General features: G+C 62.8%; 54 protein-coding genes and 2 riboswitches (1 of these 56 running past the window's edge). Of the genes, 38 read left to right on the plus strand and 16 right to left on the minus strand.

The window, feature by feature from the left end; genetic code table 11:
- Nucleotides 1-43: 43 nt before the first annotated feature.
- The 9 genes from LOX95_RS11830 to LOX95_RS11870 form a co-directional block, all read right to left on the minus strand.
- Nucleotides 44-979, minus strand: coding sequence for an NAD(P)H-dependent flavin oxidoreductase (locus tag LOX95_RS11830; protein WP_242914871.1), 936 nt, complete (start codon nt 977-979; stop codon nt 44-46).
- A gap of 42 nt (nt 980-1,021) precedes the next feature.
- Entirely contained in the window at nt 1,022-2,170 is a 1,149-nt protein-coding gene (locus LOX95_RS11835) for a thiolase family protein (RefSeq protein WP_242914873.1), read from the minus strand.
- 114 nt (nt 2,171-2,284) lie between these two features.
- A complete protein-coding gene (locus tag LOX95_RS11840) occupies nt 2,285-2,782 on the minus strand; it encodes a hypothetical protein (protein WP_242914875.1) in 498 nt (165 codons plus the stop codon).
- A complete protein-coding gene (locus LOX95_RS11845) occupies nt 2,775-2,948 on the minus strand; it encodes a hypothetical protein (RefSeq protein WP_242914877.1) in 174 nt (57 codons plus the stop codon). The genes LOX95_RS11840 and LOX95_RS11845 overlap by 8 nt, the downstream gene beginning before the upstream one ends.
- Before the next feature lie 11 nt (nt 2,949-2,959).
- Nucleotides 2,960-4,066, minus strand: coding sequence for a CaiB/BaiF CoA transferase family protein (locus LOX95_RS11850; protein ID WP_242914879.1), 1,107 nt, complete (start codon nt 4,064-4,066; stop codon nt 2,960-2,962).
- Between the two features lie 128 nt (nt 4,067-4,194).
- Nucleotides 4,195-5,391 carry an acyl-CoA dehydrogenase family protein gene (locus LOX95_RS11855; protein WP_242914881.1) on the minus strand — a complete coding sequence of 399 codons (1,197 nt, stop codon included), beginning with the start codon at nt 5,389-5,391 and terminating at the stop codon, nt 4,195-4,197.
- Nucleotides 5,388-6,449, minus strand: a complete 1,062-nt coding sequence (locus LOX95_RS11860; protein ID WP_242914883.1) for a phosphotransferase — start codon at nt 6,447-6,449, stop codon at nt 5,388-5,390. Before LOX95_RS11860 ends, LOX95_RS11855 begins: the two co-directional genes overlap by 4 nt.
- A gap of 124 nt (nt 6,450-6,573) precedes the next feature.
- Nucleotides 6,574-6,999 (minus strand): GreA/GreB family elongation factor, encoded by a 426-nt coding sequence (locus tag LOX95_RS11865; protein ID WP_242914885.1) that lies wholly within the window; start codon nt 6,997-6,999, stop codon nt 6,574-6,576.
- Nucleotides 7,000-7,024: 25 nt separating this feature from the next.
- Nucleotides 7,025-7,201, minus strand: coding sequence for a hypothetical protein (locus LOX95_RS11870; protein ID WP_242914887.1), 177 nt, complete (start codon nt 7,199-7,201; stop codon nt 7,025-7,027).
- 313 nt (nt 7,202-7,514) lie between these two features.
- Between LOX95_RS11870 and folP the strand changes: the two genes are divergently transcribed.
- Genes folP through LOX95_RS11895 form a run of 5 tightly spaced genes read left to right on the plus strand, consistent with a single transcriptional unit; the run spans nt 7,515 to nt 10,524 of the window.
- Nucleotides 7,515-8,369, plus strand: coding sequence for a dihydropteroate synthase (gene folP, locus LOX95_RS11875; protein ID WP_242914889.1), 855 nt, complete (start codon nt 7,515-7,517; stop codon nt 8,367-8,369).
- Nucleotides 8,369-8,728: a DMT family protein gene (locus LOX95_RS11880; protein WP_242914890.1), complete on the plus strand. Its 360-nt coding sequence runs from the start codon at nt 8,369-8,371 to the stop codon at nt 8,726-8,728. Before folP ends, LOX95_RS11880 begins: the two co-directional genes overlap by 1 nt.
- A gap of 55 nt (nt 8,729-8,783) precedes the next feature.
- On the plus strand, nt 8,784-9,128 hold the full coding sequence (locus LOX95_RS11885; protein WP_242914892.1) for a DMT family transporter: 345 nt from the start codon (nt 8,784-8,786) through the stop codon (nt 9,126-9,128).
- A gap of 2 nt (nt 9,129-9,130) precedes the next feature.
- On the plus strand, nt 9,131-9,937 hold the full coding sequence (thiD, locus tag LOX95_RS11890) for a bifunctional hydroxymethylpyrimidine kinase/phosphomethylpyrimidine kinase (protein WP_242915124.1): 807 nt from the start codon (nt 9,131-9,133) through the stop codon (nt 9,935-9,937).
- The gene (locus LOX95_RS11895; protein WP_427846589.1) at nt 9,934-10,524 is read left to right on the plus strand and encodes a nucleotidyltransferase family protein; all 591 of its coding nucleotides are present in this window, start codon (nt 9,934-9,936) and stop codon (nt 10,522-10,524) included. Before thiD ends, LOX95_RS11895 begins: the two co-directional genes overlap by 4 nt.
- 94 nt (nt 10,525-10,618) lie before the next feature.
- Here the strand turns inward: LOX95_RS11895 and LOX95_RS11900 are convergent, their stop codons facing one another.
- Nucleotides 10,619-10,996, minus strand: coding sequence for a hypothetical protein (locus LOX95_RS11900; protein WP_242914894.1), 378 nt, complete (start codon nt 10,994-10,996; stop codon nt 10,619-10,621).
- A gap of 337 nt (nt 10,997-11,333) precedes the next feature.
- On the opposite strand from LOX95_RS11900, the gene LOX95_RS11905 reads away from it, so the two are divergent.
- The 15 genes from LOX95_RS11905 to LOX95_RS11975 all read left to right on the plus strand — a co-directional run bounded on the left by LOX95_RS11905 (nt 11,334) and on the right by LOX95_RS11975 (nt 27,692).
- Nucleotides 11,334-11,687 carry a hypothetical protein gene (locus LOX95_RS11905; protein ID WP_242914896.1) on the plus strand — a complete coding sequence of 118 codons (354 nt, stop codon included), beginning with the start codon at nt 11,334-11,336 and terminating at the stop codon, nt 11,685-11,687.
- Nucleotides 11,688-11,716: 29 nt separating this feature from the next.
- Nucleotides 11,717-12,397: a response regulator transcription factor gene (locus LOX95_RS11910; RefSeq protein ID WP_242914898.1), complete on the plus strand. Its 681-nt coding sequence runs from the start codon at nt 11,717-11,719 to the stop codon at nt 12,395-12,397.
- Between the two features lie 58 nt (nt 12,398-12,455).
- A complete protein-coding gene (locus tag LOX95_RS11915; RefSeq protein WP_242915128.1) occupies nt 12,456-13,850 on the plus strand; it encodes a sensor histidine kinase in 1,395 nt (464 codons plus the stop codon).
- Between the two features lie 89 nt (nt 13,851-13,939).
- Nucleotides 13,940-15,280, plus strand: a complete 1,341-nt coding sequence (locus LOX95_RS11920) for a hypothetical protein (RefSeq protein WP_242914900.1) — start codon at nt 13,940-13,942, stop codon at nt 15,278-15,280.
- 18 nt (nt 15,281-15,298) lie between these two features.
- Entirely contained in the window at nt 15,299-16,147 is an 849-nt protein-coding gene (ccmI, locus tag LOX95_RS11925) for a c-type cytochrome biogenesis protein CcmI (protein ID WP_242914902.1), read from the plus strand.
- 40 nt (nt 16,148-16,187) lie between these two features.
- Entirely contained in the window at nt 16,188-16,667 is a 480-nt protein-coding gene (ccmE, locus tag LOX95_RS11930) for a cytochrome c maturation protein CcmE (protein WP_242914904.1), read from the plus strand.
- Between the two features lie 4 nt (nt 16,668-16,671).
- Nucleotides 16,672-18,663 carry a heme lyase CcmF/NrfE family subunit gene (locus LOX95_RS11935; RefSeq protein ID WP_242914906.1) on the plus strand — a complete coding sequence of 664 codons (1,992 nt, stop codon included), beginning with the start codon at nt 16,672-16,674 and terminating at the stop codon, nt 18,661-18,663.
- Nucleotides 18,664-18,668: 5 nt separating this feature from the next.
- On the plus strand, nt 18,669-19,139 hold the full coding sequence (locus LOX95_RS11940) for a cytochrome c-type biogenesis protein (protein ID WP_242915130.1): 471 nt from the start codon (nt 18,669-18,671) through the stop codon (nt 19,137-19,139).
- Nucleotides 19,140-19,305: 166 nt separating this feature from the next.
- A complete protein-coding gene (locus LOX95_RS11945) occupies nt 19,306-20,844 on the plus strand; it encodes a Do family serine endopeptidase (RefSeq protein WP_242914908.1) in 1,539 nt (512 codons plus the stop codon).
- 105 nt (nt 20,845-20,949) lie between these two features.
- Entirely contained in the window at nt 20,950-21,621 is a 672-nt protein-coding gene (locus LOX95_RS11950; protein ID WP_242914909.1) for a response regulator transcription factor, read from the plus strand.
- 9 nt (nt 21,622-21,630) lie between these two features.
- Nucleotides 21,631-23,052, plus strand: coding sequence for a sensor histidine kinase (locus tag LOX95_RS11955; RefSeq protein ID WP_242914911.1), 1,422 nt, complete (start codon nt 21,631-21,633; stop codon nt 23,050-23,052).
- Entirely contained in the window at nt 23,049-25,952 is a 2,904-nt protein-coding gene (locus LOX95_RS11960; RefSeq protein ID WP_242914913.1) for a bifunctional [glutamine synthetase] adenylyltransferase/[glutamine synthetase]-adenylyl-L-tyrosine phosphorylase, read from the plus strand. Before LOX95_RS11955 ends, LOX95_RS11960 begins: the two co-directional genes overlap by 4 nt.
- Before the next feature lie 231 nt (nt 25,953-26,183).
- Nucleotides 26,184-26,759, plus strand: a complete 576-nt coding sequence (locus LOX95_RS11965) for an RNA polymerase sigma factor (protein WP_242914915.1) — start codon at nt 26,184-26,186, stop codon at nt 26,757-26,759.
- 4 nt (nt 26,760-26,763) lie between these two features.
- Entirely contained in the window at nt 26,764-27,210 is a 447-nt protein-coding gene (locus LOX95_RS11970; protein WP_242914916.1) for a hypothetical protein, read from the plus strand.
- Nucleotides 27,210-27,692 (plus strand): periplasmic heavy metal sensor, encoded by a 483-nt coding sequence (locus LOX95_RS11975; RefSeq protein ID WP_242914918.1) that lies wholly within the window; start codon nt 27,210-27,212, stop codon nt 27,690-27,692. The genes LOX95_RS11970 and LOX95_RS11975 overlap by 1 nt, the downstream gene beginning before the upstream one ends.
- Before the next feature lie 6 nt (nt 27,693-27,698).
- Here the strand turns inward: LOX95_RS11975 and LOX95_RS11980 are convergent, their stop codons facing one another.
- The 3 genes from LOX95_RS11980 to LOX95_RS11990 form a co-directional block, all read right to left on the minus strand.
- A complete protein-coding gene (locus LOX95_RS11980) occupies nt 27,699-30,083 on the minus strand; it encodes a PAS domain-containing sensor histidine kinase (RefSeq protein WP_242914920.1) in 2,385 nt (794 codons plus the stop codon).
- An 86-nt stretch (nt 30,084-30,169) separates the two neighbouring features.
- Nucleotides 30,170-30,760 (minus strand): hypothetical protein, encoded by a 591-nt coding sequence (locus LOX95_RS11985; RefSeq protein WP_242915131.1) that lies wholly within the window; start codon nt 30,758-30,760, stop codon nt 30,170-30,172.
- A gap of 122 nt (nt 30,761-30,882) precedes the next feature.
- Complete coding sequence (locus LOX95_RS11990; protein WP_242914922.1) at nt 30,883-31,293, minus strand: CBS domain-containing protein; 411 nt, start codon at nt 31,291-31,293, stop codon at nt 30,883-30,885.
- Nucleotides 31,294-31,435: 142 nt separating this feature from the next.
- Here LOX95_RS11990 and LOX95_RS11995 point away from each other — a divergent pair, with 142 nt between their 5' ends.
- The 3 genes from LOX95_RS11995 to LOX95_RS12005 all read left to right on the plus strand — a co-directional run bounded on the left by LOX95_RS11995 (nt 31,436) and on the right by LOX95_RS12005 (nt 35,223).
- Nucleotides 31,436-33,280 (plus strand): monovalent cation:proton antiporter-2 (CPA2) family protein, encoded by a 1,845-nt coding sequence (locus LOX95_RS11995; protein WP_242914924.1) that lies wholly within the window; start codon nt 31,436-31,438, stop codon nt 33,278-33,280.
- A 6-nt stretch (nt 33,281-33,286) separates the two neighbouring features.
- Nucleotides 33,287-34,597, plus strand: a complete 1,311-nt coding sequence (pncB, locus tag LOX95_RS12000) for a nicotinate phosphoribosyltransferase (protein ID WP_242914926.1) — start codon at nt 33,287-33,289, stop codon at nt 34,595-34,597.
- Between the two features lie 74 nt (nt 34,598-34,671).
- Nucleotides 34,672-35,223: an NADPH-dependent FMN reductase gene (locus LOX95_RS12005; protein WP_242914928.1), complete on the plus strand. Its 552-nt coding sequence runs from the start codon at nt 34,672-34,674 to the stop codon at nt 35,221-35,223.
- 78 nt (nt 35,224-35,301) lie between these two features.
- Here the strand turns inward: LOX95_RS12005 and LOX95_RS12010 are convergent, their stop codons facing one another.
- Nucleotides 35,302-36,630: an MFS transporter gene (locus LOX95_RS12010; protein WP_242914930.1), complete on the minus strand. Its 1,329-nt coding sequence runs from the start codon at nt 36,628-36,630 to the stop codon at nt 35,302-35,304.
- A gap of 148 nt (nt 36,631-36,778) precedes the next feature.
- On the opposite strand from LOX95_RS12010, the gene cyoA reads away from it, so the two are divergent.
- From cyoA to LOX95_RS12070, 12 genes are all read left to right on the plus strand, one after another.
- The gene (gene cyoA, locus LOX95_RS12015) at nt 36,779-38,074 is read left to right on the plus strand and encodes a ubiquinol oxidase subunit II (RefSeq protein ID WP_242914931.1); all 1,296 of its coding nucleotides are present in this window, start codon (nt 36,779-36,781) and stop codon (nt 38,072-38,074) included.
- A gap of 8 nt (nt 38,075-38,082) precedes the next feature.
- Nucleotides 38,083-40,095 (plus strand): cytochrome o ubiquinol oxidase subunit I, encoded by a 2,013-nt coding sequence (gene cyoB / locus LOX95_RS12020; protein ID WP_242914933.1) that lies wholly within the window; start codon nt 38,083-38,085, stop codon nt 40,093-40,095.
- A 4-nt stretch (nt 40,096-40,099) separates the two neighbouring features.
- Nucleotides 40,100-40,747: a cytochrome o ubiquinol oxidase subunit III gene (gene cyoC, locus LOX95_RS12025; RefSeq protein WP_242914935.1), complete on the plus strand. Its 648-nt coding sequence runs from the start codon at nt 40,100-40,102 to the stop codon at nt 40,745-40,747.
- Nucleotides 40,744-41,118 carry a cytochrome o ubiquinol oxidase subunit IV gene (cyoD, locus tag LOX95_RS12030; RefSeq protein WP_242914937.1) on the plus strand — a complete coding sequence of 125 codons (375 nt, stop codon included), beginning with the start codon at nt 40,744-40,746 and terminating at the stop codon, nt 41,116-41,118. The genes cyoC and cyoD overlap by 4 nt, the downstream gene beginning before the upstream one ends.
- Before the next feature lie 8 nt (nt 41,119-41,126).
- Nucleotides 41,127-41,897: an SURF1 family protein gene (locus LOX95_RS12035; protein WP_242914939.1), complete on the plus strand. Its 771-nt coding sequence runs from the start codon at nt 41,127-41,129 to the stop codon at nt 41,895-41,897.
- Nucleotide 41,898: 1 nt separating this feature from the next.
- Nucleotides 41,899-43,209 (plus strand): ATP-binding protein, encoded by a 1,311-nt coding sequence (locus tag LOX95_RS12040; protein ID WP_242914941.1) that lies wholly within the window; start codon nt 41,899-41,901, stop codon nt 43,207-43,209.
- 5 nt (nt 43,210-43,214) lie between these two features.
- Complete coding sequence (locus tag LOX95_RS12045; RefSeq protein ID WP_242914943.1) at nt 43,215-43,751, plus strand: response regulator transcription factor; 537 nt, start codon at nt 43,215-43,217, stop codon at nt 43,749-43,751.
- Between the two features lie 55 nt (nt 43,752-43,806).
- A riboswitch (TPP riboswitch) is annotated at nt 43,807-43,925 on the plus strand.
- 105 nt (nt 43,926-44,030) lie between these two features.
- Nucleotides 44,031-45,839 carry a phosphomethylpyrimidine synthase ThiC gene (gene thiC / locus LOX95_RS12050; RefSeq protein ID WP_242914945.1) on the plus strand — a complete coding sequence of 603 codons (1,809 nt, stop codon included), beginning with the start codon at nt 44,031-44,033 and terminating at the stop codon, nt 45,837-45,839.
- 84 nt (nt 45,840-45,923) lie between these two features.
- Nucleotides 45,924-46,946, plus strand: coding sequence for a tRNA dihydrouridine(20/20a) synthase DusA (dusA, locus tag LOX95_RS12055; protein WP_282452758.1), 1,023 nt, complete (start codon nt 45,924-45,926; stop codon nt 46,944-46,946).
- Nucleotides 46,943-47,770: a sulfite exporter TauE/SafE family protein gene (locus LOX95_RS12060; protein ID WP_242914947.1), complete on the plus strand. Its 828-nt coding sequence runs from the start codon at nt 46,943-46,945 to the stop codon at nt 47,768-47,770. Before dusA ends, LOX95_RS12060 begins: the two co-directional genes overlap by 4 nt.
- 183 nt (nt 47,771-47,953) lie before the next feature.
- Nucleotides 47,954-49,663, plus strand: a complete 1,710-nt coding sequence (locus tag LOX95_RS12065) for a methyl-accepting chemotaxis protein (RefSeq protein WP_242914949.1) — start codon at nt 47,954-47,956, stop codon at nt 49,661-49,663.
- A 207-nt stretch (nt 49,664-49,870) separates the two neighbouring features.
- Nucleotides 49,871-51,637, plus strand: coding sequence for a methyl-accepting chemotaxis protein (locus LOX95_RS12070; protein ID WP_242914951.1), 1,767 nt, complete (start codon nt 49,871-49,873; stop codon nt 51,635-51,637).
- A gap of 83 nt (nt 51,638-51,720) precedes the next feature.
- Here the strand turns inward: LOX95_RS12070 and metB are convergent, their stop codons facing one another.
- Complete coding sequence (gene metB / locus LOX95_RS12075; protein ID WP_242914953.1) at nt 51,721-52,899, minus strand: cystathionine gamma-synthase; 1,179 nt, start codon at nt 52,897-52,899, stop codon at nt 51,721-51,723.
- The gene (gene metX / locus LOX95_RS12080; RefSeq protein WP_345791453.1) at nt 52,896-53,855 is read right to left on the minus strand and encodes a homoserine O-succinyltransferase MetX; all 960 of its coding nucleotides are present in this window, start codon (nt 53,853-53,855) and stop codon (nt 52,896-52,898) included. The genes metB and metX overlap by 4 nt, the downstream gene beginning before the upstream one ends.
- 198 nt (nt 53,856-54,053) lie before the next feature.
- A riboswitch (SAM riboswitch) is annotated at nt 54,054-54,170 on the minus strand.
- A gap of 196 nt (nt 54,171-54,366) precedes the next feature.
- Between metX and LOX95_RS14235 the strand changes: the two genes are divergently transcribed.
- From LOX95_RS14235 to LOX95_RS12090, 3 genes are all read left to right on the plus strand, one after another.
- Nucleotides 54,367-54,492 (plus strand): hypothetical protein, encoded by a 126-nt coding sequence (locus tag LOX95_RS14235; RefSeq protein WP_282452759.1) that lies wholly within the window; start codon nt 54,367-54,369, stop codon nt 54,490-54,492.
- 125 nt (nt 54,493-54,617) lie between these two features.
- Nucleotides 54,618-56,348: an amino acid kinase family protein gene (locus LOX95_RS12085; RefSeq protein WP_242914957.1), complete on the plus strand. Its 1,731-nt coding sequence runs from the start codon at nt 54,618-54,620 to the stop codon at nt 56,346-56,348.
- A gap of 5 nt (nt 56,349-56,353) precedes the next feature.
- Nucleotides 56,354-57,053: the 5' portion of a homoserine kinase gene (locus tag LOX95_RS12090; RefSeq protein ID WP_242914959.1), read on the plus strand. The gene runs 248 nt beyond the window's last position; the window shows 700 of its 948 coding nt (coding positions 1-700); the start codon lies at nt 56,354-56,356; its stop codon lies off the right edge, out of view.

Genomic DNA, 57,053 nt, shown 5'->3' on the forward strand with positions numbered 1-57,053 from the left:
GCACCCAAAAAAGCCCCGCCAAACAGCGGGGCTTTTTGCTGTCTCACGCTCGGGCTGTGAGAGCGGTAAACCGTCCTGCGGCATCTCGGTATTCGGCTTCCAGGCGGGCTACGATCTGGGAAGTCGGCATGACTCTGTCGATGGTTTGGAGGCCCTGGCCCGCGGCCCATAGGTCCTTCCAACGCTTCTGTGCGCTGCCGCTATTATAGTCACGCGCCGTTGGCGCTGTGAGCGCGTCGGGATCCAGTCCGGCCGCGATGAGGCTGGGCTTTAGCCACGATGCATTCGTGCCGGTGATGGCGTTGGAGACGATCAAGTCATCAGGGCCACTAGAGACCACCATGTCTTTATAGGCGTCCTGTGCGCGGCTCTCGGAGGCTGCAAGGAACCGGGTTCCCATATAGACAAAGTCCGCACCAGCAGCGACTGCGCCGGCCACACCTGCGCCGTCTGCTATCCCACCCCCGACAGCAATGTAGCCATCAAAAAACTGCCGGACTGCCGAGATGAAGGCGAAGGGACTTAGATGTCCTGTATGCCCGCCTGCGCCCGCGCTGATACAGGCCATCCCATCGACGCCTGCATCCGCCGCCTTGCGGGCGAGGCCGAGGCTTGTGACATCGGCAAAGACCAGCCCGCCATAGGCCTTTACGGTTTCCATGACGGGTTTAGGGGACCCAAGGGCGGTGATCACGACCGGAGGCCTGTATTGGGCGATCAAGGCCAGATCGTCGGCCAGTCCCTTATTGGTCGAGTGAGTGATCAGATTGGCCGCCCATGGACCATCGGACGGCGCCAGCGCGTCAGTGATCTGACCCATCCACGCATCGAGTTCTGCAGCAGTTCGGCAATTGGGCGTGGGAAAGGCACCGCCGATCCCGGCTTTGCACGCCGCAATCACCAGTTCCGGACCCGAAATCAGGAACATTGGAGCGGCGATCACCGGCAGGCGCATTTTAAACGGTAGGGATGCGGGCAAGCTATCGAATCCTGAGAACGGGGACGGTAGGCGCTGAAATCGTTATGCAGGCAGGCGCTCGACGATCATGGCGGAGCCGACACCCTGGGCACCGGTCGCGACCACCAACCCATAGCGTCCATCGCATGCATCCAGCGCGTCCAGCAGGGCAGAAAGCAGGATTGCGCCGGTTGCCCCCATCGGATGCCCCTTGGCCAAATGGCCGCCTCCGACGTTCACGCGGTCCGCGTCGACTTCGTAATCACGCAGGAATTTAGCGATCACGACAGAGAAGGCCTCCATGAATTCGATCCGGTCCATGTCGCCCAAAGCGAGACCAGCCTTGGCAAGTACGCGCTCCATGGCGTCGAACCCTGCGGTCAACGAGGCCTTGGGATCGCCGCCGAGGTCGACAGACCCCACGATGCGAGCGCGAGCGCCCGCCGCCTTGTCTGACACCAGCACAAGCCCCGCACCATCAGTCATCGGGGGAGCGTGGCCGATGGTATGGCGGAAATCGATTTTCCGGTTTTCCAGCGCCTCGGCGTAGGGCTCTGCCAAGGGGGCAAAGGCGGCGGGCAAGCTGGCGAGGAACTCGGCCGTGGTCTTGGCGCGCGCGGCCTCTTCTTTATCAAGGCCATTGACCGCAATGCGCGAAGCGACCAGCAGCGTGCCCTCGGCGGCTGCGCAAAGTCGTTGGGATCGCAAGGTGACCGCATCAAGCGCCTCGCGTTCCATATCGATATCCTCAGCAAGACGATCTGCGGCAACGGCCACCGGGATGAAGCGGGCACGCGGCTCGAGAGTGTTGTCGGTGTAATAGTCAGCCTTGTCGGCCATGAAGGGCACGCGGGACATCATCTCGACGCCACCCGCCAGAACCGTAGAGGCTTGGCCGGACGCGATCATTGCGGCTGCCTGCGACACGGCTGTCAGGCCGGAGGTGCAGTAGTTGTTCAAACTGAAGGCAAAGGCGGCATCGTCGAGCCCTGCAAAAAGTTTGGACACAAGTGCGATGTGTCCGCCTTGTGCGCCCACCTGCCCGACACTGCCCAAAATGAGCCCTTCGGCGGCGCGCGGGGCATGGCCGCGAGCCTCCATGGCATCGACGAGGGCACTGATCAGCTCTTGGGGCTTGAGCGCAGCCAGTCCGCCCTCGGGGCGCGCTTTACCACGCGGAGTGCGAACGGCGTCAACGATATAGGCGGTCATACTCAATAGCTTCCCCGGCTGCAGCACGGGCCGTTTGATCGGCTCTGGCTGAGTAACTTTTATAACCGGACTATGTCTGGGATGCGTATCGAGCGCAAGCCGCTGACGGGTTGGCTAAGCGGGTCGAGAGGCACCCAACCTTATCACGACACTCGCTCTTGCTCCGTCTTTATCGATGAGAAGGCCTGACAGGACCATGTTCAGCACAGTGTCGGCATAGCGTCGGCGTAGATCGTCATCGATCCGCTCGACGCCAAAGCAGTGGTGCAATATGGGCTGCGCGAAGAACAGATGGTCGCAGGCACCAAGGACGATGAAGTAAAAGAGCATCGGGTCGATTTCCCGGATCAGCCCCTTGGCCATCGCTTCGTCCAGCAGGCGTTTTTGCGTCGCCGCCAGCGGGATGGAAATCGCCTCGGCGACCGCCTTGGCCGTCTCCTGCGTCTGGAACATGGAGTGGATGAGCCGGTTCACAAAGGGATAGCGGAAATAGACCGTGATGATCCCTTTGATATGCAGTTTCAGCTTCTCGACAGGATCTAGGTCCATCTCGGCCAGTTCTTCCATCTGAACGATGGCGCGGCCCAGAATGTCCGTCACAAGCTCAAGCAAAAGCCCGTTTTTGCTGCCGAAATAGTATTTCACCAGCGCCGTTCAGTTGCGACTTCTGGGCAATCTCGCTCAGTGAAATTTCAATCGAGCCGCGCTCTGTCATCAGGGCGGCGGCGGCCTGAAGAAGCCTTGTACGCGAGGATATCTTGGCCCCGTCGGATTTCATGGCGGCGTCGTCTAACCCTGTACGCGGTCGGACTGCCTGATCAGCGAGGCGATAAACTCCGCAGTATCAGGTCGTTGGGGAGAGGGCGGGAGCGGATCGTCGCAAATGGTCGAAGAGTAGCGCGGGGCGGGCGCAGGCTGAGCGACGCCGCCCACCTCGATGAAGGTCTTCCGCGCCTGATTGTGCGGATGGATCAAGGCCTCCGCCATGGACATGACCGGTGCAAAACAGGCGTCCGCGGAGGCGAATACTTCCTCCCATTCGGCGCGGGTCTTGCTGGCAAACACGCTGGCTAGCCGGACTTTTTGGGCGGCCCAGTCCGACGGGTTCATCTGGTTGGCGAACAGCGGATCGTCGGCCAGACCGGCGCACTGGAGCAACCGACCGTAGAACTGCGGCTCGATGGAGCCGAGCGAAATATATCCCGCGTCAGCAGTCTCATAGGTGTCGTAGAAGGGCGCGCCGGAATCGAGGATGTTCACGCCGCGCTTGTCCGCCCAGAACCCCTTGGCGAGGAAGCCCCACATCATTGACGTCAACAGGGCCGAGCCATCTGTCATGGCGGCATCGATCACCTGTCCTGTGGCCCCGTTTTTGACCGCCAACAAGGCCGAGACGATGCCGAAGGCCAGCATCATGCCGCCCCCGCCAAAATCACCAACCAGATTGGCGGGCGGCGTCGGCTTTCCATCGCTGCGACCGCACATGCCCAGGGCACCGGAGAGAGCGATATAGTTGATATCGTGTCCCGCCTTCTGGGCCAGCGGTCCGCTTTGGCCCCATCCGGTCATACGCCCGTAGATCAGCTTGGGATTGTCCGCGAGCAATACCTCCGGACCCAGCCCCAGCCGTTCCATTACCCCGGGCCGAAACCCTTCGATCAGGGCATCCGCGTGTTGGCAGAGGATGCGAAAACGCTCGCGGTCCTCGTCCTTCTTGAGGTCCATGCCCAATACGGTGCGCGAGCGCAGAAGCGGGTCGGTGGCGTCAAAGGGTGCATCCGGCCGCTCGATCCGGATCACCTCGGCCCCGTGGTCGGCCAGCATCATGGCGCAGAACGGACCGGGGCCAAGCCCCGCGACCTCGATCACCCTTATTCCATCCAGCGGCCCGCTCATGACGGTGTCACCTGTGCGAACGCCTCGGACATGCTGAATAACCCCTCCCGACCACATCGGGATTAGGGGTGGCGCATGACGCATTGTCAATCAGTCGGTTAAGGCGCGATATCTACGCGGCGGCGAGGCTATTGCCCCGCCAGCACTTCGCGTTTGATCTTCTTGGCGAGGCTCCATTTGTGGACCTCGGTGGGGCCATCGTAGATGCGGAAGGCCCGAATCTCGCGGAAAATCTGCTCGACGGGGGTGTCACCCGATACGCCGGTGCCGCCCATGACCTGCACGCAGCGGTCGACGATACGGAACAGAGCCTCCGAGACCGCGACCTTGGCCATCGAGCTTTCGGTCGTGCCCAGCATTCCGGTGTCGAGGATGCCGGCACACCAGTCGATCATCAACTCGGCCTGCTTCAACTCGATCATGTTTTCGGCCAGCATGAAGCCGACGCCTTCGTGGTCGATCAGCGGCTTGCCGAAGGCGTGGCGCTTCACGGCATAGGCCGAGGCGATTTCGTGGGCCCGTTTGCAGGCACCCAGCCAGCGCATGCAGTGGGTCAGACGCGCCGGGGCGAGGCGCACTTGTGCGTATTTGAAGCCTTGATGCGGCTCGCCCAGGATGGCGCTATCGTCGACCCGCAGGTTGTCGATCTTGAGGATGGAATGACCGCCCGGCATGGAGCTGTCGATCGTCTCCAGCACGCGCTCGACCGTGATGGCGGGATCGGGCAGGTCGATCAGGAACATGGTCGCGGCCAGCTTGCCATCACCGGCATCGGTTCTGGCCATGATGATGCCGACTGAGGCTCCCACCGCGCCGGTGATAAAAGCTTTGCGGCCATTGATGACCCAATGGTCGCCCTCGCTCACAGCCGTGGTCTGGATCATCGACGGGTCGGCACCGGCCCCACCGTCGACAGCAGGCTCGGTCATGAAGAAGGCCGAGCGAACCGTGCCCGCGATCATTGGCTTGAGGAAGTGATCCTTTTGGGCGTCGCTGGCGACCTGTCCCAGCATGTACATGTTGCCCTCGTCAGGGGCCATGACGTTGAGTGCCACAGGCCCGAGCGGGGACAGGCCCGCAGCCTGCAGGATCAGTGAGGTCGAGCGGTGCGAGACGTGTTCCGTCCCACCCGGTATATGCGGGGTCAAGACACCTGCGGCGCGGGCCTTTTGGCGCATTTCATTGACCAGTTCGTCGGTCGGGCCGTGGGCCTCTGCGCGAAGGTCTTTTTCATACGGGATGATGGTTTCGCGCACGAAGGTTTCGACGCGGGCGGCGATTTCGCGGCCACGCTCCAGATCGCACTTTGCTTCTTTGGCGTTCATGCGGCTACTCCGGTTTGTGCCCATGCGAGGGCGGCGAGGTCGGGGAAGTTGTCGGCCATGGTCTGGGCGTGCTCGGACGCGGCGCTGCCGCGCAGCAGCCGGCCCTTGATGCCGTGGAAGATGGCGGCGAAGCGGAACATGTTGAAGGCGAAGTAGAAACGCAGTTCCTCCTCAGTCGGGACTGCGCGTCCGGTCCGGTCGCAATAGGCCTTGAGGTAGTCGACCTCGGTCGGGATGCCGAGGGCCTCAAGGTCTGCGCCCGCGAAGCCGCCGATCATGTGCGGCGGCAGGCGGTACATCATCATATGGTAGGTGAAATCGCCCATCGGATGCCCGAGAGTGGACAGCTCCCAGTCTAGCACAGCGCGCACCGTCGGACCGTCCGCGGCAAAGATCAGGTTATCGGCACGGTAGTCGCCGTGGATGATCGAGGAGGCTCCATCGTCTGCCGGCATATTGGCCGGTAGCCATTCGATGAGGCGGTCCATGTTCGGATCCCGTCCGGCCAACTCGTCGGCCAGATATTGCTTGGACCAGCGCTCGATCTGGCGCGCGAAGAAATTGCCGGGACGGCCATAGTCGCCGAGGCCAATAGTATCGGGATCAATGCTGTGAAGCTTGGCGATGGTGGCGTTTAGCGCATCGAAATGGGCAGCGCGCTGCTCGGGCGTCAGGTCGGGAAGGGTAGGGTTCCAGAAGATCCGGCCCTCGACCAACTCCATCACGTAAAAAACGCTGCCGATGACAGCTTCGTGCTCGCACAGGGCGACGGCACGGGCGACGGGAAAACCTGCCTTGGCCAGACCCGAGATAACCCGGAACTCGCGCTCGACCGCATGGGCCCCTTTCAGGATTGCCCCTGACGGCTTGCGGCGCAGGACATAAGCCCCCGAGGGCGTATCCATCCGGTAGGTGGGATTGGACTGTCCACCCTTGAACTGGCTGAGTTTAATGGGTCCCTTAAAACCCTGGGCGTTGTCTTCGAGCCATGATGCGAGGACCTCTACAGGAAGCTCGTAACCGGGGCGTACATCCCCTGCGCCTTCGAAAACACTCATGCCCCATCCCTTGTGTTTAATCGCCCGGCTAACACTATTCGATCAAAGGGGGTCGTCCATCGAATAGTGCGCCAAAGCACCCTCAAGGGATGGGGTTCTCACAGTCAGTCTTTTTATGCAAGCATTAGGGCTGCAGTTCCGCTACCAGATCGCGGTCTTCAACCATAATGACGGACAGGTTGCGCATTTCGCCTGAGGGGGTCGGCCAGGCGATTGTTTCTCCTTCGCGCAGCCCCAACAGGCCTGCGCCGACGAATGACAGGACCGAAATCCGGCCCGCGTCGATGTCCGCCGATTTCGGCAGCACCAGACAAACGCGCCGCACGTCCTGCGCTGCGCCGTCCGTAAAATGGACCCAGCGGTCCAGACCCACGACGCCCTTGGGCATGTCGTCCTCATCCACCACCTCGGCGCGATCAAGCTCCGCCTGAAGCAGGCCAGCCGGTCCCGATCCGGGCAGGTCGCCGACAAGACGCTCCAGCGCGTCAAAATCGGAAGCGCTGATGAAGATCGAAGGCGGCGGTTGGGGGTTGGTACGGGGTTTGGTCATGGTTTTACTCTTGGGTTTGGAATGCTCAGGCGGCACTGGGGCCGTCAGGATCGTCGGGGGTAAGGCGGGGGGCTGGCGTGGCGTTGCGCGCCCTGAACGGGATGACCTCGGCCATCGGCAACTGGACAGGCTCGACACATTTTTGGATGTCCGGGTGCGAGCGGCCACATCGGGCGCATTTCGCATCATCGGCGACGGGCATGACACGGCTCCGTTTTGGAGAGAAATGGGAAGACGCCCTGACCAAACCCGCGCACTGGCAGTGGACGCAGCTTCAGCGCCCCAGAGATTTGATTGTCGGAAAAGTCAGGAACGTACAGCGACGAACCCCGCAGCGGGGCCCCGCTGATACATCAGCGCGGTGAACCGCTACGGGTTAGAGGCCTTCGACGCGGCGACCCGCGTGTGTGAGGCGTCGAGCTTGGCTGACGAACCGTTTCATAACGGCTAGAGGCTGATGCTCGGCGGTGTAAAAGTCAAATCCTGACGCCGCCCGTTGATGGAGCCGACCCTTGATGAGCCTGAACGGCCTGTTGAAACACTGCCTGCAAACCCGTCGGCACCCGCTGGTCATGGGAATCGTCAATGTAACGCCGGACAGCTTTTCCGATGGTGGCCAGTACGACGGGCCCGAAGCGGCGCTGTCGCACGCCCGACAACTGATTTCTGACGGTGCCGATGTGCTGGACATCGGAGGTGAGAGCACACGCCCCGGGGCCGATGCCGTGAGCGTCGAGCAGGAAATCGCCCGCGTAGTGCCGGTCATCAGCGCCCTTCGCAAAGAATGGGATGGCGTCATCAGCATCGACACCATGAAGCCCGAAGTGGCGCGCGCTGCAGTCGCCGCCGGTGCCACGGTGTGGAACGATGTGACCGCCCTGGGTTTCAGTGCCGACAGCCCCGCCGTCGCCGCCGAACTGGGGGTAGAGATCATCTTGATGCATATGCTGGGCGACCCCAAGACGATGCAGGCCGCTCCGTCCTATGAGGATGTTACTGCCGAGGTCATGGCTCACCTGACGGCCTGTGCCGAGATCGCCATCGAGGCGGGTGTTTCGCCCGACAGTATCTGGCTGGATCCGGGCATCGGCTTTGCCAAGACGACGGCGCACAATCTTCAACTGACCGCCGACCTCGGCCAGATTTGCGATCTTGGATATCCGGTCCTCTATGCCGCTAGCCGCAAGCGCATGATTGCGGAAATAGACCCTGCCGCTGCGTCCGCAAATGATCGGCTGGGCGGTTCGCTCGCGCTGCATCTGGAGGCGGTCAATCGCGGTGCCATGATGGTGCGGGTGCACGACGTGCGCGAAACGGTTCAGGCTTTGAAGGTTCGGGCCGCGATCCGCTCGTGCGAGGAGGCTCGCTGATGTTCGGCGTCTCTCCCTATATCGCGCCGATCCTTTTGTTGGCCGTCTCGAACCTGTTCATGACCTTTGCGTGGTACGGCCACCTGAAGGGCGAGCCCAAACCCTTGTGGATTGCGGTCATTGTGAGCTGGGGTATAGCCTTTTTCGAATACTGGCTGGCGGTCCCGGCCAACCGCATCGGCCACACGGTCTATTCGGCGGCTGAACTGAAGACGATGCAGGAGGTGATAACCCTCGCGATCTTCGCCGGCTTCTCGGTGCTTTATCTCGGTGAAAAGCTGACAATCAACCATCTGGTCGGCTTTGGATTCATCGCTCTGGGGGCATGGTTCATCTTTCGCGGTCCTCTGGGCAGCTAGGGCAGGGCCTGCGCCGAACCTTGCTCTCGTCGTCCGGATAGAGCATCACCCGCCTATGTCCTGGTTGCTCTCTCTCAATCCGTGGCTCGTCCTTATCGTGGCGGGTATGTTCGAAGTCCTTTGGGCGTCCGGCGTGAAATATGTGGGCGTGCAGCGTCCGCTGATTTCTCTGGGCGTGGCGCTGGCGTTGGCCGCCTCGATGGTCGGTCTTTGGGCCGCAACGCAAAAGCTGCCGGTTGGCACCGCCTATGCCGTATGGACCGGCATTGGCGCGGTCGGCGCTGCCATTGTGGGCGTAGCGATCTATCAGGAGCCGGCAACCGCAGTGCGCGCCGTGTGCATTCTGTTAATCGTGTGCGGCATTGTCGGCTTGAAACTCTTCTCCGGAGCGGCGGCGTGAGCATGGAATTCCATGGCGGGGCCAAAGGCCGCGTGCTGGTGATCGCCGGATCGGATTCCGGTGGTGGCGCAGGCATTCAGGCCGACATCAAGGCGATCACCATGCTGGGCGGCTATGCCGCGACGGCAGTAACGGCGATCACGGTGCAAAACACACTGGGCGTTCACGGCGTCTATCCCGTGCCGCTGGGCGTCATCGCGGCACAGGCTCGCTGCGTACTCGAAGACATCGGGACCGACGCGGTAAAAACCGGCATGCTGGGCACTGTGGATGTGGTCGAAACCGTCGCCCTCCTGCTGGATGAGGCGCAGGCCCCGACGGTGGTTGATCCGGTGATGATCGCCAAGGGCGGTCACCCGCTGCTGCCCGATCTGGCGGTGGATGCGGTGAAGCGGCTTATGGTCCCGCGTGCGACTTTGCTGACCCCCAATGCGCCGGAGGCCGAAGCGCTGACGGGTCTGGAAATTCGCGACCTCGACGGACAGCGTCGGGGCGGCGAGGCGCTTTTGCGTATGGGGGCCAAGGCCGTTCTGATGAAGGGCGGCCACGTCGAGGGCGACACAGTCATCGACCTGCTGATGACCGAGCACGGCGAGACGGTCCTCGAAAGTGAACGCGTCGATACCCGTCATACCCACGGCACAGGCTGCACCTTGGCCAGTGCCTGCTCGGCCGGTCTGGCAAAGGGGCTGCCCGTCCATGTCGCGGTGGCCGAGGCCTGGGCCTATGTCGCCGAGGCGATCCGTCGGGCTCCGGGTCTGGGCGGTGGTCACGGCCCGCTGGATCACGGCTGGCCTGTTCGCAAATGAGCGCGGCGATGACCGAAGCCGAGCGCGAGGCACGCCTCGTCGAAATCGTGCGCCGCGACCCCAACCTGATGCAGGTCCTGCGCACGGTCCGCGATCTGGACCTTCCGGACTGGCGTCTGTTTTCAGGGGCCGTTTATCAGGGCGTGTGGAATGACCTGACGGGCCGCCCTGTCGGCTTCGGCGTCAAGGATTATGACATCGGCTACTTTGACCCTGACACCTCTTGGGATGCCGAAGACGTCTGGATCAAGCGCGTGGCCGATTCCTTTGAGGAGCCGCTCAGATCGCAGGTCGAGGTGCGCAATCAGGCCCGCGTGCATCTCTGGGCCCCGCAAAAGTTCGGCGAGGATTTTGCGCCGCTGTCCTGCACCGATGACGCCCCCGCACGCTTCGTCGCGCCCGCCTTCGCGGTGGGTGTGCGTCTGGAGGCTGACGACAGCATCAGTGTGCTCGCATCCTATGGCCTGTCCGATGTCTTTGACATGGTCATCCGCCCCACACCGAAGCGCGGCAAGGCCAAGGGCTGGGATGCAATCATCGCCAAGCTGAAGACGCGATGGCCGGAACTGACGGTTCAAGATCGATAGAATACGAAAAGGGCGCGGTTCCGGGGGAAACCGCGCCCTTTGTTTGACGTCGGGACACTGGCGGGAAGTTTATCCCGACATCAAGTCTCTAGATTCAGCGACGGCCCGGACCGCGGTGGTCCTGACGCAGTTCGCGCTCCAGCTTGCGCTCGATCTGGTCGAGGCGACGCTCCAGCTGGTTACGCTCGGCGCGTTGCAGGCCGCCACGCATATCGATGCGGATTTGGCGCTCGATCGAAGCCAGCTCGCGCTTCAGGTCACGACCGTCGCGGACGTCCAGACGGCGCTGGGCCATGGCGCGGTCCACACGGACTTCAAGCGTGGCCTTGCGGTTGACCAGGCTGTTCAGGGCGACCGTCGGCGCAGCATGCGGGGCACGGCCATAAGCCTGGGCCGAAGCGGCAGCAGGCATGGCGGTGGCGAATGCAGCAACAGCCATGACCGGGATCAGGATCGTTTTGAACTTGCTCATGTGGAACTCCTTTCAAAAGCACCCGCTCGGTTGGCACCGGCCTTCTTCGCGGTATGGCCATAAAAGCAGGGTCAGGCTGAGCCGAAGCTGAACAGTGCGGGTCAGGCGCGGTTCATCTTTACCTTGGCCGCTGTAATGAAGGGCCGACAGGAGATCGCGCTGTTAATGTGACTCTGTCGCGTCACCTTACCGGTCTGGGATAGTGGCGGTTGGCGCTGGCCGGTGTTTCAGTCTAATGTCGGGCTAGGCGCTGACGTCTGCGCAGGCGATCTGGGCCAAAGTTGCTTAAACTTTGTGTTCAGCCCCTGTTCAGAGGCGCGGCTTTAAACAGATGCCCATGATGTTCTCTCGTGCCCTTCTGATGGCTGCCCTGATCGCCGTAGTTCCGGTAACGGATGCGGCTGCCCAGTCGCGCGACCGCGATCGGGATCGCTATGAACAACGCGACAACCGTCGCCATGATCGTCCGGATGATCGCCGTGGCCCGTCCCGCGGTGACGACCGCCGCCCTTCCAATGACCGCCGCGCCAACCCCGGCGACGTTGCCCGTCAGGTCCAGAATGGCCGACCGGGCCGCATGCTGGGTATGCGCGAGCGCGGTGACGACTATACCGTGCGCTGGGAATACCCCGGTGGCCGCGTCTCGGACATTGAGGTAGACGGCCGTTCGGGTCGTCCTCGCGGCGACTGATTTTCTACACTTCCAAGGTGAAATGACCCATGCGTGTACTGCTGGTCGAGGACGATGTTGATCTGTCGCGTCAGCTGAAGGCTGCGCTGTCCGACGCTGGCTACGCTGTGGACCATGCGCCGGATGGCGAAGAGGCATGGTTCCTCGGAGACACCGAGCCTTACGACGTTGTGGTGCTGGACCTTGGCCTGCCCAAGATCGACGGCGTGTCCGTGCTGGAGCGCTGGCGCCGCGAGGGCAAGACCACGCCTGTTCTGATTCTGACGGCCCGCGCGGCTTGGTCGGACAAGGTGTCGGGCTTTGATGCCGGTGCCGACGACTATCTGACCAAGCCTTTCCACACCGAGGAACTGCTCGCCCGTCTGCGCGCGCTTCTGCGCCGTTCGGCAGGTCATGCCACCTCGACGCTGTCGTGCGGTGGTCTGCGCCTTGATCCGCGCGCAGCCCGTGCGACTGTGAACGGTGAGCCGCTGCGCCTGACGTCGCTGGAATACCGCCTGCTGCACTACCTGATGATGCATCAGGGCCGTGTGATCAGCCGTACCGAACTGGTCGAGCATCTTTACGATCAGGACTTCGACCGCGATTCCAATACCATCGAGGTCTTTGTCGGCCGTCTGCGCAAGAAAATCGGCCCGGACCGCATCGAGACCGTACGCGGTCTGGGCTACCGCCTGTCGCCGCTGGCCGGCGAGAGCGATCAGGGCTGAGTGAGCGTCCGTGGACGACATCGCGGTTCCTGAACCGTCCAACGACAATACCAGGCCTATGCGCTGGGAACTGCGCCCCAGCCGTTCGCTGACGCGGCGGCTGATCTGGCTGGCTGCCGGATGGATTGGGTTGGCGCTGATCGTGACGGGGATTGTCCTTACATCGGTGTTTCAGGAATCGGCTTTCCGCCGTTTGGGCAGCACGCTGAACGAGACAATCGACGAAGTCGTCGTTGCATCCAGCATCACCCCTGAAGGGCAGATTTTCATCGGCGAAATCCGTGATGCCCGCACCGAGCGTCTGCTGTCCGGTAAATACTGGATGGTGGCAGAGCCGGACGCGAGCGGCGAACTGTCTGTCGTGGCAGGCTCGGACTCCCTCGGCGGCTCGGTGCTGGAATACGAGCCTGGTCTCGTCGAGCGGCTGAAAGGGGCTTTTGGCCAGACCGTCAGCTATAGCGCCGACTATGGCCCCAAGGGCGAGCCCCTGCGCATCGCCGCCAGCATCAAGACCTTGCCCGGACGCGACCAGCCGGTGGTCTTCTTTGCCGGCGTGGATCGCACCGATGTCGATGCCGATACTCGCCAGTTTGCTACGGTGACGTGGCTGGCACTGGTGCTGCTGGGCTTGGGGCTGGTGCTGGCTGTGTTCGTTCAGGTCCGCATTGGTCTGCGCCCGCTGTATGATCTCGATCACTCCATTGCCGACGTCCACAAAGGCCGCTCGAACCGTGTGCAGGGCACCTATCCGCGCGAAATCCAGCCGCTGGCCGATCAGGTCAACCTGCTGCTGGAGCATTCGCAGGAAACGGTCGAACGTCAGCGCACCCATGTCGGCAATCTGGCGCATGCCTTGAAGACGCCACTGGCCGTCATGCTGGCCGAGGCGGGCAATCAACAAGGCGCTCTACCCGATATTGTGCGCCGTCAGGCCCGCATCATGCGCGATCAGGTCGAGCATCACCTGCGCCGCGCCCGCGCTGCTGCACGCGCTGCCCATGGTCTGGGCGAAAGCACGCCGGTCGGTGATGTGATCGACGAACTTGCCGTGATGATCGAGCGTGTGTTCGATGAGAAAGGTCTGGAGATCGACTGGCGCGCGCCGGACGATCTGGCTTTCCGTGGCGAGCGTCAGGACCTGCAGGAAATCTTCGGCAACCTGATCGAGAACGCGGGCAAGTGGAGCAAGCGACGCGTGCGCGTGCTCGCCGGTCCCTCCATCCCCGGCCAGATGGTCGTGGTGGTCGAGGACGATGGTCCGGGCATCCCCGAAGAGCAGCGTGACGCCGCCCTGAAACGCGGCACCCGCATGGACGAAGACACCCCCGGCACGGGCCTTGGTCTGTCCATCGTGGATGAACTGGTGCGCGCGTATGGCGGCCGCCTGACGCTGGGTTCCAGCGAAATGGGGGGGCTGAAAGTCATGCTGGACCTACCCGCCGCCGACGCCTGATTTCCTTTCCGGGAACACCACGTTAACGGACAACAGTGCATGGTTAGGTGGATACTTCCCGACCCGAAGGAGCCGACCGGAACCTCTTCATGGCGGAACTGACCTCCGCACACAGGGCTGCCCTGACCGAGGTAATCGCGCGTTGTCCCGACACCATCCTGTCCCAGCTTGAACTGGCTGTGGCGGCGATGTCGGGCCCGCGCGCCGAAGCCGTGCGCCAAATGATGGCCGAGGAGCTTCAGGACCGTCAGCGCCGCGATCTGGTCTTTCAGCCAATTCTGCCCCTGTTCCGTGCGCGTCAGGACGGGCTGGAAGCTTTTACTCTCCCGCCGCGATTGCTGGGCGACCTGTGGCGGGCGGCCAAGCGCAACGAGCCGGAACTGTTGCCGCAATTGGACCGCGACGACGACCTGTCCCGCATGATTGCCGACCGCCTGTGCAACACGGCAGCGGCCGCTATACGCGACCACGGGTTGAAGATCTGGCCCGGTGGTACGCCACAGGCCCGAATGACATTGGCCCGTATTATGGACGTCGCCGGTATTGCGCGGACAACTGTGCGACGACTGCCTGATTGGCAGGGCCGTATTGGCTCCGAACAGGCCGCAGAGATGAAGTTGGCCTTCCGTCAGGCCGCCGCCATCGGCGATGACGGGCTGGATTGCCTGATGGAGGTCTATTTCGCCCATCTGCGCGAGGGCTTGCAGGTGCTGAGACTGGCGTCGCACGCAGCGGCGCTGGGGACGCCGTCAACGACCTTGGCGCACGGGACGTTCGCGCCGTTCGTCGAGCGGGTCATCAAGGGCATCGTCGACCGCGCAGATGCTGTGGCCGCATTTGATCTGGCCGAAGGGGCACAAGGCGTTCTGGCCTTCCGTGACCGGCTGCACTGGCTGGCCTCGGCGCTGAACGAGTTCGAGGTTGTCGTATCGCCGCGACCGGACAGTGTCTGGGCCCGCACACTGCGCCACCAGAAAATGCGCGTGTCGGTCGCCCTGACCGAACGTTTCCAGATGGCGGACAAGGCGGTCGATGCCCTGTTGCCTCAGGAAAAAACGACCCTGGTGGGCCGGATGACCCGTGCCGTGCCGCATCTGGTTGCGGTTCTGGACGATGCGCAGGTCGAAAGGGCGAGGCTTTTGGTGGGCCTGCTATCAACCGCGCGCGGTCCCGCCGCCGTGATGGGGTGCGAGTCCGAACGTCGCCAGACGGTCGAGGGTCTGACAGGCCGCATATCGAACTGGTCCGGCGAAGCGCTGGATCGCCTGCACCGTGCCGACGCCGCAGACGGGGGCCGTATCGCCCGCCGCCGCCTTCAGGTGATGGTCGATCTGCTGCAACTGGCGGGCGCGAAAGACGCCGCACGTACCGTCAGACGACGTCTTGCCAGTCTGGGTGCGGCACCGGGTGTCTCGCTTCGTCAGGCGTGATCCGCTACAGCGACGGGCATGACGATCTTTTGGATCCTGACCGCCGCCCTGACGGCCTTGGCCGCCCTGCTGGTTCTGACGGGTGCGCGCCGTGGCGCGGGCCACATCTCCGGCATGAGCGAGACCGAAACTGACCGCCTGTCCGGTGCCCGCGAACTGGCGGAACTGGACCGGATGAAGGCCCGTGGTCTGTTGGACGAAGCCGGATGGAAATCGGCACGTGCAGAGGCGGGGCGGCGCATTCTGGCCGCCCGCCGTGCGGAAGGCGCGCTGAGCGTCGGTGCCCGCGACGGACTTTGGGTTCTCGTCGGTGTCGGCGCGACAGCGGCAGTAGCCTTGGCGCTTTATTTCGGCATCGGCCGCCCCGGCATGCTGGATCAACCCTATCAAAAGCGCGTGGCCGAATGGGCCGCAAAGCCAGAGGCCCTTGAACCGGCTCAGGTGGCTGCGGTCATGAATGCAGTGGTTCGTGAAAAGCCCGACGATGTTATGGCGCTTTCCATGCTGGGGGCGGCCCGCTTCGAGGCCGGTGACGCAGTCGGGGCTGCCTCGGCTTTCCGCCGCGCCCTCGCCATCGCCCCCGACAATGCCCAGAACTGGGCGCGTCTGGGTGAAAGCCTGGTGCGGACCAGCGAGGGCCGCATCGGTGCCGACGCCGAGGCCGCCTTCCGCGAGGCGGTGAAGCGTGACGCAAATCAGTTGGGCGCCCGCTACTTCCTTGGAGAGGCTGCGCTGGCTCGCGGAGATGTGGCCGAGGGCGAGCGCATGTGGGGGCCTATCCTGCGTGTGCTGGAGCCGAACGATCCGCGTCGCCCCGAACTTGAGCAGCTTCTGGCCGAAGCGCGCGCCAAGGGGGACAAGTCGTGACCGCCTTGCGTTTTAAATCTGACAGTGCCGTGTGCGTCCTATGAGCTGGCTTCCCAAATCCCCTAAAGCCCGTCGCCGCCTGTGGGTGGTGATTGCCGCTGCGCCCGTGCTGGCGCTGGCGGTCGGCCTGTCGCTGTGGGCGATGAAGGACAATGTGACCTTCTTCTTCTCGCCGTCCGAAGTGACGGTTGAGAAGGTGCCGACCGGGCAGATGATCCGTCTGGGCGGGCTGGTCGAAACGGGCAGTGTGGTCAAAAGCGACGACGGCTCGGTGCGCTTCAGTGTGACCGACAACGCCGCCTCGGCCATCGTTCATTTCAAAGGGGATCTGCCGGACCTGTTCCGCGAGGGGCAGGGGATTGTCGCTCAAGGCCGGTTCAATCCGGACCGCACCTTTGAAGCGACGCAAGTTCTGGCCAAGCACGACGAAACCTACATGCCGCGCGAAGTTTCCGACCGCCTGAAGGAAAAGGGCGAATGGCGACCGGAAGCGGGCGATGCCGCTGTGACGGGGAACTGATCGCGTGATCGTCGAACTCGGTAGTTTTGCTCTTATTCTGTCGCTGGTGCTCAGCGTTCTGGGCGCTGTCATGGCGACGTGGGGCCGTATTCAGCGTCGTCCGGTCATCGCGGGAGCTGCTTCGGCTGCGATGCTGGCGTCTGCACTGGCTATTGTCGTGGCTTTTGCGGCGCTGGTGTTCGCCTATGTGACGTCCGACTTCTCGGTCGCGAACGTCGCGGCCAACAGCCACACCGACAAGCCCATGTTCTACAAGATTGCGGGCGCGTGGGGGAACCACGAGGGCTCGCTGCTTTTGTGGTGTCTGGTGCTGACCGCGTTTGGCGCGGTGCTGGGTCTGTCGCGTGGCCTGCCGTTTGGCCTGAAGACCTCGGCGGTCGCGGTTCAGGCCGTGCTGTCGACCATGTTCCTCTCGTTCGCAGCCTTTACGTCCAACCCGTTCAACCGACTGCTGGAAGCCCCGGTACAGGGGCGATCGCTTAACCCGCTGCTTCAGGATCCGGCCTTGGCCATCCATCCGCCGCTTCTTTACATGGGCTATGTCGGGTTCTCGGTCTGCTTCTCGCTGGCTGTTGCGGCCCTGATTGAAAAGCGTGTCGATCCGGCATGGGGCCGCTGGGTGCGTCCATGGGCGCTGGCGTCGTGGGCGCTGCTGACTGTGGGCATCGGTCTGGGCAGTTTCTGGGCCTATTACGAACTGGGCTGGGGCGGCTGGTGGTTCTGGGATCCGGTCGAGAACGCGTCCTTCCTTCCGTGGCTGGCGGGCGCGGCCCTGCTGCACAGTGCCATTGTGACCGAGCGTCGCGGCGCGCTGGCGGGATGGACGGTCTTTCTCTCTATTCTGGCCTTCACCTTCTCGATGCTCGGGGCCTTCCTCGTGCGTTCGGGGGTGCTGACCTCGGTTCACGCCTTCGCCGTTGATCCAGAGCGCGGCATGATGCTGCTGGCCATTTTGGGCATTGCCTCGGGCGCTGCCTTTGTCCTGTTTGCCCTGCGTGCTCCGGCCATCCGTTCGATGGCAACATTCGCTCCGGTCAGCCGTGAAGGTATGCTGGTTCTAAACAACCTGTTCTTGACCACGGCGGCAGTGACTGTCCTTCTCGGCACCCTTTATCCGTTGCTGCTGGAAGCGACGACCGGCGCGACCATCTCTGTCGGTCCCCCCTATTTCAACGCTGTCTTTGCGCCGCTGATGGCCGTGGCCTGTGTGATCCTGCCCGCCGGTCCCTTCCTTGCGTGGAAGCGGGGGGATTTGAAAGGCGCGCTCCAGCGCCTGCGCTTCGCAGCCCTGCTGGCTGTGGCGGGTGCCGGTCTGGCCTTCGTGTTGTTCGATCCAAAGAAGGCCCTCGCAGCGGCGGGTATCGGCCTCGGCCTATGGCTGATCCTTGGGGCCATCTTCGAGGTCGCAGAACGCACGCGCGCCATGCGTGCTCCCTTGGCCGAAACCCTGCGCCGTGGGCGCAACCTGCCGCTGGGCGCGTGGGGGATGGCACTGGCTCATGCCGGCCTTGGCGTATTCATTCTGGGTGCGGTGGTGGAAACCGGTTTCAAGGTCGAGGCCGCCCGCGCCCTCCCGCTCAAGGGCGAGGTTGCCGCCGGTCCGTGGAAGGTCCGCTTGGACGAAGTCAATATCGTGGAAGGCCCGAACTATCTGGCCGAACAGGGCAAGCTCACTGTGGCTCGCGCTGACGGACGGGGCCGTGAGAAGACCGTCACCGCCGAGCGCCGCTTCTTCCCTGCCGGTGGTCAGACCACGACCGAGGTTGGTCTGGATTTCCGCGGCCTCGATGACGTCTATGTCGTGATGGGCGAGCGCGGCCAGACCGAAGCGGGCGAACAGTCTTGGGTCGTCCGCCTTTACTGGAACCCGTGGGCGCGCCTGATCTTCCTTGGGCCGCTGATGATGGCCTTGGGCGGGCTGGTCTCGCTTCTGGATCGCCGTCTGCGCGTGGGGGCAGGGCCGGGTGCTCGTCGCCGCAAGGAGGTCGGGGCTTGAGACGGATGCTGACACTGGGTCTGCTTGCGGCGCTGGTTGCCACGACGGCCTTGGCTGAACCGGCTGTGGGGCCGGATCGTCCGCTGGCCGATGCGGCACAAGAGGCGAGGGCGCGCGAGCTTTTCACCGATATCCGCTGTGTCGTCTGCCAGCATGAAGCCATTGCCGACAGTCCCGCAGCGATTGCCGCAGACATGCGTGCGCTGGTCCGCGAGCAAATCGCCGAGGGCCAGTCCGACGAAGCGATCCGTCGCGATCTGGTGCGTCGCTATGGGGACTATGTGCTGTTCACCCCGCCCTTCCGGTGGGGGACGCTGGTGCTGTGGCTTGGTCCATTCCTGCTGGCTATCGGGGCGGGCACCGCCTTGTTCATGCGCGCACGAAGACGCAAGCCGGAAGAGGCCGCGCTGGACGAGCGCGAGGAGGCCGAACTCGACGCATGGATCAAGGCCGACGACGAAAGCGGCCAAGCTTAACAAACTCGACATCTGCGGACGCGGTTTTGCCCCAGTTGGGACATGGCAAAACCTCGGTCAGTATCGAACCATTCTTGCATTGTAGGCATTGGCTTTAGCCAAGGGCACCTATATCCCTTGTTTGTGGAATTCACCGGATTCCAAAACGTAGACTGCAAGGACGACGATGCTGAAACGCAAGGAGTTCATTCTGGGGGCCGCCGTTGGCCTGACCTTCGCCGCAGCGGCGACGGCAGGTGGCGTCATCCAGTGGCCAGCTGCCGAGGCAGCGCCCGCATCCGCGACGCGGTTGGCACCTTCCGCAGGTGCGGCGGGTCTGGCATTCGCGCCGCCGCAGGGCGCGCCGCTCAGCTTCGCTGATATTTTCGAACAGGTCGCACCGGCTGTGGTGCAGATCGACGTCAAGACGCGGGTCCAGCGTCCGCGCACCATCCAGATTCCGGGCTTCCCCTTCCCGTTCGCAGCACCTGAGCGTGGCGGCGCGGAGCGGTCCGAAGAAGACACCCAACTGGCTCCAGGCAGCGGGTCGGGCTTCTTTATCTCGGCTGACGGCACCATCGTTACCAATAACCACGTGGTCGCAAACGCCGAGGAAATCACCGTTAAACTCAGCGACGGCCGCACCTTCAAGGCGCGGCTTGTGGGCCGTGACGAAGCCTCCGATCTGGCTGTGATCAAGGTGGACGGCGACGCCTTCCCGTTCGTCAGCTTCGAGCAATCCTCGGAGCCGCGCGTCGGCGACTGGGTTATCGCGGTCGGCAACCCGTTCGGTCTGGGCGGCACGGCCACAGCCGGTATCGTTTCGGCCAAGTCGCGTGAAATCGGTGGCGGCGTCGCCAACGACTTCCTGCAGATCGATGCGGCGATCAACCGTGGCAACTCCGGTGGTCCGACGTTTGACATCTATGGTCGCGTGATCGGTGTGAACACGGCGATCTTCTCGCCGTCGGGTGGCTCGGTTGGCATCGGCTTTGCCATTCCGGCCAAGACCGCCAAGGAAATCACCGACCGTCTGATCCGCGGCGAAAAGATCGAGCGCGGCTATCTGGGCGTTCAGATCTCCGATCTCCAGCCGGACGTGAAGGAGGCTCTGGGCCTTGGCGCGGACACCAAGGGTGCCTTTGTGGCCCAGATCACGCCGGGATCGCCTGCCGCCGAGGCAGGCCTCAAGGAAGAAGATATTGTGACCTCGATCAACGGGGAGGCCGTCGACGGCTCGTCCAGCCTGACCCGCCGCGTGGCTGCCGCCAAGCCGGGTGACCGCCTGCGTCTCGAAGTCCTGCGCGAGGGCCGCCGCCAGACGGTCGATGTGCGCGCGGGTCGTCGCCCGTCCGAGGAAGAACTGAACCAGCAGATGGACGGTACGGAATCCCCCGATGCCCCGCCGCCTGCGGTCTCGGGTACGGTGGTCGAGGGCGTGACGGTGACCGGTATCACCTCGGCCCTGCGTCAACGCTATGACATTCCGGCCGACGTCAGCGGCGTGGTTGTCACGGCAGTCGAGGCCGGTTCCGAGGCAGGCAAGCTGGGCATGCCGCCGGGTCTGGTGATCCTGCGGGCCAATAACCGCGTGGTGACAGATGCTGCATCGTTCCGGGCAGCAGTCGATGCCGCCCGTAGTTCGGGTCGCCCCAGCGTACTGCTGATGGTCCGCTATCAGGGCGTGAACCGTTCGCTTGTCCTGCCCTTGGCCAAGAACCAGTGACGGTGAAAAGTGCCCTAATCTGGGTGCAAACCTGACGAAGGCTTAACTCACGGTTTCGGCGGCAATCTGTTAAGGTTGCCGCCGAATATCAATCTGGAGGGGTTCATGCGAATTTTGGTTGTCGAGGACGACGCCGAGGCTGCGACCGCAATGGTACGCGGGCTGTCCGAGGCTGGTCACGAAGTCACCCACGCCGTAGACGGTGCCTTTGGCCTGCTCGAAGCCCAAAAGGGTGGGTACGACGTCTATGTCGTGGACCGCATGATGCCGCGCCTCGATGGCATCGGCATGGTCGAGACCCTGCGCAAGGGTGGGGACCAGACCCCCGTCCTGTTCCTCTCGGCCCTTGGCGAAGTCGAAGACCGTGTGGTCGGCCTCAAGGCCGGTGCCGATGACTATCTGGTCAAGCCCTACGCCTTTGCCGAACTGATCGCGCGCGTTGAAGCCCTGTCGCGCCGTCGCGAGACGGGCGGCGTGCAGACCGTGCTCAAGGTCGGCGAGCTTGAAATGAACCTGATCGCCCGCACTGTGAGCCGCGAAGGTCAGGACATCGACCTGCAACCGCGCGAGTTCCAGCTGCTGGAGTTCCTGATGCGCCACGCAGGCCAGTCGGTGACCCGCACCATGCTGCTGGAGAAGGTCTGGGAATACCACTTCGACCCTCAGACCAACGTCATCGATGTGCACATCAGCCGCCTGCGCTCGAAGATCGACAAGGGCTTTGATCGGGCCATGCTTCAAACCGTGCGCGGCGCGGGGTACCGGCTAGAGGCGTAAGCGCCTCCCATGCGGCTGCCCTCACTCTTCAGGCGAACGCCCTTCCGTCTGACGCTGTTGTTCCTTGCCCTGTTCGTGGCAACGGCCAGCGCAGTGATGAGCTATGTCTATATGGCTTCGGCAGCCGAAGCCCGCTCTCGCGCCGAGGCCAGCGTCCGCGCCGAGGTCGAGACCCTGATCGGTATCTACCGGACACGGGGCCGGACGGCGCTGAACCAGACGCTGATCGACCGCACGCTGCGCGGTGACAAATATCTCTACCGTTTGCGCGACGAGACGGGCCAGGTCGTAACCGCCAATATCTCGGACATCCCCTCGGGAGTGGACAGCGGCGAGTGGGAAACCTTCCGCCTCACCGTCACCGATGACGAGGGGCGCGTCCAGCGCCGCCAGTCTATCGGCATCGACACCCCTCTATCGGGCGGCGAACACCTGTTTGTCGGCGAAGACATCGGCGACATTGAAGCCTATCTGGAGCGCCTCACGCAGGCGCTGTGGATGGCCATGATCCTTGTGCTGGTCTTGGGCATCGGCGGCGGCCTGATCGTTAGCCGCCGCGTTGAAAGAGCGATGGGCCGCCTGAACCGCGTGGTCTCGGCGGTGCAGGAGGGCGACCTGAAGGTCCGTGTTCCTGTACGCAACTCCGGTGACGAACTGGACGAACTGTCCCAAGGCTTGAACACCATGCTCGACCGGCTGGAAGGCTCGATGGCCTCCATCCGCCATGCCGGTGATGCCATTGCCCACGACCTTCGCTCGCCGCTCACGCGCATGCGCGCCAAGATGGAAGTTGCGCTGATCGACGCCGAGGCGGGGCGCATCAACGGCGTCGATGCCCTTGAACTGGCGCTTGGCGAGGCTGACAGCCTGCTCAAAACCTTCAACACCGTTCTGGCGATTGCCCGTTTGCAAGCCGGCGGGGCACCTGATCCCAAGGTGTTTGACGCCGCCATTCTGGCGCGCGACATGGCCGAGCTTTACGAATATTCGGGCGAAGAGAAGGACATCGAGTTCGAGTCCGAGATCGAGTGCGACCTGTTCGTGGAAGGCAACCAGCCCTTCCTCGCGCAGGCACTGGCCAACCTCATCGACAACGCTATCAAATACACCCCTGCAGGCGGGGCCGTAATGTTCCGCGCGCGCCGACGCTCCGATGGGGCCATCGAATATTCGGTCACCGACAATGGACCGGGCATCCCCGAGGAAGACCGCGAGCGGGTGCTGCAACGGTTCGTGCGCCTGGACAGCAGCCGCACGGAAGCGGGCTCGGGCCTGGGCCTGTCGCTGGTGACCGCGGTCGCCGAGGCGCACGGTGGCCGGATCGAACTGGACGAGGGGCCCGGCGCATTTGATGGACGCGGGCCGGGACTTCGTGTTGCGTTGGTCCTGCCTCCCGCATCTCCGCCCGAAGACACTGCCGAAGCCGAATGACTGAAACAGCCTCCCGCCTGATAGATCTCATCAGCCCTTGCGGGCCGGTCACCGATCAGGACGCCGCCCAGCGCCTCTATGAGAGATTGTCGGAAGCGGCCGACGAGGCTGGCTGGCGTGACGATTTGGAGGCGGCGTGGCCCTCACTGGCTCCGGTATTTGCGGCCTCGCAGTATTTGGGCGGGATTGCCCGTCGCTGGCCCGCTATTTTGCATCGCGTGCTGACGACCCCGCCGGATGAGAGGCTTGCGGCGCTTCTGGCTGAAACCGAAGCTCTGGACGGGCCGCCCGACGAGACCAAATCGGCTCTGCGCCTTCTGAAGGCCGAACTGCATTTGATGACCGCCCTGTCCGATCTGGGCGGTGCATGGTCGTTGGACCAGGTCACAGGCGCGATTGCCCGCTTTGCTGATGCAGCCGCGCAGGCGGCCCTTGCGTCTGCAGCCTCCGGCTGGCGTCGCCGTGGGAAACTAACGTCGGCGGCCGATGATCCGCGCGGACCTGTGCCCGGCCTGTTTGTCCTGGCCATGGGCAAGGGCGGGGCGTTCGAGTTGAACTATTCGTCCGACATCGACCTCAGCCTGTTCTACGATCCCGAAGTCGTCGCCAGTGTGCTGGACGACAGCGTCGAGCCGCAGAATTTCTGCAACCGTTTGGCTCAAGGTCTGGCGACCCTGCTGACGGAACGGACGGCCGATGGCTATGTCTTCCGCGTGGACCTGCGCCTGCGTCCGGATCCGTCCTCAACGCCGCCGGTGGTCGCGGCACCGATGGCCCTGACCTACTACGAAGGCGTCGGCCAGAACTGGGAGCGTGCGGCCTTTATCAAGGCGCGGGTCTGTGCAGGCGACCAGGCCGAAGGCGCCGAGTTCCTCAAGGCGCTCAAGCCCTTCATCTGGCGCCGCAGTCTGGATTATCAGGCGGTGCTGGATATCCAGTCGATCAAGAAACAGATCCATACCTATAAGACCGGCGAAGGCCTTGAAGCTGCAGGGGCGAACCTCAAGCTTGGGCGCGGCGGCATCCGCGAGATCGAGTTCTTCGTTCAGACACAGCAGTTGATCCTCGGCGGTCGTAATCCTCAACTGCGCTCGCCCCGTACACTGGATGCTTTGGAGGCCCTGACCGAGGCGGGTCACATCACGCCCCAAACCTGCGACCAGTTGAAGGCGGCCTATCGGGTCCTGCGCGATCTCGAACACCGCGTGCAAATGCTCCAGGACGAGCAGACGCACGCCCTGCCAGCCGATCCGGAGACCCGCGCCAAGGTGGCCGCCCTTTATGGCGAAGATGATCTAGCCGAGTTTGATCGCCGGATCGAAGAACTGCTGGTCAGCGTCAACGGCATCTATGGCGAACTGTTCAGTGAAGGCGAGCAGCTTTCGTCCGACTTCGGCAGTCTGGTTTTCACCGGCGTGGAAAACGATCCGGGCACGCTGGAAACCCTCGCCCGCATGGGCTTTACCGAGGCCGCCAGCGTGTCGGAGACTATCCGAAACTGGCATCATGGCCACATCAACGCCACCCGCTCGGCGCGTGGGCGCGAACTGTTTACCCGACTGGCTCCAAGGCTGCTCGAAGCGGTGGCCGCAACCGGTGCGCCCGATGCCGCCTTCCGTCGCTTTGCCACCTTCTTCTCTGGACTGAAGGCAGGCGTGCAGGTGCAGGCGTTGTTCCTGAACCAGCCGCGATTGTTCGAGATGGTCGTGGGCGTCATGGCCTTTGCGCCGCGTCTGGCGCGTATTCTGGGCCGCCAGCCGCAAGCGCTGGATGGCGTGCTGGATGCCCGCTTCCTCATCCCACTGGGCGAGGACACGGGCGTGGTGGACCAGTTGATCGCCGAGGCCGCAGAGGCGGGCGATTTTGAAAACGCGATGAATGTGGTGCGCCGCCTGCAACGCGAGCAGGCGTTCCGCATCGGCATGAACGTGATTACCGGACGGGCGTCGGCGGTTCAGGCGGGGCTGACCAATACCTCCCTGGCCGACGGCTGTATGAAAGCCCTGTCGCCTGCTGCACTGGCCGAGGCCGAGCGCATGGGCGGCAAGCTTGCGGGCGGCGAAGTGGCCGTCGTGGCGCTGGGCAAGGCCGGCTCGCGTGAGATGACGGCAGGGTCCGATCTGGACCTGATGACTATTTACAACGCACCCGCCGATGCGGTCACAGATGCCAAGGGTTGGGGGGCGGAGACCTTTTTCGGACGCTTTACCCAGCGGTTGATCGCGGCCCTGTCGGCCCATACCGCCGAGGGCGGGCTTTACGAGGTCGACATGCGCCTGCGCCCCACGGGGTCGAAGGGACCGGTGTCGGTGCGGCTGAACAGCTTCGTAGAATACTACGCGCAGGAAGCCGACACATGGGAGTTCATGGCCCTGACGCGCGCCCGCGTCGTGTGGGCGACCAGCGACCGTTTCGCCAAACAGGTCGCCGATACGCTCGAGGCCGTCTTGCGGCGTCCGAGACCGGGTGTCGATGTGGGGGCTGATGTCCGCAAGATGCGCGACCTGATGGACCGCGAGCGCAGGCCCAAGGGCTTCTGGGACATGAAGCTGACCCCGGGCGCGCAGGTGGACGCAGAGTTCGTCGGCCAGTACCGCCAGCTGATGCATGCCGCCAATCGCGGAGCGCTGACAGTATCGACCCTAGAGGCGCTGACGGACGATCCGCTGCTGGCGGAATCCTGGCGCTACCACCAGCATCTAGCGCAGATCATGGCCTGTGCCTTCGATGGGCGCGGAGACCCTGATCAGGAGCCGGCCGGTTTCCAGCAGGCGCTGGCAAAGTCGGCGGGCGAAGAAGACTTCGAGGCCTTGAAGGCCGCCCTGGTGCGACTGCGCCAATCGGCCCGCGTTGCGTTCGATCAGGTCCTGCCCGAGGTCAAAGAACCGGAAAGCCATTAGGCGAACAGCACTATCGACGGAACTTCCGATGCCGCGCGTGTAACCCTAAGGGTTCACACAGTGTAAAAGGCGTTTCGGAACAGATCATGCTGGCGACAAAGGGAAGATTACGGCGACTTGCGCCGGGCCGCCCCTTGGCGCTGGGCCGAATGTGCGGCAAAGGGGATGACCCAGCTGTGCTTGCGTCCCTTGGGGGGGCGCGACACGTCTCCACACAGGCACGAAACGACCTTGGCACGGATCGACGATCCAGACGAAGAGCTGCTTGGCCGTGTGGCGAAGGGGGACCCTGCTGCAATCCAGGCCATGGTCGCGCGCAAACTTCCGCGCATCCTGAACCTTGCCGCGCGCCTTCTTGGCGATCCGATCGAAGCCGAGGATGTGGCGCAGGAGACCATGCTGCGCGTCTGGAAACAGTCCGCCAAGTGGAAGCCGGGGCAGGCCAAGTTCGACACCTGGATTTATCGTGTGGGTCTGAACCTTTGCTACGATCGTCTGCGCCGTCGTCGCGAGACGCCGGTCGAGACCTTCCCCGAAATGGTGGACGACGGTCCGGCACCGGATCGGGGCTTGTTGGCTGCCGAGACGGGCGCGCGGGTACAGCAGGTGCTTATGCGTCTGCCGCAAAGACAGCGCGAGGCGATCGTGCTGTGCCACTATCAGGAACTGGGCAATATCGAAGCCGCGCAGCTGATGGGGATCAGCGTCGAGGCCTTGGAAAGCCTTCTGTCTCGCGCCCGCCGCACCTTGCGTGCGTCACTGGAAGATCTGGCCACCCGGCCGCGTACCAATCGGAGGGGGAATTGAGATCATGATGACCAAAGACCGGTTTGAGTACCTCCTTGATGCCTATGGTGCAGACTTTGCGCGCTGGCCCGCCGATGCGCGTGACGCTGGTCGCGCGGCACTGCACAGTGATCCGCAGCTTCAGGTTGCGTGGGCTAAAGCCGTTGCACTGGACGATATGATCCGGTTGCCCAATCTGGTGCCCTCCGCCGCATTGCGCGATCAAATCATTGCATCGGCCACCAAGGCCGGTCTGCGCGCGCGCCGCATTCGTCGCGCCTTGCTGGCTGTCTGGTCGGGTGCAGGCGTCGCAGCTACGGCCGTAGCGGGCGCTGCGCTCGGCATCATTATCGCCCACCAGTTGTCGGCCCCGATGCGCGCAGACACTGTCTTTTATCAGGCCAGCCTTCAGGGCGCAGACGATACCGACTTGCTGGGCGTCGAAATGGCATCTCTGGACGTGAAACGCTGATGACCTCGCGCACTCTTAAAACCGCGCTGGCGGTATCGGTCGCCCTGAACGTGTTTCTGGTGGCAGGCGGTGCCGCGGTCTGGGTCAAGACCCGCGACGCCGCCCGTGCAGAGCAGTCCAGCCGCTCCAGCCGCACTGAAACGGTGATGGAACTGGTGAACGCCCGCTCCCCCGCTGTCGCAGAACCGCTGAAAGAAAAGCTGCGGGCGATTGCGCTGATGGCTCGTCCCGATTTCGAGCAGGCGCGTGCCGCCCGCCGCGAGGCCATCAACATCACTGCCTCGGATGATTTCGACGCCGAGAAAGTCGACGCCTTGCTGGCAACCTCGCGTGCCGCCGAGGCACGAGGGCGTGCGGTTCTGGAAACGGGTGCCGTTCGCGTGCTCGCGGAGCAGCAGCCTGATGATCGCAAGGCACTGGCCCGCGTTCTCGCCCGTCACCGCACCAGCAAGGCCAAGGCCGAGAAACCGGCAGAGAAATAAACCGCTTTAAGCGGCGGTATGCAGGCGCGGGGCAGGGTGAAGCCCCTGCGCGGTCTTGACCGACTTTACGGGTATGTCGAACCACACGGTCGTTCCGGTGCCCAGTTCGCTTTCGATCGTCATTTCCGAGCCGTGCATCTCGATCAGCGACTTGGTCAGGGCTAGGCCAAGCCCGGTGCCCTGTGTCGTCTTGGCGTGTTGGTTCTCGACCTGCACAAACGGCTGGGCCAGTCGCTTGATATCCTCGGCGGCAATGCCGATACCGGTATCGCGAATGGCCACACGCACCACACCCGGACGCTCGATCAACGGGGCCAATTCCAGCATGACGCGACCGGCGCGGGGCGTGAATTTGATGGCGTTGGACACAAGGTTCAGCAGCACCTGTTTCATGCCACGCAAATCGACTTCGGCCTCGACCACATCCGGTGCATCCAGCGTCAGGGCCAGACCCGCTTCTTCGGCGCGGCCCCTCATCAGATGCACTACTTCCCGACCAAGCGCAGCCATGTCCGTGCGCTCGTAATAGAGGTTCAGCTTGCCGGCCTCGATCTTGGCCATGTCGAGGATGTCGTTGATCAGGCTCAGCAGGTGCTTGCCCGAGGTGTGGATGTCGACGGCATAGCCCTTGTAGCGACGATCCCCCAACGGGCCGAACATCTCCTGCGCCATGATCTCGGAGAAGCCGTTGATGGCATTCAGCGGCGTGCGCAGTTCATGGCTCATATTGGCCAGAAACTCCGACTTGGACTGGCTGGCAGCCTCGGCCCGCGTCATTGCGGCCTCATACTCCTTGGCCAGTGTCGCCAGATTGGCGCGGCTGCGCTCCAAGGCATTTACAGTGCGCTGGAGTTCCTCTGCCGCCCGGCGACGCTCGTTTTCCTGCTGGCGGATGAGGGTCACATCGGCGGCGATCACCACCGTGCCGCCATCGCCGGTAAACCGCTCGGTCATCTGCAGCCAGCGGCCGTCCTTGAGTTCGACTTCGCGCACGCCTGCGCGGCGCTGCTCGGATTTTTGCTCCGATCGAATGGCTTGTGCGGCGATCCGGTTCAGGTCGTTCTTTAAAGCCCCGCGATAGAGCGCGCCCTTGGGGAAGTCGAAAGCGTCCTGGAATGCTTGGTTCCACATCACCAGATGACCCTGACGGTCAAACAGGACAAAGGCATCCGAGACGCTCTGGATGCCGTCGATGAGCCGGTTCTCCGCCGCCTGTGCCTTGGCCTTGATGCGGCGCGCTTCGGTGACGTCCAGCGCGATACCCATGAGATGGCTGAACTCGCCCCGACGCGGATTGAGACGCGCACGGCCGCGCACGTCGATCCAGCGCACGCCCCCATCGGCCAGTGGCAGAGGGAATGCGAGATCGAAATGACCGGTCAGCCTCGCCTCGGCCATGGCCGCGACGAAGCCGTCACGATAGTGCGGATGGATGCGGTCGATGATCTCGGTATGGGTGAGAACGGAGCCTGTCGGCACCTCGAAAAGGGCCGTCATATAGTCGGAAAAGGTGATATGCCCCTTCTCCATATCCCAGTCCCAGACCCCGCACTGCGCGGCCTCTACGGCGATACGGAAGCGGCGCTCGGTTTCGCCCCACTCGCGACGACGACGATCCTGCCGGAAGATCTGCAGCGCAAGGAACAACAACAGGGCTACCCCGGCAGCGAGCGGGATGACCAGCAATCGGGCATCGTCACGCCAGCGTTCGAAGACGGTCGGGGCAGGGCGATCCGCCACCACCGCTAAACCGCTGTCTCCGACAAGCCTTGCCTTGGTCATGCGGCCCTTACCTTGTGGGTCCGGCAGGATAGCGCCGTCGCCGAACAGGGCTGGGGGCAGTTGGGATTTGGGGTGCAGTTCCAAACGCGTGTCTGCAACAGTTGGCGTGGGTGCAGGTGCGGGCGCGCTGACGGCCAGAAGCTTCCCGTCACGCGTCTTGCGCGCAAGATGAAGACGGCCTTCCTCGTAGCTAATGCCTTCGACGGCGCGTGTATTCTTGCCGACCGCGACTAGGGGTGTCCCCTGCGCGGTCGTCAGCAAAAGGGCGCTGCCGGACAGATTGCGGGCGGCCAGTTCCATTGCCGACAACGCACGCTCGGGTTGGGCGGCAAATCCGGCTTCGGCTGAGGTCAGCAGGCGATCCATATCGCCCAGCTGGGCAGTCACTGTCTGGGCAAAGACCTGTGCGTCGAGCGACAGGGTTTCGCGCATCAGAGCATCGACTTCGCGCTCGGGGCGGGACTGGTCGCGGGCAACCAGCAGCAAAGCCATGGACAGGATCAGCAGCGCCGCCAGAAACAGGGCGCGTTCATAGGGCCGTCCCCATAGACCGGGATGGTCTGTGGCGCGGCGTCCCCGTCCTTCGCTGCGTCGCTCGATCCCGCGCACGAAGAGGCCCCTCCCTGCGTTCGTGAAGGGCTAAACTAGGCTGTTTTGTCAGTCTGTGTCGAGAGCTTGGCTATGGGGCGCGGGTTTCAGGCCGCTTCATCGCCCATATTTGTCGGCGTGTCCGTGCGGTCGGTCAGAGCCGGGCGTGATGCGGGCATCGGCAGGCTATGAATCCGGCGCAGGATGGCCTTGCTGGCCTCGGCCAGTCGGCGGGCTTCGGGCGGGGCATCCATGGGGCTTTCGTCCACCGCCTCGATGATCTGGTTCAGGATGCTGAGCATGTCGGGCGCGGCGGCAATGATGCGGGCCTGCTGCTCGATCACCTCGGGAAGCCGGTCATATTCGGCACCCGGCACGCGCCATCCACCCCAGTCCGCCTCGTCGGTGACAACCACCGGATAACTTCCGGGGAAGGGGTGGTGGGCGCAGTCGTTCTGGTCCTGCCATTTGTTACGGGCACGCAGCACGCGCCAGTTTCCAAGGTTCTTGAGGCCCTCGCTTTCAGGCAGTTGCAGTTCGCTGCCTTGAAACTCGCGTCCCAGACCTACGTCATAGGTCACGCGCACAGGTTCGTCGAAGCCCTTGGCCCAAACAGGAATTACCCGTTCGACGTCAGCCCAAAGTCCAACGCTTTCGACCCAGACCTTCTGACCTTTTTGAAACTGCGCGCGCGCCATTGCATAAGCCCCGTACCACTCGTCGTCGCTAACCATAGCTATAAGCCGTTAGCGACACCTTGGGAGAGATGGTTACCGGAGACCCTTAACCGTGACCATTACTAATTAGGCCAAACAACCACTTATGGCTGCGATATGCTTTCCAGAGCCTCGCCTGCATAGCGTTCCTTAACCTTTACAGACAGGTCGCCCAGCGAGACCACGCCGACCAATCGACCATGTTTGTCCGTGACGGGCAGACGACGGATACGCGCACGGCTCATGAGGTCCAGAGCGGTTTTCAACTCGTCCGTATCCAGCGCGGTGATGGCGTCGCGCGACAGGTATTGACCCACCGCATCTCCGGCACTGGCACCCTTGGCAAGCGCGCGCACAGTCAGGTCCCGGTCGGTGATAGTGCCGATCACGCGGTCTTCCTCGACCACCGGCATAAAGCCGAAATCGCCCTGCGCCATCCGGCTGGCGATGTGTTGGAGGGTATCTTCCGGGCGCGCGACTTCGACGTCGCGGCTCATCAGGTCTTTGATCTTCATTTCCTGCTCCTGAAGCGGATCGGCCGAGCGGCCTCCCAGAATAAAGACGGGGGCAGGGGAAACTGTTCCTTAGTGCAACGCTAGGAGGTTCGGGGAAACGTCGCTATCTCCTTAGTTGTGAACCGAGATCAGGATGGTGCCGATGGCCTCTGAAACTGCTGCATTGGGATTGGGCCACGTCACCGCCCTGTTGGCTGCGGGCGTGGTAGCGGTGTCGGTGGCACGCAAGATCGGCCTCGGCTCGGTGCTGGGCTATCTGCTGGCCGGCGTTGCTCTGGGGCCGTTTGGACTGGCGGTGGTCAAGGAGCCGCAGGTCATTCTGCACGTCGCCGAGTTCGGCGTGGTGATCTTCCTGTTCATCATAGGTCTGGAGATGAGGCCGACGCGGCTTTGGGCCATGAAGGGCGAGATATTCGGTCTTGGCACCGCGCAGGTCCTGTTGAGCGGTCTGGTTCTGACCCTGATCGCCTATGCGTCGGGAGTGCCGCTGGCGGTGGCGTTTGTCGGGGCCATGGGCTTTGTCATGTCGTCGACAGCCGTCATCATGCAGATGCTGGAAGAGCGCGGGCAGATGGCCAGCGCCGGAGGCCGCCGTGCCGTCTCGATCCTGTTGTTTGAAGACCTCGCCATCGTGCCGCTTTTGGCCATTGTGGCCCTGATAGGTGCGCGGGTTGCGCCGGTGCACGAAACCGGCTCACCGCTGTGGATGACGGCAGGTCTGGCTGTGTTGGCGGTTGTCGGCGTGCTGGTGGCAGGCCGCTATCTGGTCAATCCGGTATTCGGCTTCCTTGCCCGAAATGGCGGGCGCGAAGTCATGACGGCGGCGGCCCTTCTGGTGGTGGCAGGCACGGCGTGGCTGTTGGATGCTGTGGGCTTGTCGATGGCGATGGGGGCCTTCCTCGCCGGTGTACTGCTGTCGGATTCCACCTTCCGTCACCAGCTTGAAGCCGATGTAGAGCCCTTCAGGGCCATCCTGCTGGGGCTGTTTTTCCTGTCGGTCGGTATGGCGCTGGACCTGTCGGTGGTGGCCGATCAGTGGCAGTTGGTGCTGGCCGGTCTGGCGGCCTTCATGGTTGCCAAGGCCGTGGTCATCTATGCAGTCGGACGCCTGTTCCGCCATAACCACCGCGAGGCGATGGAGCGGGCTACCTTGTTCGCGCAAGGCGGCGAGTTCGCCTTCGTCCTTTACAGCGCGGCCGTGGCGGCGGGTGTGATCGACGGCAACGCCAGCGCTACCTTGTCTGCCATTGTCATCCTCTCTATGGCCCTTACTCCGCTGACGACTTTGGCGACCAGCCGCCTGTTACCCAAGGAGCAAGGTTTGCGGGTGGAGGATGCCGACGATGTTGAATCCGCCAAGGACCTTGTCGGGCGCGTTCTGATCATCGGCTTTGGCCGCTTCGCCCAGGTCGCCTCGCAACCTCTGTTGGCGCAGGGCGTGGATGTTTCCATCATCGAAAAGGATGTGGAGATGATTCAGGCGGCCGCCAATTTCGGCTTCAAGGTCTATTACGGCGACGGCACAAGGCTGGACACCTTGCGTGCGTCGGGCGTCGAAAAGGCCGAGGCCGTTCTGATCTGTGTCGACGATCAGGAAGCCACCGACCGGATTGTCGAACTGGTCATCCACGAATTCCCCGGCACCAAGGTCTTCGCCCGCGCCTATGACCGCGGCGCGACCCTGCGACTGCTCAAGGCGGGCGTCGATTATCAAATCCGCGAAACCTTCGAGTCGGCCCTCGTCTTTGGCGGCGAAGTCTTGCGCGAACTCGGTACGCCCGATGTCGAGATCGAGGAAACGCTTGAGGACGTCCGGAACCGCGACGCCCAGCGCGTTGATCTGGAACTGGCCGGAGGCCTCGAGGCCGGACGCGTTTTGATGCGCGGGAACATGACAACGCCCCAGCCCTCGCCCTATATCAAGCCGGTACGGGAAGGGCAGGTTATCACTGTCGATCCTGCCTCGTCTGACGCTTCGGGAAGCTAACCGCCTATGGTCAACGTCGATATCGCCAAGCGCGCCTATGATCATAGCTGGCGGCTGGACCCCATTGTGCGCAGTCTGCTGGATACCGACTTCTACAAGCTGTTGATGCTGCAACTGATCTGGCGTCGTTTCCGCGACGTGCCGGTGACGTTCACGGTCATCAACCGTACCAAGACGGTGCGTCTTGCCGACGAGATCGACGAGGCGGAACTGCGCGCGCAACTGGATCACGTGCGCACCCTGCGGTTCAGCAACAAGGAACTGATCTGGCTGGGTGGTAACACTTTCTACGGTGTGAAGCAGATTTTCACGCCGGACTTTCTGGCGTGGCTGGCGACCTATCAACTGCCCGAATATGACCTGTCCAAGACCAAAGACGGTCAGTTTTCACTGACCTTCAGCGGTACGTGGGCGGATGTCACGCTGTGGGAAATCCCGGCGCTTTCGATCATCAACGAACTACGGGCCCGCAAGGCGCTACGCCGCATGGGCCGGTTCGAGCTGGATATCCTCTATTCGCGCGCCAAGACCAAGCTGTGGGAGAAGATCGAGCGCTTGCGCAAGCTGGACGGTCTGGTGATTTCGGACTTCGGTACCCGCCGCCGCCACGGCTTCCTGTGGCAGGACTGGTGCGTGGCGGCCATGAAGGCGGGGCTGGGCCAGTCCTTCATCGGCACGTCCAACGTCCTGTTGGCTATGAACAACGACATGGAAGCCATCGGCACCAACGGGCACGAACTGCCGATGGTGGTGGCGGCCATGGCGGGCGAAGACGACAATGCCCTGCGCAATGCGCCCTATCGGGTGCTGGAGGAGTGGCGCCAGACCTATCACGGCAATCTGCTGATTGTTCTGCCGGACGCGTTCGGTACCAAGGCGTTTCTTGACGATGCGCCGGACTGGCTTGCCGACTGGAAGGGCTTCCGCCCCGACAGCGCCCCGCCCATCGAGGGCGGCGAGATCATCATGGACTGGTGGAAGTCCAAGGGCGTTGATCCGCGCGATCGTCTGCTGGTCCTGGCTGACGGGCTGGACGTGGACACCATCGAACAGGCCCACGCCCATTTCAAAGGCCGCGTCCGTACCAGCTTTGGCTGGGGCACCAATCTGACCAATGACTTCAGTGACTGCGCACCCATCGACGCGCCCGAACTGACGCCCATCTCGCTGGTGTGCAAGGTGACGGAGGCGGCAGGTCGTCCCGCTGTCAAACTGTCCGACAACCGTGCCAAGGCGACCGGCGATGCCGATGAGGTCGTCCGCTACCAGCGCGTATTCGGCGAGGTCGGTCGCGACCAGCGCGAGGTGCGCGTTTAGGCCGTCACCGGAACACCGGACAGCCAGCAGGCATTGATGAAGGTGACTTTCACCGCGAACGGAGCCTGTATCCCATGTCCGCACTCAAGATCGGCGTCATTGTCGGCAGTCTGGCCAAGGCCTCTATCAACCGTAAATTGGCGCAGGCTCTGACAGGGCTTGCCCCCGAGGGTGTCGAGTTCTTCGACATCAGTATCGACCTGCCGCTCTATTCCTATGACTACGACGCCGATTATCCGCAGGCGGGCAAGGACCTGAAGGCAGCCATCGAGGGCGCAGACGGCATCATCATCGTGACGCCAGAATATAATCGCTCCATCCCCGGTGGTTTGAAGAACGCTCTAGACTGGGCCAGCCGCCCTTGGGGGCAGAACAGCTTTAATGGCAAACCTCTGGCCGTGATCGGAACTTCCCCCGGAGCAATCGGAACGGCAGTCGCCCAAGCGGCGCTTCGTCCGGTGCTAGGCTTCCTGAACGTCGCCCAGATGAACCAGCCCGAGGCCTATATCCAGTTCAAGTCGGACCTGCTGGACGAGCAGGGCAAGGTCACCAACGCCGATACCGAAAAGTTCCTGCGCGGTTGGGTCGAGAGCTTCGTAGAGTTTACTTCCCAGCACAAAGACTGATCTGTTCAACGGTATCGGGCGGCAAAAAGGGCGCGGCCATCGCTGACCGCGCCCTTCACTTTTGGGATCTCGGACCCGTTAGTCGCGGGCCAGACCCATGCTGCGGTTCAGCCACAGGGCCAAAAGGGTGATCAGCGCACCCGACAGCAGATACAGACCGCCAGCCGGTGCACCGAACTTCGATGCCAGCCAGAGGGCCGCCATCGGTGCGAAGCCGGCACCGAACAGCCACGCCAGATCCGACGTGAGTGCCGAAGCCGTATAGCGGTTACGCGGAGTATAGGCCGAGGCGATGACGCCCGAGGCCTGACCGAAGGCAAGACCCAGCAGGATGAAGCCGAGGATCATATAGGTCAGCTCGCCTGCGAAACCGCCATCCAGCAGTTGCGGCGCAAAGCCCGAGAAGACGGCGATAGCCGCTGCCGTACCGCCCAGAAGTTTGCGGCGTCCGAACCTGTCAGCCAGCCAGCCCGACAGCGCGATAGCCACGGCCCCAAAGCAGGCACCGATCATCTCGACGACGAGGAAGCGGGTCGGGGTTTCGTCCGTGAACAGATAGACCCACGACAGCGGATACACAGTCACCATGTGGAACATGGCGAAGGCGGCCAGTGGTGCGAAGGTGCCGATCAGGATGCGGGTGCCTTCTTCCTTAAGGGTCGAGCCAATCGAGGTTGGCTTCAGTTCCGAGGAGTGGAAGGCCGACTGGAAGGTCGGAGTCACAACGATGCGCAGACGGGCGAACAGGGCGACCACGTTGATGGCAAAGGCCACGAAGAACGGATAGCGCCAGCCCCAGGCAAAGAAGTCTGCCGGCGTCAGCTTGGCGGTGAAATAGGCGAACAGGGCGCTGGCCACGATCAGGCCGAACGGGGCACCCAGTTGCGGCACCATGGCGTACCAGCCCTTTTTATTCGCCGGTGCGGATACGGCCAGCAGCGAAGCCAGACCGTCCCACGTACCGCCCAGAGCGATGCCCTGACCCAGACGCAGCACGATCAGCATGACAGCGGCCCAATGGCCCGCCGTCTCGTAGCTGGGCAGGAAGCCGAGGCAGACCGTCGAAATGCCCAGCAGGAACAGGGCGATGGTCAGCTTGGTGCCGCGGCCGAACTTGCGGTCGATAGCAATAAACAGGGAGGAGCCGATCGGGCGGGCAATAAAGGCCAGCGCGAAAACAGCGAAGGAAAGGAGGGTACCGCCCAGAGGTCCTGCATACGGAAAGACCAATTGCGGAAACACCACGACCGAGGCGATGGCATAGACGAAGAAGTCAAAAAACTCCGACGTACGGCCAATAATTACGCCAACAGCAATTTCACCCGCGTCGATTTTGCCATGTCGCGCGTTGATCTGGCTGGCGTCCCGTTCGAGGGACTCGGAAGAAGGCGCGCCTGAAGCGTTCATGACAGATGCCGTTCTCTGCGACCGGGCGTCAAAGCGCCCATATTGATAGAATGAATGAGCCGCTCCTTTGCTCCGCGCAGCCCGTGCGCGGGATAGGACGGATTGTCCAATGTCCGTTGTTTGTCTTTAGGCATACGGGGCCATGGCAATGACCGAAACCTTGCCCGCAACCCCCGCCAATCCGGTCCGCCGCGCGCTAAGATCGCGTCTGCTGCGGCCGCTCGCCCTTGCGCCATTGATGGCCGCCTTGTCGGGCTGTGAGGCGATTGTCCTGGCTCCGGCCGGCGATATCGCCATTCAGCAGCGCGACCTTCTGGTGTTCTCGGTGCTTCTGATGCTGCTCGTCATCGTGCCTGTCATGGCGCTGACGGTCTATTTCGCATGGAAGTACCGCGCCTCGAACAAGCAGACCGAAGAAGAATACTCGCCCGACTGGGATCACTCGACCCATCTGGAGCTGGTGATCTGGGCCGTTCCGCTGCTGATCATCATCTGCCTTGGTGCCGTGACCTGGACAGGTACCCACCTGCTGGACCCGTACCGTCCGCTGGATCGCATCAAGGATGGTGAAGCCGTCTCTGAGGCTCACAAGCCGCTTCAGGTCGAAGTGGTCGCCCTCGATTGGAAATGGCTGTTTATCTATCCGGAATACGGCATTGCCACCGTCAATGAACTGGCGGCACCGGTTGATCGCCCGATCCGCTTCCACATCACCTCTTCGGGCGTGATGAACAGCTTCTATGTCCCTGCGCTGGCTGGCCAGATCTACGCCATGCCCGGCATGGAGACCAAGCTGCACGCCGTGATCAACCGTCCGGGCGAATACACCGGCTTCTCGGCCAACTATTCGGGCGACGGCTTCTCGAACATGCGCTTCGCCTTCTACGGTATGGACGACGAAGCCTTTAACCAGTGGGTCGCCAAGGTGCGTGCCGGTGGTTCGGCGCTGGACCGCGACGCCTATCTGGAGCTGGAACGTCCCAGCGAGAAGGTGCCCGTCATCTACTACAGCGGCATTGAACCCCAACTGTTCGACGCTGTGGTCAACATGTGCGTCCAGCCTGGCAAGATGTGCATGGGCGAGATGATGGACATCGACCGCAAGGGTGGCCTTGGTGTGGATGCGATCCGCAACACCTTGCCGCTTGTCTATGACAAGTATCACCGTCGCGGCATCGCGGTCTTCGGATCGGGCGAGAGCTACGTCATGCAGGTCTGCACCCCGCTTGAAGCGGAGCGCGCTGCTGTCGAAGCCAGCATGCGCCGTCAGGCCAATGCCGAGGTGCTGGACCGCGCCAATCCGTTCAACCGTCTGACCGGAGCCGCTCTGGCTGCCCCTGGCACCCGCTCCGGTGTTCCGCAAGGTTCGACCGTCAAGGCCGAGCAGGTCGGCTTCCAACCTCTTACTGTCGGGGCGGCGCGTGCGTCCGTCTCGCAATCCTGAGTGCCGTCATGGCTTCTGAAACCATTGTAGAAACTTCGCCCCTTCTGGGGCGCTTGAGCTGGGCGGCAATCCCTGCGGACCCCATCGTCCACGTCACCTTCGCGGTGGTCGTTGTGGGGGGGCTGGGCATGCTGGCCCTGCTGACCAAATACAAGCTGTGGGGCTATCTCTGGAAAGAGTGGTTCACCACAGTCGACCATAAGAAGATCGGGATCATGTACATGATCCTGGGTCTGGTCATGTTCCTGCGCGGCTTTGCCGATGCGGTCATGATGCGTATCCAGCAGGCGATGGCTTTCGGCGGGTCCGAGGGCTATCTGAACGCGCATCACTACGACCAGATCTTCACTGCCCACGGCGTGATCATGATCTTCTTCGTGGCTATGCCGATGATCACGGGCCTGATGAACTATCTGGTCCCGCTCCAGATTGGCGCGCGCGACGTGTCGTTCCCCTTCCTGAACAACTTCTCGTTCTGGATGACGACCGGCGGTGCCATCATGGTCATGGCATCGCTGTTTGTGGGTGAGTTCGCACGCACCGGCTGGCTGGCCTATCCGCCGCTGTCGGGCATTGCCTACAGCCCCGGCGTCGGCGTCGACTATTACATCTGGGCGCTACAGGTGGCGGGCGTGGGGACAACCCTGTCCGGTATCAACCTGATCGCGACCATCGTGAAGATGCGCGCTCCGGGCATGGGCATGATGAAGATGCCGGTGTTCACCTGGACCTCGCTGTGCGCCAACGTCCTGATCGTCGCGTCCTTCCCGATCCTGACCGCGACGCTGGTTCTTTTGTCGGCTGACCGCTACGTGGGCACCAACTTCTTCACGAACGACTTCGGTGGCAACCCGATGATGTACGTGAACCTGATCTGGATCTGGGGTCACCCGGAAGTTTACATCCTGATCCTGCCGCTGTTCGGCGTCTTCTCGGAGGTCGCCTCGACCTTCTCGGGCAAGCGCCTGTTTGGCTACACCTCGATGGTTTACGCGACCGTCTGCATCACCATCCTGTCGTATCTGGTGTGGCTGCACCACTTCTTCACCATGGGCTCGGGTGCGTCGGTGAACTCGTTCTTCGGCATCACCACGATGATCATCTCGATCCCGACAGGGGCGAAGATCTTCAACTGGCTGTTCACGATGTATCGTGGCCGCATCAAATTCGAACTGCCGATGATGTGGCTGATCGCCTTCATGCTGACCTTCGTCATCGGCGGTATGACCGGCGTCATGCTGGCCGTCCCGCCGGCAGACTTCGTGCTGCACAACTCGCTGTTCCTGATCGCCCACTTCCACAACGTCATCATCGGCGGTGTGCTGTTCGGCCTGTTCGCTGCCATCAACTACTGGTGGCCCAAGGCCTTCGGCTTCAAGCTGGACAAGAAGTGGGGCCTCGTCAGCTTCTGGTGCTGGGTGGTCGGCTTCTGGGTCGCCTTTGCCCCGCTCTATGTGCTGGGCTTCATGGGCGTGACCCGTCGTATGCGCGTCTTCGATGATCCGTCGTACCAGATCTGGTTCATCATCGCCGCCATCGGCGTGGCCATCATCGCCTGCGGTATCTTCGCCATGCTGGTTCAGTTCGCCATATCGATCATCAACCGCGACAAGCTGCGCGACGTTTCGGGTGACCCGTGGAACGGTCGTACGCTGGAGTGGGCGACCTCGTCGCCGCCGCCGGCCTACAACTTCGCCAAGACCCCGGTCATCCACGACTCCGATAGCTGGGCCGACATGAAGTCGCGCGGCTATGTGCGTCCGACCAAGGGTTTCGACGCCATTCACATGCCTTCGAACACCGGCACCGGCGTGATCCTGTCGGCCCTCAGCATGGTCTGCGGTCTGGCACTGATCTGGTACATCTGGTGGCTGGCTGCCGCGAGCTTCCTGGCGATCATCGTCGTAGCGATCGCACATACGTTTAACTACCGCCGCGATTACTACATCCCGGTGGAAGAGGTTGAGGCGACCGAGGAAGCTCGGACTGTCGCCCTGGCCCAACTGCAAGCGAAGGGCTGATCCGATGAGCGCTGTTCAAGCTCCCATCAACCCCGACTACGTGGATGCCGAGGGCAAACCCCTCTGGCATCCGGTCAGCGAGCCGCATCATCCCGAAGGCTCCAGCACCATGCTGGGATTCTGGATGTATCTGATGAGCGACTGCCTCATCTTTGCGATGCTGTTCGCCGTCTATGCCGTAATCGGTGGCAACTATGCCGGTGCGGTTGGCCCGCACCACCTGTTCGACCTGAACCTGATTGCCGTGAACACAGCCATGCTGCTGTTCTCGTCGATCACCTACGGCTTCGCCATGCTGGCGATGATGAAGGGCAAGATCACCCAGACGCTGGTGTGGCTGGGTGTGACCGGCCTGTTCGGTCTGGCCTTTCTCGGTATCGAACTCTACGAGTTCAACCACCTGATCCATCTGGGCGCGACGCCGCAACGCAGCGGCTTCCTGTCGGCCTTCTTCCTGCTGGTCGGCACCCACGGCCTGCACGTTACCTTCGGTATCATCTGGCTGGTGACGCTAATGGTGCAGGTCAAAATGAAGGGTCTGATCCCGGCTAACAAACGTCGCCTGATGTGCCTGTCGATGTTCTGGCACTTCCTCGACGTTATCTGGATCGGCGTCTTCACCTTTGTCTATCTGATGGGGATGCTGCGATGAGCGGACACGACACCCACAACCACCACGACGATCACCACGACGAGGTCGGCTATCACGGCTCGTACCGTGATTACCTGATCGGCTTCATCGCCTCGGTGATCCTGACGGCTATACCGTTCGCGCTGGTCATGACCGGCGTCCTGCCCGTCCAGACCACGGCCATCCTGATCGTGGCCTTCGCCATGGTTCAGATGGTCGTCCACATGATCTACTTCCTGCACCTGCATCCGAAGTCGGAAGGGGGCTGGAACATGCTGGCCTTCATCTTCACCATCGTTGTGGTGGTGATCGCAGTGGCCGGCTCGGTCTGGGTCATGTGGCACCTGAACACCAATATGATGCCTGTTCACAACATGACGGGCATGGGCTGAGGTTCAGCATGACAGACGGGAAGTTTTCCCATTCTGCGCATAACGAAGGCGGTCACCGTGAAGGTGGCCGCCTTTGGCGCGTTATGGTGGTCACGGTTTTCCTGCTGCTGTTTGCAGGGTTTATGGCGCTGGGTATCTGGCAGGTGCAGCGACTGGGCTGGAAGCTGGCCCTGATCGAAAGGGTCGAGACGCGCATCCACGCCGCGCCCGTCGATGCTCCCGCACCGGATGTGACCATCACGCGAGACGACCATGAATACCTGCGGGTCAAAGCATCGGGCCGCTTCCGCTATGATCAGGAAGTCACCGTAAAGGCTGTGACCGAACTGGGCGGTGGCTGGTGGGTGCTGACCCCGCTGGAAACCTCGCGCGGCTTCACCGTGCTGGTGAACCGTGGCTTCGTCCCGCCCGAGATGAAGGACAACCCTCCGGCTGGCCCGGACACGGGCGAGGTGGTCGGCCTTCTGCGCCTCACCGAACCCAAGAGGGGCTTCCTGCGTGAAAATGATGCGGCGGGCGGTCAGTGGTTCTCGCGCGATGTCGCGGCCATCGGCGAAGCCAAGGCGCTAACCGCGCCGCTTGCGCCCTATTTCATCGATGCCCAACCCGCCCGACCACAGCAACCCGCCGATTTCCCGCGCGCGGGTATGACGGTGGTAAAGTTCGCCAACAGCCACCTTGTCTATGCCCTGACGTGGTTCGGCTTGGCAGTGGGCTCTCTGGTCGGCATGGTCCTTGTGCTGCGCGAGCGTCGCCGCAAACAACGGACCGAGGTTTGATATGGGGTCACTGTTTGACCTCCTGACAGGACAGACAGACGACACGCCGATGGCTCCGGGTGCTGCGGGCCGTCGCAACATGCTGTTGCTGATCCAGCTGCGCTGGCTGGCGGTGTTTGGTCAGGCTCTGACAATTGCCATCGTGCACTGGGGCTATGGCATTACCCTGCCGCTGGGCTGGCTGTTGCTGGCTCCGGCGGCGCTGGTGGTGCTCAATCTGGTCAGCCTGCCCTTGGTGAAGCGCCGCAAGGCCATCACCGACGGCGAGATCTTTACGGCCCTGTGTATCGACGCCGGTGCCCTGACGTGGCTGCTCTATTTCAGCGGCGGGGCGACGAACCCGTTCTCGGCGCTGTTCGTGATGCAGATCGTGCTGGCCGCGGTGCTCTTGCGCCGTCGCTATGTATGGGCGTTCGTACTGGGCACCAGTGCCATTCTGGCCGCCCTGACGCTGTTCCATCAGCCGCTGTTGCTCCCCGACGGTGCCGATGAACGTCTTGGACTGTTGGTTCAGGGCTCGCTGATCAACTTTATGCTGATCGCCGTGCTGTTGGCCGCTTTCGTCAGCCGCACCATCCGCAACGTACGTGCCCGCGACGCGTGGATGGCCGAGAGCAAACAACAGGCTGCCGAGCAGGAACACATCGTTCGCATGGGCCTTCTGGCTTCCGGCGCGGCGCACGAACTGGGGACGCCTCTGGCATCCCTGAGCGTGATTCTCGGGGACTGGAGACATATCCCCGCCATTGCCGAAGACGATGATCTGGCCACGGACGTGATCCAGATGCAGGCCGAGGTGGATCGCTGTAAATCCATCGTCACCAACATCCTGATGGCCGCAGGCGCGGCGCGGGGGCAGGCTCCCCGCGTCATGCGACTTTCCCAGTTCCTTGCCGAAGTGGTGCAGGAATGGCGCGAGCGCGGTCAGGGCCAGATGAAGGTCCAAGTGCTGGGTCCCAGTCCGCACGATCCGCACATCATCGCCGACGAGGCCTTCCGTCAGGTTCTGAGCGCGCTAATAGACAATGCCTCCGAGGCCGATGCGGGTAGCCTGTCTTTGAACGCTGTGGCCGATAGCGAACAGATCATTCTCAGCTTCCTCGATGATGGTCCTGGCATACCGCAGGATATCCTGTCCAAGCTGGGCCAACCCTATCAGAGCACCAAGGGAAGGGCGGGGGCGGGCCTTGGTCTGTTCCTGCTGGTCAACACCATGCGCACTCTGGGAGGCGAAGTTGTCGCCTCGAACCGTCGCGAGGGCGGTGCTAGTGTTCAACTCCGCTTGCCGACCGAGGCACTGGCCCCGAAATGACAACCATGACCCCCGAGACCCGCAGCCTGCTGATTGTCGAGGATGACGAGTCCTTCGCGCGCACCCTGCGTCGTTCGTTCGAGCGGCGGGGCTATCAGGTGCTGTCGGCCCGCAATCCCGAGGACATGCGGCTCGTTCTGGCCAACCAGAGCCCGCAGTATGCCGTGGTCGATCTCAAGCTCGGCACCTCCTCGGGGCTGACCTGTGTTCAGGAACTGCACGCCTTTGATCCGGAAATGGTCATCGTCGTCCTGACCGGCTTTGCCAGCATCGCCACGGCGGTCGAGGCGATCAAACTGGGCGCGCGTCACTATCTGGCCAAGCCCGCCGGTACCGACGAGATCGAGGCCGCCTTCACCAAGGAAAGCGGTGATGCCTCGGCCCCGCTGACGGCCCGCCCGACGTCGATCAAGACGCTGGAGTGGGAACGTATCCACGAGACGCTGGTGGAAACCGACTTCAACATTTCCGAGGCGGCGCGGCGTCTGGGCATGCACCGCCGCACTCTGGCGCGCAAACTGGAAAAGCGCCGCGTCACCTAAGCGAACGGCGCTCGCATACCCGCGTTGACAGGGCGGGCAATCCATCCCACACATCAGGCCTCACCAGGGGTGTCCCGCAAGGGGCTGAGATACTGCTACGCCAACCGGCAGCGCAGGGACCCTATGAACCTGATCCAGTTCACACTGGCGTAGGGACGGTGCGGGTGCCTTTTGGCGCGACAGGTCCGGCGCGATTCCGGCGACAGTTGCGTCCCGATACGCCCATTCCCCCTTCCAGTTCGTGCTGGGTCTCCAACGCCTTCGGGCAAGGAGCCTGACATGACGACCCAAACCCAACTGACCGTAACGACCGGACCGCTGCCCGCCTCCACCAAGGTGTTCAAGGCCGGCGTGCTGCACCCCGACATCCGCGTGCCCTTGCGCGAGATTTCCGTCCACCCCACCGCCAACGAGCCGCCCGTGACGGTTTATGACGCGTCCGGCCCCTATACCGATCCTGCTGAGCGCATCAGCATCGAACGCGGTCTGAAACGTCTGCGCGAAAGCTGGATCGAGGCGCGGGGCGACACCGAACTCTACGAGGGCCGAACCATCCAGCCCGCCGACAACGGCTTTGTCTCGCCCGAGAAGATGACGCCGGAGTTTCCGCTGAAGAACGCGCCGCGCCGAGCCAAGGCGGGTAAGGCGGTGACGCAACTGGCCTATGCGCGCGCAGGCATCATCACGCCCGAGATGGAGTTCGTCGCCATCCGCGAAAACCTCGACCGCCAGCAGGTACGCGAGCAGATGGACCGCGACGGCGAGAGCTTCGGTGCCGCCATCCCCGACTTCGTCACGCCGGAGTTCGTGCGTGACGAGATCGCCCAGGGCCGCGCCATCATTCCTGCCAACATCAACCACCCCGAATTGGAGCCGATGGCGATTGGCCGAAACTTCCTCGTGAAGATAAACGCCAATATCGGCAACTCGGCTGTGACCTCGTCTATGGCCGAAGAGGTCGACAAGATGGTTTGGTCCATCCGCTGGGGCGCGGACACGGTGATGGACCTTTCGACGGGCCGCAACATCCACAACATCCGCGAATGGATCATCCGCAACGCCCCTGTGCCCATCGGCACGGTGCCGCTGTATCAGGCTCTGGAGAAGGTGAACGGCATTGCCGAGGACCTGACGTGGGAGGTGTTCCGCGACACCCTGATCGAACAGGCCGAGCAGGGCGTGGACTATTTCACCATCCACGCGGGCGTGCGTCTGAAGCATATCCACCTGACTGCCACTCGCGTGACCGGCATCGTCTCGCGCGGCGGCTCGATCATGGCCAAGTGGTGCCTGCACCATCACCGCGAGAGCTTCCTCTATGAGCATTTCGAGGAAATCTGCGAGATTATGCGCGCCTATGACGTGTCCTTCTCGCTTGGCGATGGCCTTCGCCCCGGCTCGATTGCCGATGCCAATGACGCCGCCCAGTTTGCCGAGCTTGAGACGCTGGGCGAGTTGACGCAAATCGCGTGGAAGCACGACTGTCAGGTCATGATCGAGGGGCCGGGCCATGTGCCAATGCACAAGATCAAGGAGAACATGGACAAGCAACTTCAGGTCTGCGGAGAAGCTCCCTTCTATACGCTTGGCCCACTGACGACCGACATTGCGCCGGGCTATGACCACATCACCTCAGGGATAGGTGCGGCCATGATCGGCTGGTTCGGCACGGCGATGCTTTGCTACGTCACCCCTAAGGAGCACCTTGGTTTGCCAGACCGCGACGATGTGAAGGTCGGGGTCATCACCTATAAGATCGCCGCCCACGCGGCCGATCTCGCCAAGGGCCATCCGGCGGCCAAGCTGCGCGACGATGCCCTGTCCCGCGCGCGCTTCGAGTTCCGCTGGGAGGATCAGTTCAACCTGTCGCTGGACCCCGACACGGCGCGGTCCTTCCACGACCAGACCCTGCCGAAAGAGGCGCACAAGGTGGCGCATTTCTGCTCCATGTGCGGGCCGAAATTCTGCTCCATGAAGATCAGCCACGACATCCGCGACGCTGCCAAGGCCGAAGAAGGCATGGCCGAGATGTCCGCCAAATACCGCGACGGCGGCGACCTGTACGTGACTGTGCGCGAGCCCGCCTAAGGGGCTAGCCTAACCGCTGGCTTGGTTACGGCGGCCCGCTCGCGTATAGGGTCGCCGTAACTTCCCCAGCGTACATCCAAGTTTATGACCTATCCCGCGCACAGATTGTCCGTCGCCCCGATGATGGACTGGACCGACCGGCATTGCCGGACGTTTCACCGTGCGCTGTCGAAACGGACGCTGCTCTATACCGAGATGGTCACCGCGCCCGCCGTCATCCACGGCGACCGCGACTATCTGCTGGGGTTCTCGGATGTTGAACATCCGATCTCGCTGCAACTGGGCGGGTCTGATCCCAAACAGTTGGCCGAGGCCGCCAAGATTGGCGAGGACTATGGCTATGACGAGATCAACTTGAACGTCGGCTGCCCGTCGGACCGCGTACAGTCGGGCCGGTTCGGCGCCTGCCTGATGAAGGAGCCGGAACTGGTGGCCGAGAGCATGGCCGCCATCAAGGCTGCCGTCTCGGTGCCTGCCACGGTCAAATGCCGCATCGGCGTCGATGAGCAAGATCCGAACGAGAGCCTGTTCGCCACCGTCGATGAATGTGCCAAGGTCGGCATCACCGACTTTACCGTCCACGCCCGCAAGGCGTGGTTGAAGGGCCTGTCGCCCAAAGAAAACCGCGACATTCCTCCGCTCGATTATGATCTGGTGAAGCGCCTCAAGAAGGAGCGCCCGCACCTGACCATCGGCATCAATGGCGGCATCGCCACGCTGGAACAGGCGCTGCAACTGCTGCAACCCTATGACGGTGTGCAACTGGACGGCGTGATGATCGGCCGTGCCGCCTATCACGAGCCTTCGCTGCTGGGTCAGGCTGACCGCCTGATCTATGGCGAGGACGTTGCCGACACCGACATTTTCGACGCGCTGGAAAACTATAAATCATACATGGCCGAGCAACTGGCCAAGGGTGCCAGCCTCGTGTCGATGACCCGCCACATGCTGGGCTCCATGCATGGTCGCCCGGGCGCGCGGGCCTTCCGCCGTATCCTGACGGTTGAAGGTGTTAAGTCGGGCGCAGGCCTCGACGTGCTGGATCGCGCCATCGACGCCGTCCGCGAAGCCGAAGCCCGCCGCGCTCAGGACGACGAAGCCGCGTGATCGACGTCTCCGCGATGGAACTGGTGATGATGCTGGCTGCCCTTGTCGGGGCAGGAGCCATTGCCGGTGTCATCGGGGGGCTGTTCGGCGTGGGTGGCGGCACGGTTCTGGTGCCTGCGCTCTTCTATGCCTTCAGCGTTCTGGGCGTCGGCGGTGAGCACAATCTGCACGTCGCCATCGGCACCAGCCTTTTGACCATTGTCGCCACGTCCGTGAGATCATTGGCCACGCACCGCAAACACGGTGCAGTCGACGAGGTAGTGCTCAAGACCTGGACCCCTTGGGTGGCGTTTGGCGGTCTGGTGGGTGCCTTCATCGCCGGTGGTTCGCCGATGTCGGCACTGGCGATTGTTTATGGCGTATGTCTGATCGCCATTGCGGTGCAGATGGGACTGCTTCCAGAACACATCACCGTGCGCAAGGACCTGCCCACAGTGTGGGGACGCCGAGTTGTTGCCAGTGTCATCGGCACGCTTAGCGCCATGATGGGGATTGGCGGGGGCAGCTTCGGTGGCCTGACCATGACCCTGTGCGGCAGGCCGATCCATCAAGCGGTGGCGACCTCGTCGGGATTTGGTCTGGCTATCGGTGCGGCAGCATCCTTCGGCTATCTGGTGTTCGGTTGGGGTGCCAGCGGAGTTCCGCCGCTGACGCTGGGATACGTCAATATTCCGGCGGCAATCATCATGGGTTTGCTGACCGGATGGACAGCGCCCTACGGTGCGCGACTGGCGCACAGGCTGGACCGTAAGAAACTTCGACGCGCCTTTGCGCTTTATCTGGCAGGCACGGCTTTTTTAGTTGTATTCAAAGCATTAGCCTAAAGTCGTAAGTAGATTACCCAGCCCTATTGCTAAGCTTTAGAACAGACGGATAGCGGTATCGGGAGCGCAGTCAGATTTGCGTTTCCGAGTCACTCCCCCGTGCTACAAAACCTCTCAGTACCCAAGAAATTGGTTCTCTCGTTCGCCGCCGTCATAGCGGCCTGCGGGCTTGCGACCTCGCTTGTGTTCTTCGCCCTCCTTGCCATCCAAAATGCGGACCAGCGTCAGTCCGAGGCTCGCGAGATTTCGGACCGCATCCAGCAGGTGCAGGTCGCGCTGCTGAACCAGCAGTTGAACCTCCGCGGCTATGTGGCGGTCCCGAACGAAGACTTCAAAGAAGGGTTTGAAGAGCACACCACCGCCTTTACGGCGGCGCTGGCCGATTTTGCGGTCGCCGACGTCAACGGCCAGTTTGTCGAAGAGCAGAAGGCGCTGGCCGAAGCTGGCAAGGCCTTCACGGACGAAGCCCGCCAGATGATGGCTCAAGCGAGCGACCCTGAACAGCACGCAGCGAGCGTGGCCAGCCTTGCGGCCAAGGGCCGTATCACGGCCGTGCGCGCACCGGGCGCTGCGGTCCTGCGCGGCGTCGAGGAGATCGACACCAAGGCGGAAAAGGCTCGCGATGCAGCCTTCCGTCAGGCGTTTGTGACCTTCGTTGCCGGGGGTACTCTGGCGCTGGCGATTGCCGTGGCTTCGGCTCTTTGGCTGATTTCGGCCCTGTCCAAGCCGGTCGTCTCCATGACCCGCGCTATGGATCGTCTGTCGCATGGGGATCTGGAAGTCGCCATTCCAGCGGTGGGTCGCAAGGACGAGATTGGCCAGATGGCCGATGCAGTTTTGACCTTCAAGGAACAGGCACAGGAAAACCGTCGTCTGGCTGCGGAAACCGAGCAGGCCCGGGCCGCCCGCGAAGAAGAACGCACCAAGGTCGAGACCGAGCGCGCCAAGGCGGCCGAAGAGGCCCGCGTGGCCGTCGAAGCCATGGCCGAAGGTCTGGCGGCGCTGGCGCGGGGCGATCTGACCCACCGCATTACCGCCAACATCACCGGTAATGCCGCTGTCCTGAAGGCCGACTTCAACGCTTCGGCCGAGAAACTGGAAACCGCTGTCTCCATCATCATCGACCGGGCGTCTGCCATCGGTGCTGCTGCGCATCAAATCAGCGAAGCCGCCGACGACTTGTCGCGCCGTACCGAACAGCAGGCCGCCTCGCTGGAGGAAACGGCTGCCGCTGTCGAACAGATCACTTCAACCGTCGCCCGCTCTGCCGAAGGCGCTCTGGAAGCCGGTTCGATGGTGCGCTCATCGCAGCAATACGCCACCGAGGGTCAGACCGTCGTGAACCGCGCCGTCTCGGCGATGGGCCAGATCGAGGAATCGTCCAACCGGATCGGCGCGATCATCGGCGTGATCGATGAAATCGCCTTCCAGACCAACCTGCTGGCACTGAACGCCGGTGTCGAAGCGGCGCGTGCCGGTGATGCCGGGCGTGGCTTCGCGGTCGTCGCATCGGAAGTCCGCGCTCTGGCCCAGCGTTCTGCGGAAGCTGCGAAAGAAATTAAAACGCTCATCCAGGCGTCGGGCCAACAAGTCGGGCAAGGCGTGGATCTGGTCAACGAGACCGGCAAGGCGCTGGAACGTATCGCTGTCCAGATTACCAATCTAACCACCATCGCCGTCGAGATCGAGTCGTCCTCGAAGGAGCAGGCGACCGGACTGGCAGAGGTTAACGTGGCCGTCAGCCAGATGGATCAGGTCACCCAGCAAAACGCCGCTATGGTTGAAGAAGCGACTGCCGCAAGCCGTTCGTTGGCTCAAGACGCATCCGATCTGGATCGACTGATGGGTCAGTTCCAGATTTCCCGCCATCAACGCGCTGCTGCAGCGGCCTAACGGCAGCAAACTGGCTGGTACGCGCAAATGAAATAGTGCGGTTATCGAGATATTTCGATAACCGCACTATTCAAACGACTATGTAAATACACGTATATTACTGATAAGCTTTGAAATAGACATCCGTTCTAGGAACGCCGATCGTAACTTTGTTGTACAAGTAACCGATCGATGTTCATTCAAAATTTGTCAGTGCCAAAGAAATTGGTGCTCTCTTTTGCGGCGGTTATTGCCGCTTGTGGCGCAGCCACGCTCGTCGTGCTTTGGGCCGTGCTGGCGATCCAACACGCCCAAGACCAAGTGCGTCGCGCCAAGGACATCACGGCCGCGATCACCGAGGTGCAAGTTGCGCTCCTTAACGAGCAGCTGACCCAGCGTACCTACATCGCGACCCAAAAACCCGAATTCAGCAAAGCCTTCGACGAGTACGTTCAGGCCTATAATACCGGCGTTGCCAATCTGGCCGCTGCCGACGTTGACGGCATGTTCAGGGAACAACAGGCTGTACTGTCCAAGGATGGTGAAGCCTTCATCGCCGATGCGCGCAACCGCATGGCCTTGTCTGCTGATCCTGAGCAGCGTGCGGTCATTCTCGACGAACTGACCGTCGATGGCACCGGCGACATCGTCGAGGTAAAGCGCAACGGTCGTGCGGTTCTGAACGCCCTGATCGAGATCGACGCGGAGAATGCCGATCGCACCAAGGTCGCTTATGCGCAGGCCTATACAGCCTTCGTCGTCGGCGGTGCGATCGCCTTCGCCATCGCCATACTTTCGGCTTTCTGGCTGACCGGCGCACTGTCCAAGCCGGTTGTGGCCATGACCCGCGCTATGGACCGTCTGGCTCACGGCGACCTTGAAGTCGCCATTCCGGCGACGGGCCGCAAGGACGAGATCGGCCAGATGGCCTCGGCTGTCCTGACCTTCAAGGAGCAGGCCATCGAGAACCGCAAACTGGCGGCGGAAACCGAACAGGCCCGTGCGGCGCGTGACGAAGAACGCGCCCGTGTCGAGTCGGAACGCGCCAAGGCCGCTGAAGAATCCCGTGTGGCAGTCGAGGCTCTGGCCGATGGTCTGGCAGCGTTGGCCAAGGGCGACCTGTCCCACCGTATCCACACCAACATCACCGGCAACGCCGCTCCGCTGAAGGCTGACTTCAACGCGGCCGCTGAAAAGCTGGAAACCGCCGTCGCCATCATCATCGACCGTTCGTCGGCCATCGGTGCCGCCGCGCACCAGATCAGCGAAGCGGCCGAAGACCTCTCGCGCCGTACCGAGCAGCAGGCTGCTTCGTTGGAAGAAACCGCCGCTGCCGTCGAACAGATCACATCGACCGTCGCCCGATCGGCGGAGGGTGCTGCCGAGGCCGGTAATATGGTGCGCGCCTCGCAAACCTATGCCAACGACGGTCAAGTGGTCGTCAACCGCGCTGTCGCCGCTATGGACCAGATCGAGCAGTCGTCGAACCAGATCGGCGCCATCATCGGCGTGATCGACGAGATCGCCTTCCAAACCAACCTTCTGGCCCTGAACGCCGGTGTCGAAGCTGCGCGCGCAGGCGATGCGGGTCGCGGTTTTGCCGTCGTGGCATCGGAAGTGCGGGCTCTGGCGCAGCGCTCGGCCGAGGCTGCCAAGGAGATCAAGAGCTTGATCCAGGCGTCTACCCAGCAGGTTGGGCAGGGCGTCAATCTGGTCAATGAGACCGGTTTGGCCCTGCAGAAGATTGCTGACCAGATCGGCAATCTAACCCGCATCGCGGTCGAGATCGAAAGTTCCTCGCGCGAACAATCGACCGGTCTGGCCGAGGTCAATGTGGCGGTGTCGCAAATGGATCAGGTCACCCAGCAGAACGCAGCCATGGTCGAGGAATCGACGGCAGCCAGCCGTTCGCTGGCGCAGGACGCTGCCGAGTTGGATCGTCTGATGCAGCAGTTCGAGATCAACCGCGCCCGTCTGCAACAACTGGCCGCCTGATCCTTTATTGATACCGGCAAATAAGAAAGCCCCCTCGGTGATGATCCGAGGGGGCTTTTGCGTGGTCGGGTCAGGTAAGGGGATCAGGCCGCCTGACTTACCACCACGGAATCGAGCGCCGCGACCAGATCGGCGATGATGTCGTCTTCATGCTCCAGACCCACCGAGACACGCACCAGTCCTTCGGTGATGCCAGCGGTGACACGGGCTTCAGGCGTCATGGCGGCGTGGGTCATGGTGGCGGGGTGGGCGATCAGGCTTTCGACGCCGCCCAGCGACTCGGCCAACGTGAAGATATCCAGCGCGTCGATCACGGAGCAAACCGACGCCTGACCGCCCAGCAGTTCAAAGCTGAGCATTGCGCCAAAGCCGCGCTGCTGGCGGGCGGCCAGTTCGTGGCCGCTATGCGATTTCAGGCCCGGATAGTGGACGGCGGCCACGGCGGGGTGGGCTTCGAGCACCTTCGCCAGCTTGGTCGCGGTCGCCTGTTGGCGTTCGATGCGGGTGAACAGGGTGCGCAGGCCGCGCAGGGTCTGGTAGGCATCGAATGGCGAGCCGGTAATGCCCAGACAGTTGGCCCACCATGCCAGTTCCTGATGCACTTCCGGATCGGCACTGATGACGGCACCGCCGACAACATCGGAGTGGCCGTTGATGTATTTGGTGGTTGAGTGGACGACGATGTCCGCGCCCAGCGAAAGCGGGTTCTGCAGCGCCGGAGACAGGAAGGTGTTGTCCGCCACAACCTTGGCACCCGCAGCATGGGCGCGGCGCGCGACATCGGCGATGTCGGTCACACGCAGCAGCGGGTTGGAGGGCGTCTCCACCAGCACCAGCTTGGCACCATCGGCCAGTGCCGCATCCAAAGCTGCGCCATCGTTCTGGTTCACGAACGCGACACGGAAGTGGCCTTTGCGGGCGCGGGCGCACAGCAGGCGGTGCGTGCCGCCGTAACAGTCGTGTGGAGCGATCAGCAGATCATCGGGCGACAACAGGCTGAGCGGCAGGTCGACAGCAGCCATGCCGGTTGCGGTGATTACAGCGCCCGCGCCGCCTTCCAGTTCGGCGAGCGTCTCGGCCAAAACGTCTCGGGTCGGGTTGCCCGAGCGCGAATAGTCGTACTGGCGCTTCTGGTCGAAGCCTGCGAACGAATAGTTGGACGACAGATAGAGCGGCGGCATGACCGAGCCGTGGGCCGTATCGGTATCGACGCCCGTGCGGGCAGCGATGGTGCGGGGATCGGCGGTACGGGCGCGGGTCATTGGTCTACGTCCTTCAGTACTGAGGTCAGGATTTCGCCCACGAACTTGTCTTCCTTCAGGAAGGCGTCGTGGCCGTAAATGGAGTCCGCTTTCACAAAGCGGAACAGGTTGGGAAGGCGGTTGGCCAGCTCTTCCATGTCCTCGATCGGGCACAGGCGGTCGCTGTTGAAACCGATCAGGGTGACGGGGGCGGTGATGGCTTCCGGCTCGACGCGGTGACGGTCGATCGAGTCCGATAGCGTCAGCCAGCGCGACGGCGTGGTACGGTCGCGGTACGCCCTGCCGCGCGACTTCAGATAGTCGCAGACGGGATACGCCTGACCCGCATGGCTGGGGGCTTCGCTGTCGAACCGCTGACCGAACTCGTCAGGGGTGCGATAGGTGGTCATGGCCAGTTCGCGAGCTAGACCGATGGCTTGATCGACGCGGCCCGTCTCCACGCCCAGCTCAAGGATCCGGCGCTGGATGCCGCGCCATGCGGTGGCCAGCGGGTGAGGGCGGTGGGCAGCAGAGACGACCACAAGTTGGTTGGCCCAGTCGGGGAAAAGCTCACCAAAGGCCAGCGCGATCATGCCGCCGTAGGAACAGCCGATGAAGGCGGCGACCTTTTCGACACCCAGATGGTCCAGCAACAGCGCCAGCAGGCGGGCCTGATCCTGGGTGGTGATGGTCAGCGGCTGCTTGGGCTCGGTGACATTAGTGCCGAATTCAGGAGCAAAATCAAAAGCAAGAACGCGATAGCGGGTCAGGTCGATCGGGGCGCGAACGCCGACGGCACCCGACCACCAGCCAAGGCCCTTGGTCTCGGTGCGGTGCACATAGCGGTCTGCCGATATGCCGCCTGCGACGACGACCAGCGGGGCGTTGGCCTTGCCGTGCAGGCGACCGACAACCTGCTTCTGGGTCAGCGTGCCGCCGAAATCGAGTTCGAAGTCCTCGGGGATCGGAACGAACACGTCATGGGCCCCGTCACGGCTGAGCAGCTCGGAGGGACGACGCGCTGGTTTTTGCCGACAGGAAGGGTCGGTTTTGGTCGTCTCATTCGGGATCAGGGCCAAGGTCATTGCCGGGGTCTTTTGCTCTGCGTTTCAGTCTCGGCTCATCCCGAAACACTTGCAGTGACAGACCCGTGGCGCGCCGCCTTTTCGACGCTCCACCCATCTCTCGCGGCCCTTGGAAAGGACCCCGCAGGAGTTGGCACCGTTTCGGGCGGAACCCGATGGTTGCCCCGACGTCAAAGGGCCTAATCCCTCGGTCGGTCTTGATGAGTGACGTCAAACTGCTGACTGAGCGACCGCCGGTCAAGTGAAAAATTTCACCCCATTCGCAATCTTAGCGGCCAACTGGCGCTCAAACTTATCTCCGGCAGGCGGATTTTGAAAAAATTTGCTGAAAGGGGGTTGACGCAATGCAGCATCGTCGCTCAACCTAGGATCAAGTTAAACGCAACCTTGGACGCCTGACGTGGTGAACCTCATCGACATGATTGGCCTGACCCTGATCGCTTCGGCGAAGGGCATCGCCATGTCCGTCATGACCGGCACCACCACTATCGGTACCACCACCATGCCCATCCGGGCGGGAACAGGTTGACGCGCGCCAAGCAGGCGAAAAGCAAGAAACCCGAACCCCGCCCGGAGCACCCGAGGCGGGTTTTTTATTGCCCCGAACCCACCCCCTTCCTTCCCGAACCGAATACCGACCCCAGGAAAACGCCCATGTCCGCCAACCTCGCCCTCGTCGCCGAAAACCAGAAACCGCAGCTCGCGCCTGATGCCGATGTGGTGGTGCTGAAATTTGGCTCATCGGTCCTCAAAAGCCCGGCCGACGCCCCCGCCGTCGCCAGCGAAATCTATGGCCATGTCCGTCGCGGCCGTAAGGTCGTCGCGGTGGTGTCGGCACTGGCGGGCGAGACGGACAAGCTGCTGGGAGAGGCCCGCGCTCTGGGTTTGGATCACGACAACGAACTCCTGCCGGCCTATGTGGTTCTGGGCGAGGAGCGTGCAGCAGCTTTGGTGGCTATCGCCTGCGACCGTGTGGGTCTGGACGCAGTGGGCCTGTCGGTACAGCAACTGGGCATTTCGGCAGAAGGTCCTTCGCAGCACGCCCGTCCGGTGGCCTTGAAGAACAACAGCCTGCACGAGGCATTGGCTCAGCACGAAGTGGTGGTGGTTCCGGGCTTTGGCGCGGTGCGTGAATGTGGCCGTGTGGCCTTGCTGGGGCGTGGCGGTTCGGACCTGACGGCGGTGGTTCTTGCGGCAGAACTGGGTCTGGACAAGGTGCGTTTGGTCAAGGACGTGGACGGCCTGTACGACCGCGATCCGGCCTGTTCGTCGGGCACGCCACAGCGTTACCGCCGTGCCTCGTGGGAGACGGCCCGCCAACTTGGTGGCGCGCTGGTCCAGCACGACGCCATCGACCTTGGCGAAAAGCGCAATGTGGAAATCGAAGTCGCTGCGCTTGGCCGGGCCGAGGGTACGGTGGTGGGTCACCGCAACGCTCCTCCGGGTCCGGTGTCGGTTGAAAAGCCGCTGAAAGTGGTGGTCGCGGGTTGCGGCGTGGTCGGCGGTGGTCTGCTGAACCGCCTGCTATGGGACAACGGCTTCGAGGTGGTCGGCGTCCTGGTGCGCGATCCGTTCAAGCGCCGCGATGTGGACTGTCCGCAGGAACTCTTCAGCAATGACGTCGATGCCCTGTTGGCCAAGAAGCCCGATCTGGTGGTCGAGGCCCTATCCGAAGGTCAGGCCGGACACGACCTGATCCGCCGTGCTCTGGAACAGGGCTGCGACGTGGTCAGCGCCAATAAACAGGCTGTTGCGCTTGATCCGGAAGGCCTGGAAAAACTGGCCGATGCCAATAGGGCCCGCGTGGCTTGGTCGGCCTCGGTCGGCGGTGGCTCGCCCATGATCGAGACGCTGCGTGCCGCCCGTGCGGCGGGTGAGGTCGCCGGTTTCGAGGCCGTTCTGAACGGCACGGTCAACTTTATGCTGGAGCGTCTGGGCGCGGGTGCTGCCTTTGCCGACGCTCTGGCCGATGCCCGGGCCGCAGGCTTTGCCGAGGAAGATCCGTCGTCGGACCTCGAGGGCCGGGACGCCGCCGCCAAGGTCAAACTGCTGTCCTACGAAGCCTTTGGCCGCGTGCCGGAAAACGTGCCCAGTGATGTGCTGTCGGCGGCAACCCCGGTCGGTCATGCACCGGTGCGCCAGATCGGTGCCTGCTTCGCCAAGGATGGCCAACTGGATGCCAGCGTACGCCTTAACGACAACCTCGAAGATGCCCTGTTCCAGTCCTTGAACGGCGAGCGTAATGCGCTCAAGGTTCACGGCGCGGACGGTCGTGTTTGGCTGTGCAAAGGACGCGGGGCTGGTCGCTGGGCGACGACGGAAAGCGTTCTGGCCGATGTGGCCGATATCGTCCGCGCACGACGCGCAGCGGCAGAGTTGGTCTAAACCCTATGGCAGTTTTCACGCCTGTTCCGGAAGCCGAGGCCCAGGCCTTTCTCAAGGCTTGGCCTATATCGGAAGTGATTGAATTCACGCCGATTGCCGAGGGTGTCCAGAACACGAACTATCGCGTCCGGACCCGCGACAGCGCCTATGTCCTGACCCTGTTCGAAGGGCGTGAGGAGCAGGCCGGTTTGCCGTACTGCCTCGGGCTGATGCAGCATCTGGGGGCGGCGGGTTTTGCCACGCCGTCGCCGGTCGCCGATCTGGACGGGCGTTTGCAGGGCGAGCTGAAAGGCCGACCCGCCGCTCTGGTGGAATGGGCCTTGGGCGCATGGAGACGCCGTCCCGAAGTGGCCGACATCCATCTGGCGGGTGCGACGCTGGCGGACCTTCATCTGAAGGCCCGCGGCTTTGGTCAGACGCGCGATAATCCTGTCGGTCCGCGTCGCTGGCGCGAACTGGCCGACCGCAGCGCCGAACGGGCTTCGGGCGCGGATGCCGCCATGCTCGACCAGATTGAGCGGCTGATGCCCGAGTTGGAAAATCTGTTCGATCCTTCCCTGCTGCCGCAAGGGGCGATCCACGCCGACTACTTCCCCGACAATGTCTTGTTTGATGGCGACGATATCGGTGGGGTGATCGACTTCTACTTCGGCTGCACCGGCGCTCTGGCCTATGATCTGGCGATTGCGCTCAGCGCATGGGGCT

Origin of the sequence: Brevundimonas pishanensis, from assembly GCF_022750635.1 — a bacterium.
In the GTDB taxonomy this organism is placed as follows: Bacteria; Pseudomonadota; Alphaproteobacteria; order Caulobacterales; family Caulobacteraceae; genus Brevundimonas; species Brevundimonas pishanensis.

Excerpts from the sequence above, each read along its gene's own strand:
- ccmE (WP_242914904.1), top strand. The coding sequence starts at position 16,188 with ATGAGCTGGCTTCCCAAATCCCCTAAAGCCCGTCGCCGCCTGTGGGTG.
- cyoD (WP_242914937.1), top strand. The coding sequence starts at position 40,744 with ATGAGCGGACACGACACCCACAACCACCACGACGATCACCACGACGAG.
- LOX95_RS11920 (WP_242914900.1), top strand. The coding sequence starts at position 13,940 with ATGGCGGAACTGACCTCCGCACACAGGGCTGCCCTGACCGAGGTAATC.
- LOX95_RS11870 (WP_242914887.1), bottom strand. The coding sequence starts at position 7,201 with ATGCCCGTCGCCGATGATGCGAAATGCGCCCGATGTGGCCGCTCGCAC.
- LOX95_RS11985 (WP_242915131.1), bottom strand. The coding sequence starts at position 30,760 with ATGGCGCGCGCGCAGTTTCAAAAAGGTCAGAAGGTCTGGGTCGAAAGC.
- LOX95_RS12040 (WP_242914941.1), top strand. The coding sequence starts at position 41,899 with ATGGGGTCACTGTTTGACCTCCTGACAGGACAGACAGACGACACGCCG.
- LOX95_RS12010 (WP_242914930.1), bottom strand. The coding sequence starts at position 36,630 with ATGAACGCTTCAGGCGCGCCTTCTTCCGAGTCCCTCGAACGGGACGCC.
- LOX95_RS11835 (WP_242914873.1), bottom strand. The coding sequence starts at position 2,170 with ATGACCGCCTATATCGTTGACGCCGTTCGCACTCCGCGTGGTAAAGCG.
- thiC (WP_242914945.1), top strand. The coding sequence starts at position 44,031 with ATGACGACCCAAACCCAACTGACCGTAACGACCGGACCGCTGCCCGCC.
- ccmI (WP_242914902.1), top strand. The coding sequence starts at position 15,299 with ATGACGATCTTTTGGATCCTGACCGCCGCCCTGACGGCCTTGGCCGCC.
- LOX95_RS11885 (WP_242914892.1), top strand. The coding sequence starts at position 8,784 with ATGTCCTGGTTGCTCTCTCTCAATCCGTGGCTCGTCCTTATCGTGGCG.
- LOX95_RS11955 (WP_242914911.1), top strand. The coding sequence starts at position 21,631 with ATGCGGCTGCCCTCACTCTTCAGGCGAACGCCCTTCCGTCTGACGCTG.
- LOX95_RS12035 (WP_242914939.1), top strand. The coding sequence starts at position 41,127 with ATGACAGACGGGAAGTTTTCCCATTCTGCGCATAACGAAGGCGGTCAC.
- LOX95_RS11945 (WP_242914908.1), top strand. The coding sequence starts at position 19,306 with ATGCTGAAACGCAAGGAGTTCATTCTGGGGGCCGCCGTTGGCCTGACC.
- LOX95_RS12045 (WP_242914943.1), top strand. The coding sequence starts at position 43,215 with ATGACCCCCGAGACCCGCAGCCTGCTGATTGTCGAGGATGACGAGTCC.
- LOX95_RS11880 (WP_242914890.1), top strand. The coding sequence starts at position 8,369 with ATGTTCGGCGTCTCTCCCTATATCGCGCCGATCCTTTTGTTGGCCGTC.
- cyoB (WP_242914933.1), top strand. The coding sequence starts at position 38,083 with ATGGCTTCTGAAACCATTGTAGAAACTTCGCCCCTTCTGGGGCGCTTG.
- LOX95_RS11950 (WP_242914909.1), top strand. The coding sequence starts at position 20,950 with ATGCGAATTTTGGTTGTCGAGGACGACGCCGAGGCTGCGACCGCAATG.
- cyoC (WP_242914935.1), top strand. The coding sequence starts at position 40,100 with ATGAGCGCTGTTCAAGCTCCCATCAACCCCGACTACGTGGATGCCGAG.
- dusA (WP_282452758.1), top strand. The coding sequence starts at position 45,924 with ATGACCTATCCCGCGCACAGATTGTCCGTCGCCCCGATGATGGACTGG.
- LOX95_RS11990 (WP_242914922.1), bottom strand. The coding sequence starts at position 31,293 with ATGAAGATCAAAGACCTGATGAGCCGCGACGTCGAAGTCGCGCGCCCG.
- LOX95_RS11905 (WP_242914896.1), top strand. The coding sequence starts at position 11,334 with ATGATGTTCTCTCGTGCCCTTCTGATGGCTGCCCTGATCGCCGTAGTT.
- cyoA (WP_242914931.1), top strand. The coding sequence starts at position 36,779 with ATGACCGAAACCTTGCCCGCAACCCCCGCCAATCCGGTCCGCCGCGCG.
- LOX95_RS11895 (WP_427846589.1), top strand. The coding sequence starts at position 9,934 with ATGAGCGCGGCGATGACCGAAGCCGAGCGCGAGGCACGCCTCGTCGAA.
- metB (WP_242914953.1), bottom strand. The coding sequence starts at position 52,899 with ATGACCCGCGCCCGTACCGCCGATCCCCGCACCATCGCTGCCCGCACG.
- LOX95_RS11995 (WP_242914924.1), top strand. The coding sequence starts at position 31,436 with ATGGCCTCTGAAACTGCTGCATTGGGATTGGGCCACGTCACCGCCCTG.
- LOX95_RS11970 (WP_242914916.1), top strand. The coding sequence starts at position 26,764 with ATGATGACCAAAGACCGGTTTGAGTACCTCCTTGATGCCTATGGTGCA.
- LOX95_RS11845 (WP_242914877.1), bottom strand. The coding sequence starts at position 2,948 with ATGAAATCCGACGGGGCCAAGATATCCTCGCGTACAAGGCTTCTTCAG.
- LOX95_RS11975 (WP_242914918.1), top strand. The coding sequence starts at position 27,210 with ATGACCTCGCGCACTCTTAAAACCGCGCTGGCGGTATCGGTCGCCCTG.
- LOX95_RS11850 (WP_242914879.1), bottom strand. The coding sequence starts at position 4,066 with ATGAGCGGGCCGCTGGATGGAATAAGGGTGATCGAGGTCGCGGGGCTT.
- LOX95_RS11855 (WP_242914881.1), bottom strand. The coding sequence starts at position 5,391 with ATGAACGCCAAAGAAGCAAAGTGCGATCTGGAGCGTGGCCGCGAAATC.
- LOX95_RS11900 (WP_242914894.1), bottom strand. The coding sequence starts at position 10,996 with ATGAGCAAGTTCAAAACGATCCTGATCCCGGTCATGGCTGTTGCTGCA.
- LOX95_RS11860 (WP_242914883.1), bottom strand. The coding sequence starts at position 6,449 with ATGAGTGTTTTCGAAGGCGCAGGGGATGTACGCCCCGGTTACGAGCTT.
- thiD (WP_242915124.1), top strand. The coding sequence starts at position 9,131 with ATGGAATTCCATGGCGGGGCCAAAGGCCGCGTGCTGGTGATCGCCGGA.
- LOX95_RS11865 (WP_242914885.1), bottom strand. The coding sequence starts at position 6,999 with ATGACCAAACCCCGTACCAACCCCCAACCGCCGCCTTCGATCTTCATC.
- LOX95_RS11910 (WP_242914898.1), top strand. The coding sequence starts at position 11,717 with ATGCGTGTACTGCTGGTCGAGGACGATGTTGATCTGTCGCGTCAGCTG.
- LOX95_RS11940 (WP_242915130.1), top strand. The coding sequence starts at position 18,669 with ATGCTGACACTGGGTCTGCTTGCGGCGCTGGTTGCCACGACGGCCTTG.
- pncB (WP_242914926.1), top strand. The coding sequence starts at position 33,287 with ATGGTCAACGTCGATATCGCCAAGCGCGCCTATGATCATAGCTGGCGG.
- LOX95_RS12005 (WP_242914928.1), top strand. The coding sequence starts at position 34,672 with ATGTCCGCACTCAAGATCGGCGTCATTGTCGGCAGTCTGGCCAAGGCC.
- LOX95_RS12085 (WP_242914957.1), top strand. The coding sequence starts at position 54,618 with ATGTCCGCCAACCTCGCCCTCGTCGCCGAAAACCAGAAACCGCAGCTC.
- LOX95_RS11960 (WP_242914913.1), top strand. The coding sequence starts at position 23,049 with ATGACTGAAACAGCCTCCCGCCTGATAGATCTCATCAGCCCTTGCGGG.
- LOX95_RS11915 (WP_242915128.1), top strand. The coding sequence starts at position 12,456 with ATGCGCTGGGAACTGCGCCCCAGCCGTTCGCTGACGCGGCGGCTGATC.
- folP (WP_242914889.1), top strand. The coding sequence starts at position 7,515 with ATGAGCCTGAACGGCCTGTTGAAACACTGCCTGCAAACCCGTCGGCAC.